Here is a 56098-nt window from a genome sequence, read left to right as displayed (position 1 = left end):
GACCCGCACCTACCCCAAGGCACACAAGCTCTCCGTCGGCTACGACCAGAAAGAAGACCGCCTGTTCCTGATCTTTCACCTACAGAACGGCGGTTTTCGCAAGGCGTTTCTGTCTCGGAGAATGCTTGGGGCTTTGCTTATCCGCATGGGAGCAGTATTGTCCACCAGCCATCCCAATGCTGGTTTTACTGCTCAAAGAGACGAAGTGCTGCAAATGGAACACGTTGCATCGATCTCAGTGGGCGGAGGTATAAGCAACGCCGACCAAACCCCACAAACTCAACAAACCAAGCAAACCCAACAACTCCCCACCGAGTTTACCGTAGTCTACTACGTAACCGCCGCTCACCTTGAAATGCAGCAAGATGCTCTGGTTATCGGCTTTTCCGGCGATAAACTGAACATGCAGCAAGACGCACCCGAACCCATAGCCGCGCTGGCCCTAGGACGTTCCGAGGCGCATCAGGTACTTCGGCTGTTACGGGATAAGGCGGAATCTGCCTGCTGGAATGTTGAGCTGCCTGCTCAGTGGATGAAGCCGTTGGAGTTCGGGAAAGCATTGGAGGCGCAGTAACAATGAAGCCTAACCATGCGCCAGCTTTTTCTTGACGAGCCGTAGTCGATCGAATACAATTCGAGCATGTTTACGATCAAACAGCTTCCAGAGTTTGCCGAATGGCTGTTGCACATTCGTGATACTGTGACGCGATTGCGCTTAGCCAAACGTCTGGACAAAGCGGAGCGCGACCTGCTGGGAGATGTAAAGCCGGTGGGCGATGGCGTTTATGAGATGCGCGAGGACTTCGGACCTGGCTGGCTGTAGTGTCCAATAAAACGCCGCACCCTTTCCAATGACCATATAGCGTAATTTTTTAAAAATTATGCTACCAAAGGGTCGACAAATTGCCTGCTTGACCACAGAATTTTCCAAATTCAGGGTCTCAATCAGTTCAAAACTTGGCTTCCAGGCTATCCAAGCCAGCCATTTGACGCAACAATGCCTCGGCTGTCGTGCGCCGATCTGATGGTTTCAAACACTTCAGGCTTTTGTCCTACACCCAGGCGTAGCTGTGATGCAGACCGTTCAGCCAGGAATACGACACCAGCTTGCGGCCAGCAAAGCCTTGCGACAGAATGCAGTTCGGGCATTTCTCTTGGGCACGTGACTTCACCGGAGCGAAGCCACTCTTGGCTATATGGGGCCGAGCCGTGTTGTAGAACACCTTGAAATCGTTCAGCAGCCGGTTGAGATGTGTTTCCCCCAGCGGGATAATATAGTCCAGTAGGTCTTCTTGCAGCGTTCGGTTGAAACGCTCCACGATCCCGTTCTGCCAAGGGCATTTGTAGTCGATGCGCAGCACCTTGACGCCCATGTTTGGAAGGGTTTGGTTGACCACAGGCACGAAGATGCTGTCTCGGTCCACCACCATGAACTTCGGAGCTTTGTCGAAAGGAAAGGCTTCTCGCATCTGCTGAGAAACCCACTCAGCTGTTGGATAATACGTTGCAGCCGTCCAGATCAATTCACGAGTTCCATGGTTGATGATATTCAGGATATACATCGGCTTACAGCAGATATTGAACACCTGCTTGAAATCCATCCCGCACGTGAAATGGCAATGCAGAAAGGTTTTCCAGCCTGGGTCTTGCTGGCACTTGGGCGGCTTCCCAGACGGATTCGGCTTATAGCCTGCTTCTCTCAGGATTTTCCTGACAGTATTTGAGTGGATCGATTCATTCAGCTGGCTTTTGATCATATTCGCGATTCTGCGAGGAGAATAACCAGGATTCTCTTTCTTGAGGCAAAGCACCAACTCCTTGAGATATTCTGCTACTTCAGGCCTGCCTCGCTTGGAGATGGGCTTTGCCGACTTTCGTGCCCAGATCAAAGCCTGGCGATTCTTCCACCAACTGACCAAGGTCTTGGGCCTGATCTGGGTATAACGGGTGATTCGGGCGGATATCCTGTGCAGGAAGGCAAGGATCAGCTTCTGAAAACCTGAGAGAGCAGGACGTATTTTGAACAGCCTCACGCTCCACGAGGGCTTGTTTTTCTTGGCGTTCTGGTTGGATACCACCCTGTTCTTGAAGCCTGCAAGCACAATCCTCATGGCGTACATCTCGAATTTCAAGCGAACTCGTGCCGCCACATCCATCCGATACCGCCGAGAATTGCAAAAGCCCGCAACATAGCCGCACAGAAATATCACTGCCCAGACAATAGGCTCCACAGATGCTCCGGAAGGTCAGGTTGATCTCGAAAGGCTATCTTGCCTTGCTCAAAATGCTGGCCTAGTATCGCTCTTTATGACCGAGATCAACAAAAAGCACGATACGTTCTTCCGGGAAACCATGAGCCACAAGGACGCCGCCGACTTCCTGGTCAATTACCTTCCGGCAAAGGTGTTGAAGCATGTCCGGCTTGATATGCTGGCAGCAATTCCCGCCAAAAATAAAAATCAAATCATAACAAATGGATATAGATTTCCAGAAAAATAGTTTTTCGTAAACTTTCTTGAAAATCAGTATACGTGCCTCTTTCTTAATTGCCATTGTACATTGAGGTTATCACGGATGCGCGACTCCTTCTCCCGCAAGCAACTCAGCATTCCTGGCCTGTTGCGTAAAGCCCGCCAATGCTTTGCCGCAATCCCTGATAAGTTAGGCTACGACATACCGCTGGTGGACCACTTGATGGCGGGGCTGGCGTTATTTGGCCTCAAGTACCCTTCACTGCTTCAGTTCGACAAGGACGGAAGGCAAGGTACAACGCCCGCAAATCTCCAGTCGCTGTATGGCATCAAACGCCCTCCCTGCGATACCCGCTTTCGAGAGCGTCTCGATGAAGTCGATCCTCGCCAGTTGCGCTCCCTTTACAAGATTTTTTTGAGCATGCTCCAGCGCGGAAAGGGGCTGGAAGGGTTCAGCTATCTGGATGGGCACTATCTCCTCTCGTTGGACGGAACCGGTTATTTCTCCTCGCCAACCATCCATTGCGCGCAGTGCTGCGAAAAACACCACCGCAACGGCAAGGTCACCTACTACCACCAGATGCTCGGTGCCGTGCTGGTGCATCCGGACCATAAGGAGGTCTTTGCGCTCGCGCCCGAACCGATCCTGAAGCAGGATGGGGCTACAAAAAACGACTGCGAGCGTAATGCCGCCAAGCGGTTGCTGGAAGACCTGCGCCGCGAGCACCCTCACCTCAAGCTGATCGTCATCGAGGATGCGCTAGCCTCCAACGGCCCGCACATCCGCCAGTTGAAGGCCCAGGACATACGCTTCATTCTCGGTGCCAAGCCCGATGACCACAAGTACCTGTTCGACTGGGTCAATACAGTGCCTACCACCGTCGAATACACGGAGATTGATGAGGGCGGAACCAGCCATCGGTTTTCGCTATCTCAACGGCGTCCCGCTCAATGACGCCAATTTCGACCTGGAGGTCAATTTTTTCGAGTATTGGGGGACCACCCCAAAGGGCAAGGTCGTCCATTTCTCCTGGGTGACCGACATCCTGATAACCCCTGCAAACATTATGGAGCTGATGCGAGGAGCCCGCGCCCGCTGGAAAATCGAGAACGAGACCTTCAATACCCTCAAAAACCAAGGCTATCACTTCGAACACAATTTCGGTCACGGCAACCAAAACCTCAGCACTGTGCTGATGCACCTGATGATGCTGGCATTTTTGATCGACCAGATCCAGCAACGCTGCTGCCGCTTGTTTCAGGCCGCCGTGTCTGCAGCGCAGGGCAAGAGCCGCTTTTGGCGGCTACTGCGTAGTGCTTTTGATCTCTGCCTGATTCCCGATTGGGAGACACTTTACCGCTGGCTCATCCATCGAACCGGCATCCCACTGACATGCGACACGTCTTAAGAGCTGGCTGTGATCGATCGTGTTCGACGTGAGGGTTTTTGTGAGAATTTTTGAGGAACAGCCAACCAGCTATCTAGCCACAATCCCGCGCCGCAACGCACGGAAGGCCTTGCTTTGCCTCCGCACTTGGCATGGGGGCGTTGGCGTGTGCAGAAGGGTATCAGAGCCGCGGAGCGGGAATTGCTGATATGCTGGCCATCTGATTGCCTTGCCTGCTCATCTTCATTATTATTTCACCAAAAAGACAACAGGAGAAGCATATGGTTACTGCTGAACAGATATGCCACGAGGCCAACAGGCTTCCTCCAAATGTCCTGCCTACCGTGCTGGATTTCATACTCTTTCTTCAAAAACGAACGACTGAAAACCAAGAAAACGATTTGGTTATGGCGCAGGAATCAAGCACGTTGCCTCTCTGGAACAATGAAGAGGACGAGGCATGGAATGAAGTACCGACCAGGTGAAATCGTTCTGCTACCCTTTCCCTTCTCTGACCATTCCGCCCGTAAAAAGAGGCCTGTGCTGGTTTTAAGCCAACCAGATGCGCGAGGGGATTTTGCTTCCCTGGCGATCACCTCCAAGGAAACTCACGAAAAAGCGTTTGCCCTTATCCAAGGACACTTAAACGTCCATCCTTCCAGGTTTTTCCTTGTGGCCTGTTCCAAACGTATTTTTAAAAAACTGTACCAAAACTGTACCAAAACGCTGATTTTTCGATTTTGCACAAAAAAAGGGTTTACGTTTTTCAACGTAAACCCTTGATTTTCTTGGTGGAGCTGAGCGGGATCGAACCGCTGACCTCTTGAATGCCATTCAGACGATTACACCATCACCCACCTTCACAGCATATCACAATTTATTGACATTTCAATGTATTAACCATATACATCTTTCACCAGTGATCACGCAAGACCCCCCTCTTTCATCCCAAATCGCGGGACAAAAGCGGGACAACTTTTCTCAAAGCTGGTGGAAGATATGAAAAAACAAGTCTGGTTCAAGTCACCTTATCCTGGCGTGAGATACAGAGAGCATGAAACACGGCGGCTCAGCCCAGGTGCCCCTCAAAAGGATCGGTATTATGTTATTCGCTATAAATTAGAGGGGAAAGACAAGGAAGAGAGCCTGGGCTGGGCATCCAAGACCTGGACTGAGGTCGGCCAGGATGGAAAGCTGATCAAGTTTGGGTGGACGGAAAAGAGAGCGGCTTCGTTGTTGGCTGAACTCCAAGAAAACCAGCGACTAGGCACTGGCCCTCGCACCTTGAAAGAAAAGCGTGAACTTGCGAAGCGCAAACAGGCCGAGGAAGAAACCGTCAGGCAGAAAGCTGAGGCCCTGGAGCGCCAAGCATCGGTTGCCAAGTTGACCTTCGCGGAAATCTTTGTAGGCCCCTACATGGATGAGCAGCGCCTTTGCGGAAAGAAAGCAACGTCCATCGAGACGGAGAACGTACTGTTCCAGAAATGGATCAAGCCTGCAATCGGCAACCTGCCCCTTGCTGCCATTGGCAAGGCTGATTTGGACGCGATCCGCACCATAATGTTGAACAAGGGCATGGCGATCCGATCCTTCCTGTACGTTTTGGCGATCATCTCTCAGGTGTTCAACTTGTGTATCGGAAAAGAGACCTACTCGGGAACGAATCCTGTAAGCATTTACAAGAAAGCTCGGCGTAAGCAGCTTACCTTTGACAACAAAAAGCAGCGTTTCCTGAGCGATGCCGAAGCCGCAGAGCTCCTGAATACCATCAAGGCCCGGAGTTTTACCCTGTATCATGTTTGCATGGTTTCCCTGTATGCCGGTCTACGTGCATCGGAAATCTTCCGGCTGCGCTGGGCGGACGTGGACCTGAGCAACAGATTTCTGTTCATCAAGGACACCAAGACCGGGCCAAGCCGCAATGTGCCCCTGCATGAAAACCTGATCGCCATGTTCCGGGAGATAGGCCCTGGCGACAAAACGTCCCTGGTCTTCACGGGCAAGGGCGGCAAGCCTTTGTCTGAAGTCTCTCGCACGTTTGACCGCTGCGTGGATGAACTGAAGCTGAACGAGGGGATCGACGACCGCCGGCAGAAGTTGACTTTCCACAACCTCCGCCATTCCTGCGCCTCCTGGCTGGTCATGCAAGGCGTGGACCTCTACACCGTCGGAAAGCTGCTGGGGCATACCACAAGCCGCATGACCGAAAGATACAGTCACCTGAGCGAAGAACACATGAAGCAGGCCATTGGAAAAATCGGCAGGAAACGCGACATGGACAAGGCTATCCCTCTCCAACCTGCCGAGAACCAGTAGGCGCTCCCACTCTCTATATCTTGACCTTATACTAAAAAGAAGTATTTGATGGCCTGGACGGTACAGATCACGCCAAAGGCGGGCAAAGCCCTTATCAAGCTGCCCGCAAGGATCAGGGAAACTCTGGTGCTCCTGGCTCGGGACATCGAGTTGGCCGGCCCTGTCCGAGGCGACTGGCCCAACTATGGCAAACTTGGCCATGGTCGCCACCACTGTCACCTGAAGAAAGGGCGGCCCTGTTACGTGGCTGTCTGGGAAGAGTGCGAAAATGAGATCAAGCTTGTGGAGATCACCTATGCTGGAACACACGAAAAAGCCCCATACTGAGACCGTTGAGGTCGTCTTTCGCGGCCCTGCGGATCACCTGAACGACGCGGCTGAGGCCATGGCCGGACTTGGCTTTGAGCGCATGGACCAGTCACGGCCCTGGCAGGAATACTTTCCCGAGATCACTGACCAGACCATGCCCGGCGTCTGCCTGCGGGCGGCCCGCACCAGGGAGGGAGTCACCCAGAGCAGGCTTGCAGAGATGACCGGCATCCCGCAACGGCACATCTCCGAGATGGAGAACGGCAAAAGGCCCATCGGAAAGAAGAGCGCCCAGATCATCGGCAAGGCACTCAATTCCGACTACCGGGTACTCATGTAATCAGGTTACATCGGAACTAAACATGGGCATCAGACGCAACTGGCGCGATCCAGACGAATATGTTTTCACCAAGAACTTGAACTTTTTAGGATGGGGTTGGGAGTTCCTTCGACGTAATCCTGAATATCAGCGAGATTATGAACTACAAAGTGGAACAGAAGAAGACAGGGAAAAGTTCTACGAGGTCAATGCCAAATACGACGACAAGGCGATATTTGAGATCTGTGAGATAAAATGGCTGATTCAAGAATTTATTAATCCAGAAGATGATAATCCACACATTGACGTATCTCTTGAGGGAATTCCTTCTCCAGAGATGTATGGATTACAATATTTTCTGTCTGAAATAGATGAAGGCCATTATAGCCAAGACATGGTATTATACAAATTTAATCTCAATTACAACATTTCTGGGCAAATTAAGAAAGCCAAGGAGTATTTAGAACAGATAAAGAATGCACGAGAGCAATTTCAAAGAATGAAAGATCCAAAAAATCAAACATTTGACAATAAGAGGTTTCTTGAGAAGAAAAAATCTACATGGATTACATACTTACGTACACTAGATGCAGAAAATGAATTCCAGATGAAAAATGATGGAAGCACACAGAAAAAAGATATTTCAGAGGCTATATTTCCTCATATAGATAACACATATGACAAGGCGTATCCAGCCAATGACCTTTATAAAAAAAATCTACTCGCAGCAAGGTCAATGGTCGACGATGGATTCAAACACCTTTTTGTCAACGCAGTAATAAGTGTAAATGAATAACATCTCAAACTAAACAACCACCAGCTGAAAAGCTGGTGGTTTGAATCAGCGGACTGAAAGTCCCAGCTAAAACCGGTAGGCTTCGCAGCCGGTACTAACGAGCTTTATACGGATCCACATTGCATGCAGGCTCTCGGCAAGCTGATTTTCATTATGTAAACATAGGATTGCCGTATCCAAGTGTCCACTGGATGCTAACTCGTCAAGCTGAAAAAAATTGCTGAAGCCGAACACGTCGTGAATCCAACCGCTACTGGAAGTTGCCCGGTCGGGGTTTTAACCTTGGACTCGGGCGAATAAATCCTGCACACCCCTCGCCGATAGAGAGTACGTCAAACAGGTACCTCGCATCAACACCCACTCCATCCATTAGTCAGCCAACCACGCCACCCAGGGAAAAAACACTTCAAGTAAAGTTTCCCTTATACAGCCGCAGTGCTCACAGGGCATCACATTGTTCAGTTAACCTGAACAAGGAGTTGCACAATGAGCACTGTAGAAATGCCGAATTTTCTCGTCGAACTTCGAGAAACTGACCCCAAGAAATCTGCAATCATTGAAGAGCTTTACAAAGCCTGTCCGCCAGTTTTCTCCCGGAGCGACGCACCAGCGACGCACCCCAGAACATTGGCGAACAAGGACTCTTTGGGCGTTGGCCCCAAAGGGCGCTTCAGCAACGGACGCAAAGTTTGGTATTTGCGCACCCCCTATTTCGAATGGCTAGCCAAGAACATCACGGTTTAAGGAGAAGGCGCAACGACATGCATAATAATGCAATTCCAGTCAGTTACAGCCGAATCCCTGACGCACCGCCTGACCCCGGTTAAAAAATGAAAGTGGAATGCCGGGCAGGAGACGGCACTCAATCAGTGGGGGCCGTGATTCCGAAATCAACTGATCTCAGACCGAGGATTACATCATGGAAAACAAAATCGACGCGTTCAAAAAAAGTTTTGAAATGGACTATCAATTTGCGGGTCTACTACATCTGTACGCCCGGACAAGCAACCTGCTCACCGACGAAAGTCGTCTTGATGTATTAGATTATGTCTATGACGTTCTCATTTTTGTAGAGCGAATGGCAAACTGGATGCAGTTCGACGAAGAGAACGTAAAGTACATTACAAGGATCTGTTACGAAGAACTTGAAAAAATTGCTGGTGAAAGAGCGAAAGCAGTTTTTCAGCGCATCGAAGACTACGGCGAATGTGATCCATTCACATATAATTCTTTAAAATGTTTCCTGAGAGAATACAAAGAAATGGACGATCACATCAAAAGTATCAATGAACCGTAAATGTCGGAGGCAATTTGAATACACAATAGAATTTTACTTATTCATAACGAAAAGCCTCGAGAGCTGCCACTGCTCTCGAGGCTGAAAACAGATTATTGTGCGACTGCTGCTGAAGAAGCAATGTAGTGACAGGTATTGTAATAGTCAAGCATTTTTCGCCACCTTTCGCACAGCTATATCGGTAACATCAACCGAGCATCTGCTCAAAGGTGGTTATGAGGAATGGAACAAAGCAATGTGAATCTAAAGGTTCAGAAAGCCCCTTGCCAAATTAGAGATGTCGCACTTTCCTACGCGAAATCTGGTCTCTCAGTCATTTCTACAGATCCAAAAACAAAAATGCCATTTGGTTACAGGAGATGGATCGATTATCAAATCCGCATAATAACTGAAAGCGAGATCAGTAACCGTGAATGGCCTGGGCTTGCGATCATTTGTGGTGAAGTATCTGGGGAACTGGAATGTATCGACTTTGATTACCTTGCGTCATGGGTTGAGGATTGGGAAGAACTGGTTGAAATGGAGGCACCTGGGCTGACGAGAAAATTGCTGAAGCAGAAGACGCAGAGCGGAGGAGAGCATCGATGGTATCGGTGTCCCGAGATAAGCATCCCAGGGAGCATGAAGCTGGCTCACGACAAGGTCGAGGTGAGTGGACCCGGTGAGCATGAATATATTGGAAAAAAGCACAAAAGTGAAAAAGTCGGGTGCAAGTATTTCATTTTCCCTTGCATGATCGAGACCAGAGGCCAGAAAGCATACGCCTTGACCGCACCGACGGCAGGATACGAGTTGGTTTCGGGCTCATTCGAGAATGTGCCGGTGATCACTGCCGCCGATCGGGAGGTTCTTTTCAGGGCGGCCAGGGTGCTGAATAGAAAGATCAGCGAGCCGAAAAGCCAACAAGCGACTGCGAGTAATGGACTACGGCCCGGGGACATCTACAATGCCGAATGCACGGATATCCGGCCAATGCTTGAAAAGCATGGCTGGAATAATTCCGGCAAAGGTTTCGGCAAGTTCGAATACTGGATTAGACCAGGGAAGGAACGCGGCTGGAGCGCTTCAGTCATCGATGGCCGTCTGCTTTGCAACTTTTCTTCCAACGCATCCCCACTTGAACCCAACACGACCTACACAGCGTTCGCACTACTGGTATATCTTGAATATAACGGAGACTTCAGGGCAGCAGCAAAAGCGTTGAGCAAGGACTCCGAACTACAGCCTGACCACGAGCTACTGTTTCGCAAGGCATGCGATCTGCGAAACAAGGGCCTTTTAGTGAGTGAGTCTGAAGAACTTGTGAGGAAGGAAGCTGAACAACGCAATATACATGTCACAGACGACCAAATAAAAGGGGTTGTTGGCCGTGCCTTTGTTTACAAAGAAGGCAAAGCGCCATCTGAACACCCTCTTCATACGGTTTCAAAAAAGCTTGGCATCAACATCAAGCGTGTTATCAAGCTGGGAAAATCAAACTGCAGATGGCTGCTCGAATTACAAGACGGGACACGTATCGACATCGGCTCTACATCTAATCTAAACTCTTGGAAAAGAACGATGGAAGCGATCCAAGAGCGAACTAGAATCACAATACCGAAGTTTAAACCAGACACATGGCTTTGCATCTCTGCCAATCTTGCTCTGGCTGCGGAAGAGGAACACTTACCGGAGCAACTTGAGGTTTTTGCACAATGGCTTAATGATTTTGTGCATAATTGCAGCTACTTCGATGTATCCCTCAATAATCCAGACAATTGGAAACAGAATTTTGAATGTGGAAAAACTTTTTTTCAAGAAGGAAATCTATACATATTTGCTGACGATTTCGTGAACCACCTCAATAATTTTGTGGGAACCAACATGACTCATCAGCAAGTCTTCGAGAAACTGAGATTGATTGGATTTGAAAACAAGGGCAAATCAGTCCGGATAAGGGGGCAGGTGAAGAACAAGTCCGCCTGGTTCATAAACTACGAAGCTTTCATCGAAAAACTCGGAAAGTATGAGGGTATAGGTGATGACTACTATTACACCGAAGAGGAATAATTATTGGATTATCATTGCTTAGAAAATCGAGCCACCAGTAACAGTGTATATATACGGAATAAAAAAAACTTGATCAATTATATCTTTGTTACACTGTTACAATGGCTCAACCATGCGGGTAGAGATATGTTTTTTCATTCTTACATCTTTCTTACAGCATTGTTACAGACTCTTACATTTCCTCTTATAATTGCACGACTTTTTGGTTGGTATTTAAATGTGTGTATATAGGGGCAGCCGCCCCCCCCAAGTATCCCTACCGTAAGGGGTCCGAGGGGAGTGGTGGAGCGGCGAGGTTACTTTTTGGCCCCCCGGATGCGCGAAGTCGCCGCACTGCGCAAGGAACGCCAAGCCCAAGCCGGGCTGTAAGCAAACCGTCCGACTTAATGCCGACGCGAACCGGGAGGGTCTATCCGGCCCTCCCACTCTCACACCGCCTCTCAACTCTCCGCACCTCTTCCTCACGCCACATTGCTTGCCAGCCATCCCAGCCCACTGCCTGAACCTTCACCTCACCCCGCTTCTCTCCACCTACCTGTTTCCGCTCATTCTTTCCAGACCAGCCAAAACTTCGCTTCAGGACCATCATCGCGAGCTGAACCTGCCCAGGCGTTGAATCCCTGCCCACCAGAAGACTCTCCCAATAATCCTCAATTACGAGCCGCGCCCTGCCCAGAACAGCAGAAAACTGTGAACGGGCCGTCGACTGTTTCTCCATATAATTCAGGCTACTGACCTTTGTGAAACCAAGGGCCATGGCCAGACCGGGCATTGTTGGCGGGATGCAACTTTCGTCACATCTGGCAAAGTATGCCTCTATTGCATCTTCCAACTGCCTCTTGTTCTTGAACTTTCGTGGCCGGCCTCCCTTCTTCTGCATAAGATCACACTCCTTACCGCCATCTATTATATTTTTAAATCTATTTTACTAGCTCTATCTATAAATCAATGCTTAAAATTTTTCAAAAAATTTTTGGCCGACTTCCTCCTGAGAAAAGCGTTTTGGAATCGGCTTTTTCTGGCCACAGGCCTGTCCATCTTGGTCTGCGCTCAAGCCTCACGAAACTGACTGATCGGGCCGCGGTTGGGCTGAGGGTGAACTGGACCGCAAGCAGGCGACGTGCTGCTAGCGATCCAGTCCAGACCCGCTCGCCTTGATTTTGCCCATATTCAGTGGTGGATGAGCTGTAATTAAAGGTACTTGGAGTCCCGTCACCTTGAATGTGGGGTGGGGGGGGGTGCCTGAACACTTACCGAAGGAGGCAGTACCATGGACGTACTTTGAGCTCATTACACAGCAGTCCGCTAGGCTAGGTCGCAACCCCATGTGGTGCTGCGGCCTTTTTCGTTCTGAAACAACAGTCAGGAGGAATTATGTGCACAAACCGAGTTCGTTACCGAGGCCAGACGCTGAGCTGCGGAGCCACAATCACTCGGCTGGACACTAACGGGGTCATCCGACGCGAGACGGTCCATTGCTACGATTGCGTCAAGGAGGCGGCACTGCGCTGGAGCATGGCGAAGTGCGAGGCGTATCTGGGTGAGTTCTGGGATCACGACGAGCCCGTCGATCTGCCCGCCCTGCAAGCGGCGTAGAGTTGTGATTCCTTGTGTGGTGGCCCTGTTGGAACGTCAACCGCTGTCAATCGTCAATATCTCTAACCAACCGACTAACCGCCATACAAACCGAAATACTAAAAGGAGAACACACCATGATGAAAATTGAAACCATCACCAACCCGACCACTGGCCAAGTTGTCGAACTTTGCACCGCTCGCGGATGGACCGGCAACCCTGAGTATTCGAAGTTTTTCCCAGGCGATGAGAACAAGCGGAGCCGCTATGTCACCTATCTGTTGGCCACAGACGACGAAACCGGCGAACGCGTGGTCCTGCGCGTCAATTTCTGGAACGGCATTGGCGAGACGGCGCATCGGGCTCTGGAGGACAAGAGCGCGCTCATCGAACTGAACGGATGCCGGGTGTCGCATTACACGGACTTGTACGGCGTCCAGCGTTTCAGCGTGAACGTCAACCGCGAAGGTGAGTACAAGGTCCTGGACTTCACGCCGTTCGTACCTGCCGGGACTGGCTTCAAGGAGATTGTGGACAAGGCCAAGCGCCCCACTTCCGCTACTGTCGAGGAGACATGCGAAGTACCTTTTTAACGAACCTGCCTGAACCTGGAGGAGAATAACCAGAGATCGATTCGAGCACCTACTATCCCCGACTGAGCCGCACAGCGATTGAGCTGGAGCGGTTTTTTTTGCGCCCAATTTCCGGCTCCAGGCCGGAGCAAGCGACTTGTTGAAGGCCGTGCACCATGGATTGTTCAAGGTGTGCGGCCTTCGTTGTTTCAAAACCATGGAGGACGCCATGAATTACGTCGAAGCCCAAATCAACCATTTGTTCTTCCGTTGCCCACGTGGTGGATACCCAGCGCCACACCCTGGAGCGATCAACATCAACGCCGCGCCTGTGGTCATCAGACCGAAAGGCAGCAAAGCCTGGCGGCCTGTCCACGATAGGAAGTCGATTGCTTCCCCTATGCCCGAACCAAAACCGCACAGGAGGCTTGCACATGCATAAGATGCTGCACCCACAACGAACATTACAGGTTGGCAACATTGCCGTGCCCTACATCGGGGACGGCCGTGTCCTGCTGGTCGAGAAGACCCATCTTCAGGCTCTGGCGATGCAGGACATGAACCGCATCAAGGCCATGCGCTTAATTCACGCGCGCGGCTACAGCGAGAGCGGCTCTCTGGAGATGGGCGAGATTGACGAGGCGCTGAAGGAGCTTGGCATTCGCGTCTGGGAGTGGCCAATCCCGCACTTCGACACCTGACCAGCAAATCCGCAACTGGCGCGAGAAGCCCGGAAGCAAACGATGCTCCGGGCTTTTTTGCGCCCAAGATACAGGAGGTGCTTCGATGCACTTTTACGGCAAGGACGTTTCAGACATGCGCATCACCGAGATCAACAGGCTGTTCAGGCAATACGACGAGTCGAGCAAGTGGCCGATTCAGGGCCGCTTCAACGTCACTGAGCGGGCTATCCGGCGTGTCAGAGACAACATCCTGCGGCACATAGGGAGCACTGGCGGCTGCGAGTACGCCTGCATCCTGGATGCTGAAATCGAGCAGATCATTCAGTCCAACCAATAGGGAGGCAGCATGACGAACACGGCAACACAGACGGTCCAGGAATTGTTCCATCCTACCTTCCCGCCCGTGCCCTGGGCGGTCCGCGAACAGCACCAGTGGCAGCACTTCGTGCCCCCAGCCACTGCCTATCAATTCCGCCCGGAAGTGACCGCCGACTTCTTGGGCTGGTGGCAGTTCGGCGGCCTGTCCTGCCTGATTTCAGGCCCTACGGGCAGTGGGAAGTCATCTTTGGTCAACGAGGTTGCGGCCCGGAGCAATGCCCCGGTCTTCCCGGTCACCGGCCACAACCGGCTGGAGCTGATCGACCTGATTGGCCAGTACATCCCAAATTCCAACGGCGGCTTTGTCTACGAGTACGGGCCGCTGCCCATGGCCATGAAGGTTGGCGGCGTATTCCTGTTCGACGAGATCGACCTTGTGGACCCGAGCACACTTGTCGGCCTGAACACCGTCCTGGACGGCAGGCCGCTGGTTGTGGCGGCAGGCGGCGGCGAGGTGATCCACCCGGCGGTCGGCTTCCGGATCATCGCCACGGCCAACACGACCGGCCAAGGTGAGGGAGAGGCCAACGGCTATTCCGGGACGCTCAAGATGAGCAAGGCGTTCATGAACCGCCTGAAGTGGACGTTCCTTCTGGATTACCCGGAGCCAAACGTCGAGATCGACATCCTGGAGCAGCTTCTCGGCAATCGGGACATCTCCGAGCAGATGGTCAACTTCGCGGGTGAGATTCGCAAGATGCACACCGCCGAGGAAAATCCGATTCCGGACACGCTCAGCACCAGGGAGCTGGTCGAGTGGGCGAAGGCCGCGCAGTTCTTCCGCAAAGTCCCACGGATCAAGAACCCGCTGGGCCATGCCTTGAAGTACGTGGTCGTGAACAAAGCTTCAACCGAGGGCAGGCCGATCTTCGCGGAGACCTTCCAGCGCATCTTCAATGCTGAGCTTTAAGGAGGTGATGCTCCACCACAAACCCACACCCCGAGGCACCGGGCGGTCAACTTGGCCGCCCGTTTTTGTTTTCAACCACTGACCAACGGAGGACCCCATGACAACAGACCGCATCTTCGCCAACTCGCTGGGCCTGATCCTGGACATCCGGACCTGGAGCGGCAGCAAGAACTTGAAGCCCGAGGACTTCGCCGGCGTCGAGCTTCCACCCGAGGAGCTGGTTTCGCTTGGTAGCAAGCGCCTGCACAACCGCGAGGCCTTCAAGCCAATCCAGGCCGTCCGGACCAAGGCTGTGACCTACCTCGAAGGCGTGGCCCTGTCGCTCTACTCCGGAAAGATATGGATAGCCCCTGAGGCCAGAAAGGACGAGATCGAGATGGCGCTTGCCGACTTGGCCAGGGAGTTCGCCACCGAGAAGGACAAGTTCCTGGCGGGCTTCCACCGGGAACAGGATGCCTGGCTGGAAAAGAACAGCCGCTGGGCGTCCATCTTGCGGCCCTACCTGGAGACCCCGGCCAGCGTGGAGAGCAAGTTTGGCTTCACCTGGCGCTGCTTCAGGATGTCCTCAGCAGAGAACGACCAGGAGTTTGCCGAAGTCCTGACCACGGACTTGACCGGCACGATGCTTCGCGAAATCACGATCTTGGCCGGTGAGACACACCAGTCTCTAAAGGACCGGGACCGGGCCACCTTCAAGAACCTGAACCGCCTGGACCGTTTGGCTGAAAAGCTGCGCGGTCTGAGCTTCGTCAATCCCGGCGTGTCCATCATCGAGGCCGAGCTGCAGCAGTTCCTGGATCAGCGCGATTCAGGAGGGGCACTGACCGGAACTGCGCTCTTCATGCTGACCCGCCTGCTGGTCCAGTTGAAATCCCCGGACGTTCTGAAGGACATCCTGGCCGCTGCCGAGCAGGGGGACGCCTACACGTTCACCTACGAGCAGCCACAGCCCAAGACGGACACCATCGTTCAGCCCCAGCCCGAGATTCCGGCTCCCCAGCCGGTCAATGTCCCTCCGGTCATCACCCAGCCCACCCCGCAGCCCAGGCTCCCTGACGCCTGGTTCTAAGGAGGTAACATGATGCAACTTCAGTCTGTTGACGCAGAGTTGTCGCGCTTGGCCGCTCAAGCCCAGGACAGCCCGGCATCGTCGCCCCAACGACTGACCCCATCGCAGCTTGCGGTCCTGGCCACCGGCTTGGGCCGCAAGCACGGGGTGAAGGTCGTCTTTGGCGACAGCCGCACAGCCCAGACGGACGGCGAGACAGTGGTCATGCCCCTGACCAGCAAGGAGAATTCCTGGATCGTGCGGGGGTATCTGGATCACGAAGTGGGCCATGTCCGGCTCACCAACCTGAACATCATACCGCAAGAGAGTCCCCTCCACCGTAGCTTGTGGAACGTCCTGGAGGATGTGCGCATCGAGAGAACCATGGCCAGTCTGTACCCTGGCATGGCAACAAACCTCCGGGTGCTGATCTCCCAGCTTCGCAAGACCAAAGCCGGTGTATTCGAGCTTGCCCCGGACAGCCCGCCCGAGGCGGTGATCACGGCCTACGTCTCCCTGATGCTTCGCTCGCTCCATCTGGGCCAGCCTGAAGTTGCCGACTTGGCACAGAAGACCAGGGAGCAGTTCCTTAAGACCTTCGGCCCACAGATTGAGCGTGATCTGTTCGCCCTGATCTCCGACATCGAGACGGCGGGAAGTAGCGAAGATGTGGTCTCAATCGTTGGACGGATTATTGACCTGCTGAAACAGCGAGCCAGGGAAAAGCCGCCAAAACCCGAGCCGAAACAGCAGGAGAACCAGCCGCAGGAACACCCGCAGGAAGAGCCCCAGGAAGCCTTCCAGGATGGCCCTGAAGCGCCTCAAAGCGAGCCCCAGCCTGACATGCCTGACGAGGACAACGAAGGTGAGAACGGCGATACGGGCCAGCCTGAGAGTCCTGACGAAGATGTCGGGAAACAGCATGGAAACGGTGACGGCCAGACAGCCCAGCAAGGGGAATCTGGCCAGAATGAGGAACCCGACAGGGACCAGCCTGCCCACCCTGACAGCAGGGATGGAGGGCAACAGGAAAGCGACAGCCCTGGAGATTCAGACGAGCAACAAGCCGATGGTTCTGAGTCATCCTCATCTGGAAAAACCGGCGAAGATGCCAACAGCCAGGCCGCAGAGGAGCCAGGAAATGCCGACTGCGAAGCTGAGAACGATACGGACGATGAGGCGGATGGTGACGGTGACACCACGGACAGACAAAATAACACGATAATAGAATCCGGTAGCACTGGCGTGGGCGACTCGGGCGCAGCACCACCCCTCGACACGTCCCGCGTCGATCCTGTCCGGGAGGCTGTGATCCAGGCCCTACAAAGCCAGGAAGAGCAGGCCGATCTTGGAGAGCAACTCAAGGCCCTGGTCCGCCAGAGGGAGGCCGACCTCGGGCTGGACGCATTCTCAATACGGATAGCCACTCCCACGAGGCAGTCGACCTTGGCCGACTTCGGCTACCGAAAACACCTTATCAGATCCTCGACGTCCGTGGTGGCCAAATTGTCGGGAAAGCTCCGGGGACTGCTCCAGGCCCAGGCTCTGAATCACGCCAAGCCCAGTGCGGCGGGCAGTCGTATCGCCCGGTCTCGGCTGCACCGGATCAGGACTGGCGAGAGCAAGCTGTTTTTGCGTAATGACCAGGTCCGCCAAGTGAACACGGCCATCCACCTGCTGATAGATAATTCCGGCAGCATGCGCCTCGGACAGCGGTTTCCCATCACCAGAGACGTCTGTATGGCGCTGGTCAAGGCCCTCTCGCCCATCAGGGGCGTGAACCTGGGGCTGACCATCTTCCCGGCACATGGCCGGAGCACCACATGCGACCCGCACACGGGAGTACCCACCACCAGCGTTGACACCCTTATGATCCACGGACAGAAGCCCGGCACGATGATTTACTGGCCACCCAACGCCAATGGCGGAACGCCCTTGGCGGAATCCCTGCGATATGTCCTGTCGGCAATGTACAGTCTGACCGAGCCCAGAAAGATCGTGGTGATCCTAACCGACGGCGATCCGAATGATCGGAGAGATACAGAAATGGCCTTCAAGGAGGCAGCTGATCTGAAGATCGAGCTCGTGACGCTTGGGATCGAGGATGTCAGACACCCGGACATCTTCCCCGCCTTCGAGATTGTCGCCAACGTCAGAGATTTACCGGAGAAGGCGTTCCGGCTGCTGGAGAAGTTGCTGATCAAGTAGCTCACCGGCAAGCACATGACCACACAGGCCCAAGGCCCGTCATCTCAAGAGAATGGCGGGCCTTTGTGTTTCCATTCCAAATGCGAAGGAGGTTCGCATGGACCACGTCAGAGACCTGTTGGAACAACTGTATGCGGCGGAACCGACCTGCGAGAACCTGTCACATCCGGAGCACGTCGTGGTGAAGATGCTGCCCTACCGGGACAAGAAGATCGAGTATTTCGTTCTGTTTCTATTGGACAACAGGAACAACGTCATGGCCAAGCGGGTCGTTTCCAAGGGCACGGTCGATCAGACGCCCGTCTACATTCGCGAGATCATGCGCCTCGTACTTTTGAAACAGGCCAGCGGGATCATAGTGGCTCACAACCATCCGGGCGGTGATCCGTTGCCCAGTATTCAGGACCAGGAGCTGACCACTAGGCTCCAGAGCGCTGCCCAGCTGCTCGATGTGCGATTCCTGGACCATGTGATCGTCGCCCGCAACGGGCATTACAGCTTTCAGGCTCAGGGACTGCTGTAGCCCGCAGTTCTCAACCTCAAGCGTGTCAGGCCGTTGTCCTTCGGGGATGCGGCCTTTTTCATTCCACTCTCCCAAACCAAGGAGGCGATTTATGGCTACCCTGATCGGAATCGAGGAAGAGATCGGCAACATCCTGGCCGTAGCCGAGGAACTGGAAGACGAGCAGCAGGAGGCGGCCTTGGCCTATCTGGACGACCTTGCAATCCAGGAGGCCGAGAAGGCCGACGCCGTGGCCTTCGCCATGCGCAAGCGTCAGGCCGAGATCGACTTCCTGAAGTCGGAGGAAGAGCGGTTGCGCGGACGCCGCAAGGCTGCCGAGGTTCGGCTCATCATGTTCAAGGAGTATCTGACCAGCGTTTTCAAGCGTCTGGGATTGCAGAAGGTCAAGGGCGTGAAGTCAACGATGTTCTTGAGGAAAAGCAGCTCTGTCGAGGTCTTCGACCTGAACCAACTCCCCAGCAAGTTCGTTCAGACCCGGATCGAGTACGTCCCGATAAAGACGCAGATCAAGGATGAACTCAAGGTTGGCCGTGAAGTCCCCGGAGCCCAGATCGTCGAACGCCAGTCCCTCGTGATCAACTGATCCAGATCCACAACCCAACACGCGGCCCAAGGCCCAGCATCAATCACGGTGCTGGGCCTTTGCTTTTTCCATCTTCCACACAAGGAGGTTTCCCTATGTACACACCAGCAAAGCGTCAGCAGTCGAAACTCCGTCTCGGTCTCATCGGCCCCAGCGGATCCGGCAAGACCTACTCCGCCCTCTTGATCGCCCAGGGCCTCGGCGGAAAGATCGCCCTGCTCGACACTGAGCGCGGCTCTGGCAGCCTGTACGCAGATTTGTGCACCTACGACGTGGCCGAACTCTCGCCCCCATACGACCCTGGCCGCTACGTCCAGGCCATCCAGGGGGCGGCTGAAGCCGGGTACGACGTCCTGATCATCGATAGCCTGACCCACGCCTGGGCCGGCGAAGGCGGGATCCTGGAATTCGTCGACCGGGCGACGCAGGCCGTGAAAAACAATTTCGCCGCCTGGAGGGAGGCCAGCCCAAAGCATAACCAGCTTGTGGACGCCATGCTCGGAGCGCCCCTGCACATTATCGCGACCATCCGGAGCAAGACCGCTTGGGATGTCCAGAAAGACGAGCGGACCGGCAAGACCCGACCCGTAAAAATCGGGCTGGCTCCGGTACAGCGGGATGGGCTGGAGTACGAGTTCACGACGGTCCTGGAGCTGTCAGTGGACGGCCATATCGCGACGGCCACGAAGGACCGCACGGGCCTGTTCGACGGGTCGTACTTCACCCCTGGAAAAGCCACCGGCGAGAAGCTCATGGCTTGGCTGACCGGCGAGCCTGCCAACGGAAACGGAGATGGTCAGCCCGTAGATCCGCAGCCCAAGGGAAACGTCGTCCAGATCCCCCCGCCGCCCAAGCCTGCTCCGAGGACGGACAGCGGGACGACGGTCGTCGATCTGTTCGGCGTTCTGCGGACCTTGGGTCTTGGGGATCAGGTTGAGCTGTACGAGATGTACCTCGTAAAGAAGTACGGTCACGGCTCGAAGGATTTGACACCCGGGGAGATCAGTGAGCAGTTCATCACGCTGAGTCGGTGCAAGCGGGATGCGAAGATGCTGAAGCAGCTCACGGATTACTTCACGGCGCTGGTGAACTTCAGGAAGGCGGCGTAGCAGATAAATGCGCCGGAGAAGCCCTAAAGCTTGCAGGCTTCTCCGGCTTAAGGGCTTAGGTTGAAACTTGTGCTCAGCAATTCCCGCCAAAAATAAAAATTAAATTATAACAAATGGATATAAATTTCCAGGAAAATAGTTTTTCGTAAACTTTCTTGAAAATCAGTATACGTGCCTCTTTCTTAATTTCCATTGTACATTGAGGTTATCACGGATGCGCGACTCCTTCTCCCGCAAGCAACTCAGCATTCCTGGCCTGTTGCGTAAAGCCCGCCAATGCTTTGCCGCAATCCCTGATAAGTTAGGCTGCGACATACCGCTGGTGGACCACTTGATGGCGGGGCTGGCGTTATTTGGCCTCAAGTACCCTTCACTGCTTCAGTTCGACAAGGACGGAAGGCAAGGTACAACGCCCGCAAATCTCCAGTCGCTGTATGGCATCAAACGCCCTCCCTGCGATACCCGCTTTCGAGAGCGTCTCGATGAAGTCGATCCTCGCCAGTTGCGCTCCCTTTACAAGATTTTTTTGAGCATGCTCCAGCGCGGAAAGGGGCTGGAAGGGTTCAGCTATCTGGATGGGCACTATCTCCTCTCGTTGGACGGAACCGGTTATTTCTCCTCGCCAACCATCCATTGCGCGCAGTGCTGCGAAAAACACCACCGCAACGGCAAGGTCACCTACTACCACCAGATGCTCGGTGCCGTGCTGGTGCATCCGGACCATAAGGAGGTCTTTGCGCTCGCGCCCGAACCGATCCTCAAGCAGGATGGGGCTACAAAAAACGACTGCGAGCGTAATGCCGCCAAGCGGTTGCTGGAAGACCTGCGCCGCGAGCACCCTCACCTCAAGCTGATCGTCATCGAGGATGCGCTAGCCTCCAACGGCCCGCACATCCGCCAGTTGAAGGCCCAGGACATACGCTTCATTCTCGGTGCCAAGCCCGATGACCACAAGTACCTGTTCGACTGGGTCAATACAGTGCCTACCACCGTCGAATACACGGAGATTGATGAGGGCGGAACCAGCCATCGGTTTCGCTATCTCAACGGCGTCCCGCTCAATGACGCCAATTTCGACCTGGAGGTCAATTTTTTCGAGTATTGGGGGACCACCCCAAAGGGCAAGGTCGTCCATTTCTCCTGGGTGACCGACATCCTGATAACCCCTGCAAACATTATGGAGCTGATGCGAGGAGCCCGCGCCCGCTGGAAAATCGAGAACGAGACCTTCAATACCCTCAAAAACCAAGGCTATCACTTCGAACACAATTTCGGTCACGGCAACCAAAACCTCAGCACTGTGCTGATGCACCTGATGATGCTGGCATTTTTGATCGACCAGATCCAGCAACGCTGCTGCCGCTTGTTTCAGGCCGCCGTGTCTGCAGCGCAGGGCAAGAGCCGCTTTTGGCGGCTACTGCGGAGTGCTTTTGATCTCTGCCTGATTCCCGATTGGGAGACACTTTACCGCTTGCTCATCCATCGAACCGGCATCCCACTGACATGCGACACGTCTTAAGAGCTGGCTGTGATCGATCGTGTTCGACGTGAGGGTTTTTGTGAGAATTTTTGAGGAACAGCCAACCAGCTATCTAGCCACAATCCCGCGCCGCAACGCACGGAGGGCCCTGCTTTGCCTCCGCACTTGGCACGGGGGCGTTGGCGTGTGCAGAAGGGTATCAGAGCCGCGGAGCGGGAATTGCTGACTTGTGCTTGACCTTGTAGCCAACAATGGGGGAAAGGGAGATAATTATCACAAAATGAATAGTCCGTATGTTTGTAGGCGTTAATATTTTTTACAATCATTCGTTCTTAGTCCGCATTGCTTGTATCAATCCTATCGCCCTCGTCGTAATGTCCTAGGAGTTACGTATGGCCCTGAAGCAAGATCCTGACAATATCCCTACCCATACAGGCTTTTCTGACGTCCACGACATCCTGATGGACGCTCCCCTCGGCATTTTTAGGGCAACGCCGGAGGGAAAATTTCTCTATGCCAACAAAGCCTTGGCCGATATGTACGGATATGCCACGCCACAGGACCTGATTGCCTCAATCCAGGACACTGCCGCTGAATTGTTCGCTGATCCCAAAGACGGTCCTACCGTCATCAGCCTGTTGGCGGCTGCAGGAATAGTCAAAAACTACGAATGCGAACATATACGCAAGGACGGCTCCCGTTTCTGGGCATCGGGGAGCATTCGAACGATCTTTGCAGAAGATGGGAGCGTGTCGCACTACCAGGGCTTTGTTACCGACATTACCGAGCGCAAGCGAGCGGAAGAGGCGCTGCGCCTGAGCGAAATACAGTTTCGCAACGCCTTCGAGCACTCCTCCATCGGCATGGCCCTCGTATCGCCCGTAGGGCGGTGGCTCAAAGTGAACACCCGCGTCAGTGCCTTCTTCGGCTACACCGAAGACGAGCTGATGCGTAAGACATTCCAGGACCTTACCCACCCTGAGGATCTGGATTCAGATTTGGAGTTCGTTCAGCGGATGCTCGCCGGCGAAATCGAAACCTACCAGATGGAGAAACGGTACTTCCACAAGAACGGCAGTATTGTCTGGGGGCTGCTGGCGGTTTCATTGGTCTGGGATGACCAAGGGGAACCGTTGCACTTCATCTCGCAGATTGAGGACATCACCGATCGAAAGCTTGCCGAGGAGGCTCTGGTAAAAAGCCAGAAAATCATGGCCCAAGCCGAGAAGTTGGCTGAACTGGGAAGCTGGGAATGGGATATAACAAACGATACATGGCAGTTGTCGGATAACTGGAAAAGAATTCACGGAGTTCCTGATATCCAGCCAACAACACCTCAGCTCCTTCCAATCGCACATCCTGAAGACAGGCTTGACATTGAAGAAGCTCTTGTCAGAGCGATAGAAGAAGCTGAACCCTATGATTTTGAACATCGCATTGTTCGTCAGGACACCGGTGAAGTCAGGCATGTCCATGCCAAGGGAATTGTTGAGTTTGATGATGCCGGCAAACCGAAGGTCCTGGTTGGTGCAGTTCAGGACATCACCGAGCGTAAGCGAACCCAGGAAGCGCTTGAGCTAGAACGAGAAAGGTTTTTCATGTTGTTAGAGACATTTCCAGGCTTCATCTATCTCCAAGCACCTGATTACACTGTACGATACGCCAATAAATACTTTATCCAACATTTTGGTGATCCGAAAGGACGGCTCTGCCATGAGGTCTTGTGGAGTCGGAAGACGCCCTGTGAAGCATGCCCAACCTTCTCTGTTTTAGACACGAACCAACCGCAAGTGTGGGAATGGGTGCAAGCTCCCGACGGCAATTCGTACGTCGTCCATGATTATCCATTTATTGATAGCGATGGGTCGAAACTCGTCCTTGAGATTGGCGTTGACTTCACCAAGCGCAAACAGGCCGAGGAAGCCCTGCTGGCAGCCAAGGAACAGGCCGAAGCCGCCAACCATGCCAAGAGCGAATTCCTGGCCAACATGAGCCATGAAATCCGCACCCCCATCAACGGGATCATGGGCATGTTGCAGCTTCTCGAAACAACACCAATTAATGACGACCAGAGACGATACATACAAATGGCCACAGGCGCGGCTGAACGCTTGAACAGACTGCTTACGGACATCCTTGATCTGTCTCGAGTCGAGGCGGGCAGGATGGAGATTTTTCATAGCGAATTCAATCTTTTCGAAATGGATGACTCGATTCTCGGCTTGTTTTTAGTTGCAGCACGAAAGAAGAAGATAGACCTGCAGTGCACCATTGATCCCGGCGTACCTACGAGGCTGATCGGAGATGAAGTGCGGTTGCGTCAAGTCTTGTTCAACCTTGTGGGCAACGCGCTTAAGTACAGCGACAAAGGCAAGGTCTCTGTACAGATGACTCCGCTGTCGTCACGAATGGTCGGTGAAATGCGGGTGCTGTTCACGGTCGCGGACAATGGCATCGGCATACCAAAAGAAAGGCTGCGCGATATTTTTGAACCGTTCCATCAGGTGAGCAATAGCTATACGAGCAGCTACCAGGGCGCAGGCCTTGGATTAACCATTGTTAATCGGCTGGTTGAAATGATGAACGGCCAGATTGAGATCGACAGTCAGCCGGGAGAAGGAACAGAAGTCCATGTGGTCCTGCCATTCAAGCTACCAGTTGATTCCTCCCAAATCGAGACCACGACGACACAAAAAGAACGAATCCAAAACCTTCGCATCCTCCTGGCCGAAGACGAACCGACCAATGCTCTGTCGACCCGCATGCTGCTGATGGAGGCAGGCCATCACGTGGTCCATGCTGAGAATGGCCGAGAGGCTCTGGACCTGCTTGTGGCTCAAGACTTCGATGTGATCCTGATGGACGTGCAGATGCCGGTGATGAACGGTGTTTATGCGACCAAGGAGATTCGTCAGGCCAAGTCTTTAGATTACAAAAAGGACATCCCGATCATCGCCCTGACCGCCTATGCCATGACCGGGGACCGGGAGAAATTCCTGGAGGCCGGGATGGACGACTACCTGGCAAAGCCAGTGCTGATGGAGGACTTGGCGAAGGCGCTGGAGCGGGCTGTCTCAGCGAGAAAAAGCCATAATCCGGACGTGATTAACGCCAGAGAAGATGGATCCATAACCACAGCAGATGCCCAGCATTAAATCCATACTCACTTCTGAGAAGCCCTGGGCCATCCTTGGCATCACACGCAAGCAGTACACCGCCGCCAAGCCCTGGAAGAAGGCCGGGATGACGAAAGAGAAGTACGCGGAGATGCTGAGCCTGATGCCGCATGAGGCGATGAAGATATTGAAGGATGAGGCGGATGCGGAGCGGCTGGTGAACGAGATATTCAAGGGATCCTGAAGTTATCCTGGTGACAACCCATCACCAGTTATGACCATTTACCATTCAATCAGTTGGAGTACCATGAGCCAAAACAATCTGAACTGGATCGTCAGCTACATCTGGGGCATTGCCGATGATGTGTTGCGGGATCTTTATGTGCGGGGCAAGTATCGGGACGTGATCTTGCCCATGACAGTGTTGCGTCGACTGGATGCGATTTTAGAAGACAGCAAGCAGGCCGTGCTGGACATGAAGGCGACTCTGGACGGAGCTGGAATCGTAGACCAGGATCCGGCCTTGCGTCAGGCTGCGGGGCAGGCGTTTTACAACACGTCGAAAATTCACCCTGCGTGACCTCAAGGCCAGGGTAAGCCAGCAGCAACTCAAGGCCGACTTCGAGGCCTACCTGGACGGGTTCTCGCCCAATGTGCAGGACATCCTGAACAACTTCGAATTTCGAAACCAGATTCCGCGCCTGTCCAAGGCCGATGCCCTGGGTACGTTGATTGAGAAGCTGACGTCCCAGGACGTGAACCTGAGTCCTCATCCCGTCCTGAACAATGACGGGTCAGTTCGCCAGCCCGGCCTGGACAACCATGCCATGGGCACGATCTTCGAGGAGCTGGTGCGCAAGTTCAACGAGGAGAACAACGAAGAGGCCGGAGAGCACTGGACCCCCCGCGACGCCGTGAAACTCTCGGCCCTGCTGATCCTCCTGCCCATTGCCGACCAGATCGAATCCGGCACCTATCTGCTCTACGATGGAACCTGCGGCACGGGCGGGATGCTCACCGTGGGCGAGGAAACCCTGCACGAACTGGCGAGCCGGCACGGCAAGCAGGTCTCCACTCACCTCTATGGCCAGGAGATCAACGCCGAGACCTACGCCATCTGCAAGGCCGACCTGCTGCTCAAGGGCGAGGGCGAGGCGGCGGACAACATTGTGGGCGGGCCGGAGCACTCCACCCTGTCCAACGACGCCTTCCCCTCCCGCGAGTTCGACTTTATGCTCTCCAATCCGCCCTATGGAAAAAGCTGGAAGACCGACCTGGAGCGGATGGGCGGCAAGAAGGACATGCATGATCCGCGTTTCATCATCGAGCATGGCGGAGATCCGGAGTATTCCCTGATCACCCGTTCCAGCGACGGCCAGTTGCTCTTTCTGGTCAACATGCTCAGCAAGATGAAGCGCTCCACCAAGCTGGGCAGCCGCATCGCCGAGGTCCACAACGGCTCTTCGTTGTTCACCGGGGACGCGGGCCAGGGCGAGAGCAACATCCGCCGCTGGATCATCGAGAACGACTGGCTGGAGGCCATCGTCGCCCTGCCCCTGAACATGTTCTACAACACCGGCATCGCCACCTACATCTGGGTGCTGTCCAACCGCAAGCCGGAGCACAGAAAGGGCAAGGTCCAGCTTATCGACGCCACGAACTGGTATCAGCCCCTGCGCAAGAACCTGGGCAAGAAGAACTGCGAGCTGTCCGAGGCGGACATCACCCGCATCTGCGATACCTTCCTGGCCTTTGAGGAAACCGAGCAGTCCAAGATTTTTGAGAACAAGGACTTCGGCTACTGGAAGGTCACGGTGGAGCGGCCCTTGCGTCTGGCGGTGAATCTGGGCGAGCAGCGCCTGCGGGAGTTCCGTCTGGCCTGCGCCGAAGCTGGTGAGGATGTGCTTGCGGATCTTGTGGACAAAGCTGCCCAGGACTTCGGCCCCGGTCCGCACCTGGACTACAACCTGTTCACCAAGCGCATCGCCAAGCTGGCCGAAGCCATGGGCGTGAAGCTGACCGCCAGGGTCAAGAAGCTGCTCCAAAACACCCTGGCCCAGCGCGATGAAAAGGCCAAGGAGGTCATCGCCAGGATCCACAAGCCGGAGAAGGCCGAGCCCGCGCCCCTGCAAGGCCTCTTTCCGGTCAAGCGCAACGGCAAGGGCGTGATCGTGGAATACGAGCCGGATAGCGAGTTGCGGGACACGGAGCAAATCCCGCTCCTGGAACAGGGCGGTATAGAGGCATTCCTGCAACGCGAAGTCCTGCCCCACGCCCCTGACGCCTGGTACGTCCCGGACAGCGTCAAGATCGGCTACTTCTACAAGCCCCAACCCCTGCGCACCCTGGAGGAAATCCGAGCCGACATCCTGGCTCTGGAGAAGGAAACTGGAGGATTGCTTGAGGAGATAGTCGGAGGTGGGCGCTGATGTCCACGCAACGTTATTCGGTCACGCCCCATCCCATCGAGACGCTGCTCATCTGGGTCAAATCTGGTGAAATCGCCATTCCAGAAATCCAGCGCCCTTTTGTCTGGGAAGCAACCAAGGTCCGCAATCTGCTGGATTCCCTATACCGCGGATATCCGGTCGGCTACCTCATCTCCTGGCGCAACCCCACAGTTAAACTCAAGGACGGCTCTCCATCAGCAGGGAAACGCATCCTGATCGACGGTCAGCAGCGCGTAACGGCGCTCATGGCAGCCATGCTCGGCCAGGAGGTTCTGACAAAGGATTATGAGACCGTCCCAATCCGGATCGCCTTTCACCCCTGCGAAGAGCGCTTTGAGGTTCGCAACCCTGTCATTGCCAAGGACAGCGCATGGATTGACGACGTTACTGCAATCTTCGGCCCGGATGCCGACCTGATTGAACTGACGGAGCAGTATGTCGAGCGCAATCCCGGATTAGATCGCAAAACCATCGGCAAGGTTTTGCAAAAAGTCGGCAAGATTATCAACAACCATGTGGGACTGATCGAGCTGGCGGAAGACCTGGATATCGAGACGGTCACGGAAATTTTTATTCGAGTGAACTCCGCTGGCACGGAACTTTCCCAGGCCGACTTCGCCATGTCCAAGATCGCCGTCAACGAGACGTTTGGCGGGAACATGCTTCGCAAGGCCATCGACTACTTCTGCCACCTTGCAGTCGCCCCCGAGTTCTTATCGAAAATCAAGAAAGGCGATCCGGCCTTCGTGCAATCCGAGTTTTTCCCCCAGATGCAATGGATCAAGGACGTCAACGACGATCTCTACGACCCCACCTACACGGACATGCTCCGGGTTGCATTTACTTCGGAATTCGGACGGGGGAAACTCCAGGATCTGGTGGCTCTGCTCTCTGGCCGGAATTTCGAAACGCGGGAATACGAAGAGGCCATTGCCGAAGCCTCATTTGCCAAACTCAAGAACGGCATCCTCGCCTTCATCAAAAAGACCCATTTCGACCGTCTGACGATGACACTGCGTTCCATCGGGTTTCTGACGAGTTCGTTGATCCGCAGTCGCAATGCGGTCAATTTCGCCTACATCGTCTATCTCCGTGGACGTTCCGAAGGCATGTCACCTGACGACATCGAGCGTCTGGTCCGTCGCTGGTACGCCATGTCCATCCTGACGGGTCGCTACTCCGGCAACCCGGAAACAGCTTTTGACGTTGATATTCGTCAGATAGCAAGCCAAGGGCTTCAAAAATATGCTGAAGCTGTCATCGAGAACGAACTCCCGGCCACCTTCTGGACCGGGATGCTGCCGCAACTCATGGACACATCTTCAGCCCAAAGCCCATACTTCATTGCTTACCAAGCCGCCCAGGCCCGGCTCGGTGACAAGGGCTTTCTGTCCACGGACATCACGGTTCGGGATCTGTTGCTGAACCGGGGGGACAAACATCACGTCTTTCCACGCAAGCACCTGAAGAAGATGGGGCTCAACCGTGGCCGGTACAACCAGATCGCCAACTTCGTGATTGCTCAGAGCGAGATCAACATCACCATCGGCGACAAGTCGCCTGAAGTCTACTTCGAGCAGATCAAGGAGCAGATCAACGGTGGAAAGCGTCGGTACGGGGGCATCACGGATGAGATGACGCTCCGACAGAACCTTGCCGAAAACTGTGTGCCGCTTTCAATGCTGGATGATGCACAGCCGGATTACGACACGTTCCTGGCCGAACGTCGTCGTCTGATGGGGTTGAGGATCAAGCAGTGGTTTGAGGTGCTGTCATGACTTCCGACCTTAAACCATATCCAAAAATGAAGGATCCCGGTGTTGAATGGATGGGGGAGGTGCCGGAGCATTGGGAGGTAAAACCGACTCTTGGTGTTTTCAGGCCGTCCTGTAAACGTAATACAGGAATGAAAGAAAACACTGTGCTTTCACTCAGCTATGGTCGAATAATTGTTAAACCCCCCGAAAAATTGCACGGGCTTGTACCGGAATCCTTCGAGACATATCAAATCGTTAATCCAGGAGACATCATCCTTCGAACAACAGACCTCCAAAATGACCATAACAGTTTGCGTGTCGGACAAGTCATTACTTGTGGAATAATCACATCTGCTTATCTATGCTTAAAAACTTTAAAAGGTATACTACCTGACTATGGATACCATCTTCTGAATGTATGGGACATAACTAAAGGAATTTACGGTTATGGCTCTGGATTACGCCAGAATCTTGATTTTGTGCATTTCAGGAGAATGCCTGCCCCCATCCCCCCCCTCCCCGAACAAACCGCCATCGTTCGCTACCTCGACTACATGGACCGCCGTATCCGCCGCCTGATCCGGGCGAAGCGGAAGCTGATCACGTTGCTGAACGAGCAGAAGCAGGTCATCATCCACCACGCCGTCACACGCGGCCTTGATCCCAATGTTCCGCTGAAGGATTCAGGCGTTGAGTGGTTAGGCATGGTGCCGGAGCATTGGGAGGTGGTTCGAATAAAACAGGCTACACATATATTAAGGGGGAAATTTACTCATCGGCCGCGGAACGATCCTTCAATGTATGATGGACCATATCCATTCATTCAAACTGGTGAAGTGGCCAGGGCTTTAAAATCTATCACAAAATTCAGACAAACCTTGAACGAGAGAGGTCTGAACGTTAGTAAGATGTTTCCAGCAGGAACACTTGTTATGACCATAGCCGCCAACATTGGCGATGTTGCCGTTCTTGACTTCGAAGCATGCTTTCCTGACAGTATTGTTGGTTTCTTGCCAAAAAATGATGTCGAAAGAGACTACCTTTATTTCATGTTTCGTGCCATGCGACCTGAACTTTTGAAAGAAGCTCCCGTAAATACACAAGGTAACCTCAACATTGACCGGGTTGGATCAAGAAAAATCGTTTTACCTCCCCACATTGAACAAAACCAAATCATTGAGTCGATAGAATCTGCTACCTCCACCCTCGACACCACCATCACCCGCGCCCAACGCGAAATCGACCTGCTCACCGAGTACCGTACCCGGCTGATTGCCGACGTGGTCACGGGCAAGGTTGATGTGCGGGAGGTTGCGGCGGGGTTGCCGGAGGTTGATCCGTTGGCCGTGGTGGATGAGGTGGAGGAAGCGCTGAACGAGGTTGACGAGGAATTGCTGGATGACGGAGATGCTGTTGAAGCGGAGGTAGAGCCATGACCACCGACACATCCGAACGTGGTCTGGAGCGGTTGATCTGCGCGGCCTTGACCGGACAGCCGTGCGATCCACCCAGGGCCGGGACCGTGGGTGAACCGTTGGGGAGCTACGGTGAGGCGGGATGGATTTGCGGCAATGCCCATGACTACGACCGGGAATATTGCGTGGACCTAGTCCAACTGGCCGCTTTTTTACGCGCCAGCCAGCCCGAGATTGCCGAGTCTCTGGATCTGGATACGGAAGGGCCAGTCCGGCGAAGGTTCCTGGCCCGGCTGCAAGGGGAGATCAGCAAGCGCGGGGTGATCGATGTCTTGCGACACGGGATCCGGCACGGAGCCCATGATCTGGACCTGTTCTATGGAACGCCCTCTGCGGACAATCCCAAGGCCAGGAAGCGCTTTGGCCTGAACCGCTTCACCGTGACTCGGCAGTTGCGCTACAGCCGGGATGAGAGCCAGTTGGCCCTGGACCTGGTTCTGTTCGTCAACGGCCTGCCGGTTTTCACCTTTGAACTGAAGAACAGTCTGACCAAGCAGACCGTGGACGACGCCATCTGGCAGTACAAGAAGGATCGCAACCCCAAAGAGAAGTTGTTCGAGTTCGGACGCTGCGCGGCCCATTTTGCCGTTGACGATCAGGAGGTCCGCTTCTGCACCCATCTTAAGGGCAAGGCTTCCTGGTTTCTGCCCTTCAACAAGGGCTGGAACGACGGGGCGGGCAACCCTCCTAATCCGAATGGGCTGAAGACCGACTATCTATGGCGGGAGGTTCTGACCAGGGAGAGCCTGACCAATATCCTGGAGAACTACGCCCAACTGGTGGTCCAGAAGAACGAGAAGACCGGGCGCAAGAAGAGCACGCAAATCTGGCCGCGCTATCACCAACTGGACGCGGTGCGCAAACTCCTGGCCCATGCCGCCAGGCACGGCGCGGGACTGCGCTACCTGATCCAGCATTCAGCGGGCAGCGGCAAGTCCAATTCCATCGCTTGGCTGGTGCATCAGTTGATCGGCCTCCTCCGGGACGGACAGTTGGTGTTCGACTCGGTCATCGTGGTCACGGACCGGCGCATTCTGGACAAGCAGCTCCGGAACACCATCAAACAGTATGTCCAGGTGGGGGCGACCATCGGGGCCGTCACCGGGGACACGGGCAGCAAGACCAAGCAGCTTACCGAATTCCTGGTTGCCGGAAAGAAGATCATCATCTGTACGGTGCAGACTTTTCCCTTTGTCCTGGCCGCCATCGGCAACGAGCATCGCGGACGCCGTTTTGCCGTGATCATCGACGAGGCCCATTCCAGCCAAGGCGGACGGGCCAGCGCGGCCATGTCTCAGGCCCTTTCCGAAGCCGGGGCCGAGGGCGAAGAGGAAACCTTCGAGGATCAGATCAACCGGATCATGGAGTCGCGCAAGCTGCTGCCCAACGCGAGCTACTTCGCCTTCACGGCCACGCCCAAGAACAAGACCCTGGAAATTTTCGGCACCCCGGATCCCCAGCCCGACGGCACCACCAAATACCACGCCTTTCATACCTACTCCATGAAACAGGCCATCCAGGAGGGCTACATCCTGGACGTACTGGCCCATTACATCCCGGTGCAAAGCTATTACAAGTTGACCAAGGTCGTGGAGGACGACCCGGAATTCGACGCCAAAAAAGCCCAGAAAAAGCTGCGCCGCTATGTCGAGGAGCACGACTACGCCATCCGGCTCAAGGCCGAGATCATGATCGACCATTTCCACGACCAGGTGCTGGCCCAGAACAAGATCGGCGGCAAGGCCCGGTCCATGGTCGTCACGGGCGGCATCCAGCGGGCTATCCAGTATTACCACGCCTTCCGCGCCTACCTGAAGGAGCGCAAGAGCGCATATCAGCCCATTGTCGCTTTTTCCGGGGAGCACGAATTTGCCGGCCAGAACGTCACCGAGGCCTCTCTGAACGGCTTCCCCTCCAACGCGATCCCGGAAAAAATCCAGGAAGATCCGTACCGCTTCCTGATCTGCGCGGACAAGTACCAAAGTAAGCGTCAGAACGCCTACATCTTTTCCTGCCAAGTCATGCGGACTATGAAGGGACAGAATTTCCAGCAGTCAATTCTTCAAGTTTTTGAGGTGTAAGATTTTGTGGGAGTAGCTGTCTGATTTCAGTGTTGGTTTTGGCTTGGGGCAGGGAGGTGAAGACGTGCAGGAGGTAGAGGTAGGGATTGAGCCCGTTGGCTTTTGCGGTTTCGATGAGGGAATAGATGGTCGCACTGGCATGTGCACCTGTAGGGGATCCGGCGAAGAGCCAATTTTTTCTGCCTACGGCAAAGGGCCGGATGGCGTTTTCCGCAAGGTTGTTGTCAGGCCGCAGGCGTCCGTCTTCGAGGAAAACCACGACGCGACTCCACTGGCCGAGGGCGTAAGTAATGGCTTTCCCCAGCAGGCCTTTGGGCGGGGTAGTCAGGACCCGTTCATCCAGGATGGCCTTGATTTTATCCATGATCGGCTTGGTGTGCTCCTGACGCAAGGCCTTGATCTGATCCGGGTTCAACTTGTCTATCCGGGCCTGCTTTTCGATCTTATAGATCTTGCCGATCAGGTTGATGATCGTGACAGCGGTTCCATTTTTGTTTTTGGCTCCTGCCTTGATCACGTCCATGAACTTGCTGCGCACGTGGAACATGCAGCCAACATGAATGATGCCGGGTCTGGCCCCCACGGCATTGTAGCCGGCGTAGCCGTCGGTCTGCAGATAGCCTTTGAAGTCACCCAGGATGTACTCGGCGACTTTTCCGCCTCGACTTGGGTCATAGTGAAAGGTGACAATTGGGCTTCCCGGCGGCCCTCCCCTGGCCACCCACATGAAGGATTTGGCGGTGTTTTCCCGTTCCGGTTCGCGCAACACCTGCACGGTGGTCTCGTCCATGTTAAGGATGTCGCCATATCGGAGCTCTTCGATCATCATGTCCATAAGCACCTTGCAGGCATTCGCGGCAAGGATCATCCATCCCGACATGGTAGCTCTGGAAATCGCCGCGCCGATCCGGGCGAATATTTGTTCCTGGCGATACAGAGGCAGGCCGTCCACGAATTTGTTCACGCAGATGTAGGCCAACAGCCCTGCGGTGACGATGCCCTGATTGATGATCTGCGGGGGCATGGGAGCTATTTTTACGGTGGGACCGTCGTCTTCGACTCCTTCACAGGCCGGGCAGGCGTATTTGAGTCGGATATGACGGATGACCTGGATTTTCTGGGGGATGACGTCCAGCTTTTCACTGACCTCTTCACCGATCTTTTTCAGGGCACAGCCGCAGGGGCAGATTTTCGCATCATCAGCAATGTCGTGAACCCGGTCGAGCCGAGGCAAGTCAGGGGAGAGAGGACGGCGCCCTCTTTTTCTGCGGGTATGCGCATCGACCGTTTCCAATTCTTCAGCAGCTGAGCTTTCCTCGGCCTGCTTTTCGAGTTCCAATGCGACCAGCTCCGCTTCATTGAACAAGCTGAGCTGGCCCTGTCTGTTGCGGAGTTTGGCTTTTTCGGATTTGAATTGGTAATGCAGCGATTTGAGCAGGCGGACTTGCTCCTCGAGTTGGGAGATGTAGGAGTCCTTGTCCGCGATGATGGCCTTGAGTGAATCAAGGTTATCTGGCAATGAAACTGCGTCCATGGCCTAGATAAATAGATAAAATCTCTATAAATGTCAATAAATTTATGCTAACTATTATATAATTCAGAAATTAGCTTAAATTTGAATATTTCAGCTCTGGATGGCCAGAAATCTGCTTCAGATCGAGTCCGTCCAGCAGCCATTGAAGTTGGCGAGGTTCCATCTCCAGGACGTCTTGTTCGGAATTGGGCCAGTGGAAACGGTGCATCTCCAGTCGTTTCTGCCAGAGACAAAACCCGTTGCGGTCCCAATACAAGATTTTGATGATGGTTCTGGACTGATTGCAAAAAACGAAGAGATGCCCGGAGAAGACGTCTCGCTCCAAGTGGTCTGCCACTATTAGCGAGAGGCCGTTGATGGACTTGCGCATGTCCGTCGCTCCCAGGACCAGGTTGACCGTGGTTGCCGATCCCAGAAGCGTCATCGGAGCTGCTCCAAGGTGCGAACAAGCTTTTCCAGTACTGGCACGCTAAAGTCTCCGCAGATCTCCACCGTGAAGCGATGACCAAGGTGGACACGCAAAGCCCCCTCATCTTGCCGAGGGCTGGGCGGGACGAGGTGCTGCCGTGGGACGGGAACGATGACAGGAGGCAAAGAAGGCTGTCGGTCACGTTCGAACCGGCGCTTCCAATATCCCAGTGATTTGATGGAAACGCAGTTCTGACGACAGTACTCCGCCTGAGAAAAACCGCTTGCCCGCCACTTGGCTACATGCTCGCGCCAGAAATTGGCCTTCTCGGGATCTGACCTACGATTGCTGATTGCCATTTGATTCCTCCTCAAAGGTTGATGAGAAGAATCCTATGGCAGAAATGGAGGCATGCTGTAAGAAGTAGCTGTTTTGACGCTTACGTACCAAACCGGCTACGACGAGCCGCTGCTGCACACCATGTACGCGGACAAAACCCTCTCCGGAATCAAGGCCGTGCAGACCTTCTCCCGGCTGAACCGCTCCCATCCGCAAAAGCACGACACCTGCATCCTGGACTTCGTCAACGACCTGGACTCGATCCAGAAGTCCTTCGAGCCCTTTTACCGGGCCACTATCCTGGCCGACTCCACGGATCCCAACCGACTCCACGACCTCCAGGCCGACCTGGACAACGCCCAGGTCTATACCCAGATCCAGGTGGACGACTTCACGGCCCTCTATCTGGGCGGAGCCGAGCGAGACCGGCTGGACCCGATCCTGGACGCCTGCGTGGCCATCTACTTGAGCGAACTGGACGAGGACGGGCAGGTGGACTTCAAGGGCAAGGCCAAGGGCTTTCTGCGGGCCTACGGGTTCCTATCCTCAGTGCTGCCCTACACCAATGCCGAGTGGGAGAAACGTTCCATCTTCCTGAACTTCCTGGTCCCCAAACTCCCCGCGCCCAAGGAGGAAGACCTGTCCAAAGGCATCCTTGAAGCCATCGACATGGACAGCTACCGGGTTGAAAAAAAGGCCATGCAAAAGATCATCCTGCCGGACCAGGACGCGGAGATCGAGCCCGTACCGACCACGGGTGGAGGGCATAAGCCGGAACCTGAATTGGACCGACTCACCAACATCCTCAAAGTCTTCAACGAGCACTTCGGCGATATCCCATGGCAGGACGCGGACCGGGTCCGCAAGCTGATCACCGAAACCATCCCGGAAAAGGTGGCCGAGGACGCAGCCTTTCGTAACGCTCAGCAAAACTCGGACAAGGAAAACGCCCGCATCGAACACGACAAGGCCCTGCTCCGGGTCATGACCGCATTGATCAAGGACGATACCGAGATGTTCAAGCAGTTCATGGACAACGAAAGCTTCCGGCGCTGGGTGACGGATACGGTGTTCAGACTGACGTACGAGGAAGAGCAGGCAAAGGTGGCGTGAAGGATATTTGCCGCAATGGCCAAGTAAACTCGCGTCCTCTTAAATCGTCACCTCCTCTACGTCGCCTGCACCAGAGCACGGGAATACCCCTGGCTTCTGCCGGTGTTGGAGTTTTTGGATGATATGAGAGAGAAGGGGATCAGGAATTGACGCAGCATGACTTTGTCATGTTCACAATGAGGATTCATAACAGGACCAACCCATGCCAATATTCAAATTAGTCAACGCTGAAGACAACATTGATCGAGCAATTTTGGTCCCGGCCACCAAAACCAATTTGGAACTGGAAAAACACCTCGAAAGCTGGCTTGAGCGCAGTCCTTCGGCTGTAGCCCAAGAACAGCTCATCATTATTGGGCGACAAGCAAATGCTAGCACAGTAGAGTGTGGGATGCTTTTTCCTGATCTTCTTGGTCTAGATAAAGATGGCAATCTGGTAATAATTGAATTAAAAAAAGGAAGGACTTCAAGAGAAGTTGTTGCTCAATTGCTTGAGTATGCTGCTTGGGCAAATGATTTATCAAATGATAAAATTTATGAAATTGCAGACAACTACATGAATAGAAATCTCGGTGAAGCAAGATTAGAAAGGTTGTTCTTGGATACTTTTGAGACGGATGAGTTTCCTACATTGAATCAAAGGCTGCGTTTATTCGTGGCCGCTGAAGATATCTCGCCAAGCATATCAAAAGTTTCGCGTTTCTTGAGGCAGGTATACGGTGTAGATATCAACTGTGTTCAATTTCACATATTTCAAACGGAATCTGGTGAGATACTCGTTAATTCTGAACATATTGTTGGCTTGGAAGATCTTGTTTCACGAACACCAGATCCTGCACTGACAAGATGGACAGGACCTAAAACAGTAAAACAGATTGTGTGGGAGTGCGTCAAAGAGTTTACAAAAGGAGAAACAAGTAAGACATTCACCCCGAAAGATATCATTGATTTAATTCACAAAACTATACCAGAAATCAAGAGAAGCACTATACGTTGCCAAATAATTTCTGATAGCGTCAATCATCCATCCAGGCATCATTACCCCAGTGGAGTAGATCGATACCTGAGGCTAGATAAAGGGGAATACAGATTGTATGACCCAGGAAATGACGAGAATGAATTGCAATAAGTTACTGACAAATCAAGAAAGCGCGTCATCTTCAAAAGATCATAATGATGCTCGGAACTTCTGATCCCCACTGCACCACCCGATAAACAGCGGTAGGTTGCGTCGGATGCCTAGGGCTGAAAGCGTACCTATCCGGGCCTGGACACCGAAAAGAGCAGCGAAGGCCGCGAAGTCATCAAACCATTTGTTGGTCGGGCTGAAGGAGTGAACCAGCATGACTGCCGCCCTGGCCGAAAACTGTTCGGCGATGAGCAGGGCCGAGACCGTGCGGTGAAGCAGCTGATAGCGAATATTGCCGAGGACTGGTTCCCTGAGATCCAGCGATTCCGTTAGGAATTGCAGGCGGATGTTAACGCCTCTGGAGTTCTCGGCGCGTTTCTGCTCAACTGTCGGGCCGAAATTTTCATCCACCTTCCCCTCCACGGCGATGGCCACAAGCCCCTCTTTGCCCCGCGCCAGGACCAGCAGGTCGGTCTGCGACTCCCTCCTCCCGCCAGGCAATGCCACTTGGTATTCCGGGATGGCGATGAACATGGACAAGCCCTGCAGGATGGGATTGGCGGTCGTGGCGAGGGTGGCCGCCACTTCGGGCGGGAAGCCTTGAGCTGCCTCCCATGACCGGGCCAGAGTCATAGCGGAACACCCTGCCTTCCAGTGAAGGTCCGGTTGGGCGAGAAGGCGTTTCCAGTCCTCGAATGATTGGGTTGGAATGTAGATTCGATTGGCCAAAGAGATCTCCTTGTCTATCTGGAAAGTTTCATCCCAACTTCCTGATCACGCTCGTCACTACACCCCAGCTTCACCCCGAAGGATCATCACAAAAATATTCGCACCATCCCAGCAGCTTGACCTAACATGTTGGTCCAGAGAATTCCAGAGATCGAGCAATGACCCTTCCGGCGTGGCGTCATACGCAAGGAAGCAGCCATAATCATAATCCCAGGCAGGATGACTCGGCTTCTCGGGAACGAAAGGCAATCCCCTGTAGAAGAAGGTTTGATAAATCCCGTCGGCCAGACCCTTCTCCACGTTGCCTCCTGAAAAGTATTTTCCCTCAAAAACGATCTTGAAAGGGCTGGGTGGCCGCAAGGCAAAATCAGGACAACTCTGTACAACGCTACCGCGACCCGGCTTCTTCCAGCGTTCGATAATCTGCTGCGTACCGACCCCGACCACTTTTGAAAAAGGATGCACCTCGGATCGTGCCGGGGTTCCGCTTGCTATACCCGGCAAGCTCCTGAAGGACTCGGAAAGCAGGGACTGCCTGGCATTCTCGGTACTCATTCGACAATGGCCAGTCAGGTACTCATGCAGTGCGGGCATGATGAAATTGTTCAGGAAGGCAGCTTCAGGAAAGTTCATGTGCCGATTGGCATTCAACTCCTTGGCACCATTCACGATCGCTGTCACCTGCTGCGCCATCTCAACTGGGTGCGGCAATCGTTTGTTGAGATAGGACTCCAGCTTGGCCAAAAACTCAAGGGCAGATTCCTTCGACATCGGTCAATCCTTAATCCATTTCATTCTCGGTTTCAGATGAATCCCCACACCAAGTTTTGGTCCCCCCAAGATTCTCCACATACCGAGCCCAGGTCTCATCCCTGAATTCCTCGGACATGTCGCCATAAATCCACCCGAACAGGTTCCCCATATTCGCGTGGGTCTTCACAACATGGACAGACCCGTAGAGCGTCCCGGCCACGGCGGCATCCCAGCCCCGCATAAACGCCTGACGACGACCTGGGTCCGGTGGCTTGCGCCGATCCACCCGATCATCACTCCGATCCCCGTCTGTTATTTTTGGGGGCAAGTCCACTGGATACAGGGCCGTCTGGATACCCTGCTCGAGACAATACCACTCCAGGTCAGGATTTCCGAAAGCACAAACAGCCACGCCCTGAGCCGATGCCGGGCTGAAGTCACGCCTGAATAATGCCATGCCCACCTGTACCTGACCGATCACGGTTCGGTTCAGCTTTCGCTTCGCCTCAAGCACGTGAACATGCTGCCCCTGCACGGCGGCGGCGATGTCGTCACGTCTATATGAACTCTGGGCGCGGACATGAGTCTCACCGCCAGGGATCAGCAAGCCATCAAGCCGCCTCGGGCCGCACTGCTCGTCACCCTGGCCAACCTCGACTTCCAGGAACAGCAGGCCAGGGTTGGCCCTCAGATATTGGGCAATGAGGCGGTCTTCAGAAGTTCTGGGATTCCACATGGGTGTGCTCCGGATCAAAAAGGATAAAGCAGCAGTCTGAGGAACGCTTGGTGAGGCGTCCAGGCTGGGCTGGTCGATATCCGACTGGATGATAGGACATGGTGCAACTCCTAGACTAACCGATAGCCGGAAGCGGCTGCGGGAACAAGTTTGTCTTTCATGCACTCCTCGAGCAGACCTTCGCCTACGCAGTGGATAGAAAAGCACTTCCGTCACGAAACAGACGCCAGTCCTTCCGGGATGGGCCGATTTCTCTTTTGGCTGGTGACCATCCTCCGAGGCGCGAGGTTGCCCTGTGCGGGCATCAACCTACTGCTGGCTGGGTTCAGTGTGCCCCTGGAACGGGATGGACGAGTGGCGGCGTTTGGGATCGGGGCGAGCGTGGTGGGTATGGGGGGGTCGCATTGTGTGGTGGCATGCCGGGCCCATACCAAGTGACCGTAACAGCCTCGGCACTGGCGTGGGCGGTCTGGAGGCCAAGGGCGGCTGGGGTAAATCAGAACAGGAAATCTCGGGGAAAGAGTATTGCGGATACCGAGAGCTTGTAAAACCCCTGCCCCTATCGATCAAGAATCGCGGGACAGAAGCGGGACAGATTACATATTGCACGAAAAAAGGGTTAGGCCATATTGACCTAACCCTTTGATTTTCTTGGTGGAGCTGAGCGGGATCGAACCGCTGACCTCTTGAATGCCATTCAAGCGCTCTCCCAGCTGAGCTACAGCCCCGTGCGAAGAAGTGGAATTTATCCGAATTTGCGAAGATGTCAAGCGGGAAACACTTGATGGAGAAAAAAAATTATCGGATCAATTTAGAGGCGATTTCCGCCACGTGTCGCCCTTGGAATCTGGCGCCTTCGAGTTCATTTTCGCTGGGCATGCGTTCGCCCTTGGGGCCGACGATGGTGGAGATGCCGTAGGGCGATCCGCCGGTGATTTCGTCCATTCGCGTCTGTCCCTTGAACGAGTACGGCAGTCCTACGGTGATCATGCCCATATGCATCAGAAAGGGGATGAAGGTCAGGATCGTGGTTTCCTGGCCGCCGTGCTGGGTGGCTGAACTGGTGAAGACGCTGCCTACCTTGCCGACCAGTTTGTCCTCGGCCCAGAGCCCCACGGTGGCATCCAGAAACTGGCGCATCTGGCCGCACATGTTGCCGTACCTTGTCGGCGTGCCGAAGAAGATGGCGTCGGCTTCGGCCAGATCATTCACGGTGCAGACCGGAACTTCCTGCAGTTTCTTCTGAGCCTCCGTAGCGCCCATTTTCGCCAGAATGTCGTCGGACAGGGTTTCCGGGACGCGGCGAAAATCGACCTCGGCGCCAGGGACCTGACGGACTCCCTCAAGAATGCCCTGGGCCAAGGCGTGGATGTGGCCGTACATGGAATAGTAGACGATCAATGCTTTCATGGTCTGCTCCTTCGTTTAGGATTTGATTCAGGTTCCCAAGACGGAATTCCCGCGACACGGACGTAATCAAGGAAGATGATTCAGAGTATCGATCCGAAGTCAAGAAACATAAGCCGATCAACATCAATGTAAACATCGGCGTAACTATTCGGTTCATCCGGAGGGTGGCCATTCACCTGCACTGGATTCCGGCTTTCGCCGGAATGACTTATCGTGGCAAGCTGCATCTATACAGTCATACCGGCGAACGCCGGTATCCAGATCTTTTTCGCGGATTTGCTGAATAGATACACATCGGCGCCCAAAGAATTCCCGCGCAAACAGGCTCACGTCTGTTTTGCCATCGATGACTGCAGAAAGACGATCCGCGCCAGGCTTTCCAGTTCCTCGGCCAGGGAAAGGGCCTCGTTCAGGTCGCGACCCCAGCAGACCAGGCCGTGCTTCTCCATGAACAATGCCGGGTAGGCCATGGCTGCCCTGCCCACCTGTTTGGCCAACTCATCGCATCCCGGGTTGAGAGGAGGGAGGCGGATCATTTTTCGGGACCAGACATCAGCTTCGAACAGGGGAAGATCGAGCATCTCGCCCTTGGTTCTGATCATGCTCAAGGCCAGCAGATACGGCGGATGGACGTGCAGGATTGCGTGGGCCTTGGGCTGAAATGCATAGACGGCCCGGTGCAGGGCGGCTTCCGTTGACGGTTGACCGGGTCCGAGCAGGTTTCCCGAGGCAAGATGAACCCGGGCCAGGTCGCCGGGCCGCAGACGACCCTTGGCGCAGCCGGAAACCGTAACGACCATGGCATCGCCTTGGCGAATGCTGATGTTTCCGTTGAGTCCGGCCATCAATCCCCTTTCCCAGGCCTGCCGCCCCACCCCCTTGATCAGCTGCCCCTCCCGAGCGCTGATTCGCGGCCCCCAGGGAGTGCCGTAGGGGGTGTCTTGGCCAGGAAGGTCTGAACGGTTTTTTTCCAGAACCGGCTTGATGTCCACGACAGGAGTACCGTCCAGGGCCTCAAGGGGAAAAACCTCCAGACTGCCCTTTTCCGGTTCGACCCGTATGACCCGGACCTGGTGCAGTCCGACGGGGTTTGGCCGGTTTGGCGAACGCAGCGCAAAGACCCCGGTGAGCGGATTGTCAGGATTGTTGCGGGCCCTGGCCTGCAACGTGTCGCGCCGGGCTTGATGCAGCCAGGTGATAATTAAGACTTCCATTCCAGGGTCAAGCCCGTCAAGGGCGGATGCATACTCGGAAGCCACGACGATCCGAGCTGCCGGTCCGCCGTCCAGTCCCTGCTTGGGACAGTCTGCAAGGGTTTTCAGGGGAGAATGCACAAAGCCGATGGGCGTGAGCGTGATATTCATGTCTTCGAATGATGAATGACTTTTTTCAGATCAATGCCGTACTTGCGCATCCGATTGAGCACGGTGACGCGGTTTATGCCGAGAATTCGAGCCGCTTCGGACTTGTTGCCTCCGGACTGGCGCAGTGCCTGGATCAACCGGGACTTTTGATCGTCTTCCTGGGATGGGCTTTTCACGGGGGTGGCGGCCTGAGGTTCCGGCGTCTGGAAATTTGCGGGCAGGTGCTCCGGCTCGATGTGCCCGGAATCAGCCAGCACGAAGGCATATTCCAGACTGCTCTTCAGCTCGCGCACATTTCCGGGCCATGAATAGTCCATGAACATGCGCAAGGTTCGCGGGCTGAGGCCCTTGATGTTCTTTTCGCTCTTGCAGCGCAATCGCTGGACGAAAAAATCCGCCAGGAGGGGGATGTCCTCCTGACGCTCCCGCAGTGCCGGCAGGCGGATGGGGATGACGTTGATCCGGTAGAAAAGGTCTTCGCGAAATTCTCCGGAATAGATGAGTTCGGGAAGTATTTTGTTGGTGGCCGTGATGATCCGCACGTCAACGGAAAGCTGCCGGTTTTCGCCGACCCGCTCGAAGGTCTTGGTTTCCAGCACCCGCAGCAGCTTGACCTGAACGGACATTGGCAAATCGCCGATCTCATCCAGGAAAATGTCCCCGCCGTGCGCCGCCTCGAAACGTCCTTTGCGGTGCCGGAAGGCTCCGGTGAACGCGCCCTTGACGTGCCCAAACAGCTCGCTCTCCAACAGGGCCTCGTTCAAGGCCGCGCAGTTGAACTGCACAAAAGGCTCTTCGGAGCGCGGTCCAAGGTCGTGGATTGCTCTGGCCACCAACTCCTTGCCCGTACCCGACTCGCCGCAAATAAAGACCGGCGCGTCGCTCTGGGCGGCCTTTTCGATCAGCTTGAAAATCTTGTGCATTTTGGCGGATCGCCCCACCATGCCATGAAAAATGGTATTGTCATCCAGAAGGCGCGACAGCTGCTGCAGTTCCGTTTCCTTGCGATCCAGTTCGGTAATGTCGGTCAGGGTTTCCACGGCGCCCAAAGGAGTTCCGTCGTCCGCGAAAAGCACGGATGCCGTTTTCAGGATGGTGACATACGTACCGTCCTTGCGCATCACGTTGCATTTCCTGCGGACAAACTTCCCCCTCTCGAAAAGCTTGCACCATGCGCTCTGGGCGTCTGAACGAATCCGCAGGCAGGCATCGCAATTAAAAATTGTACAGGACGAATCCACAAGTTCTTCACGGGAATAGCCGGTTATGTCCTCCAAGGCCTTGTTGACCAAGCGAATGGTTCCGTTTGTGTCCACCAGCAACAGCCCTTCCTGCATGACATCCACGATTTTGCTCCAATGCGCATCAAAAGGGAAAAATTTCGTGTCTTGGCTGTCCAGACAGTCTCCATCATCCCCATATGTTCGTAATTGCATGAATACTCCAAGGTTTCGGGCAAAAATTCGTGACCATGAAGCCGGCGGCGAGAACGCTTGCGAGGCGCAAACAAGGCGAGCCGGATTCAGGCGAATAATTGAACTGAGTGTTGAAAGTCCTTATCCACATTCTGCTGAAAAAACCCCAAGTGCACGGAGCAAAAAAGCTACCTGAACACGTCCCGTGTCCGGACCCTTCGGGCTGTGGCTTTGCCGTATTTTCGATTTGCCGGGCTGGCAATCCAATCTAGGGCAAAGCGTATTCAACCATACGCGAAAGTTGAACTTTTTGCGGTGAGGCAACTATTGGGAATTTTCAACGGACTGTTAACATGTGTGATAAACGTATGCGACATGATTAATCACCTGTCAATCCAGAACACGTCAAAGAGCCTCGCCACCGCGACTCCCAAAAAATATTATCCAATAAATAAGCATAGATAAAGTTCTCAGCGAACATGGCATGTATTCTGCTTAGATAATGTAAAAGCAACGTATGAAATGCATCATCCCGCAACCAATCCAGCAACACATAAACAAAGGAGCGGACCAATGAAAAGGCAGACACTGATGGGAATCGCAACGGCCGTCATTTTGGCTTCATATGTCGGCATTTCCGTGGCCAGCGAATTCGGCAACGCCCGCAAGGGACGTTTTCTTTACCGCCAAAACTGTCGCCCCTGCCATATGGAAAATCCGGTAGGTGAAATTCCTGCACAATATCTCGGCCCGGATTCCAAAACACAGGCCGAATGGAAGCAGGTCTTCGAAAACTACACTGAACTGCCCTGTGCCGGACATTGGGGAGATTTGTCAGACCAGGACCGTATGGACATTTTGCAGTATGTTCACGACGGCGCCCAGGATTCTCCGACCCCTGCCAAGTGCGGCTAAGGGCTTCGGCAACCGAATCTTCAACATTCCACAGCTAATGGGTCTTTAAGTAACTGCTCCAAAAGGTCGGGCGCGGCTGAACTCCCTTGTCCCTGGATTCCCGCCTTCGCGGGAATGACTCCAATAGGTACGTTTTACCAAGCGCGTCATCCCCGCAAAGGGGGGCATCCAGGCCATGTGCATCCAGGCCATGCTTGTTGCAGGTTTTTGAGCAGTTACGTCTTTGACGGCCACCGAACCATGAACGACTCCGGGCTTGCCCGCACCACCTTGATGTAATTGCGGGCAAGCCGGGCAGGGAGCCAGGTATGGAAAACACGAAAACAATCTCGAGACGGGGTTTTTTGCAGGCGTCGGCCGCGGCCGTAACCGCGGCGGCCGGCGTTCTCGTCTTGAAGGGCCTTGTATCCACCGGACACGCCATGGGCCCTGTCCCTCAACAGGGCGAGATCAGCGATCACTTCACGGCCTGCGACATGTGCTTCAATCGCTGTGGCATGATCGCCCGGGTCCGCAACGGGCGAGTGATCAAGTTGGATCCCAATCCCAAATTCCTGAAATCAAGAGGCATGCTCTGCGCCCGCGGCAATGCCGCCACGGCCCACATCTATGATCCGGATCGCCTGAAGACCCCCCTGCTGCGCAAAGGCGCCCGTGGCGAAGGCAAATGGCAGCGAATCACCTGGGAACAGGCCCTGGATCACACCGCGGAACAGTTCGAGCGCATTGCCGAAAAGTACACGCGCAGCGGAATCATGTTCTCTCCGGGCTCGGACATGCAGTCCCAGTTCATGATCCGTTTTGCCGAGGTCTTCGGTTCCTACAACATCACCTCCCACGAAACCCTCTGCCTGCTGAGCAACCACCGGGCTTACCTGGACACCTTCGGCGAAACGCCCTACCCGGACGTGCTGTACACCAGGTACATCATCATCGCCGGCGCCAACCCTTACGAGGCCATCATCACCCCGGACACCACCGACCTGATGGAAGCCCGCAAGAACGGCTGCAAGATGGTAGTGCTGGATCCGCGCTACACCAAGACCGCGGCCCTGGCCGACGAATGGTATCCCATCCGTCCGGGAACGGACATGGCCTTTTTCCTGGCCCTGGCCCACGTGATCATTCACGAGCGGCTTTACGATCCGGAATACGCGGAAGAAATGCTTTTCGGCCTGGAAGAATTCCGTGCCCACACGCGCAAGTACAGCCCGGAATGGGCTGCCGGGGAAACCGGCATCCCGGCCGAGGACATTCGGCGCATTGCCAGGGAAATCGCTGCCGCCGCCCCGACGGCCATGGTCTATACCGGCCGGCGCACTTCGGATTACGAGGATTCCACGCAGATTCGGCGCTCCATGGCCCTTGTCAACGCCCTGCTGGCAAACTGGGACCGGCCCGGCGGAATCCTGGCCGCCCGTGAAGTCGGCGTGCGCGCCCCGTATTTCGACATCCCCTGGTACGACGACAATCCGGACGACCGCATCGACCACGGCATGGCTCCCGGTCTGATCCACCACGAAGGCTCCTTCAAGCTGATGCGCGACGCGATCATCAAGGAGCAGCCCTACCCGATCCGCGGCTGGTTCACCTTCAAGACCAACTTCATGCAGACCGCGGCCAATCGCAACAAGACCATCGAGATGCTCGACCATCTTGATTTCATCGTCAACGCGGACATCGCCATGACCGACACCGCCTGGTACTCGGACCTGGTCCTGCCCTCTCCCAGTTTCCTGGAGCGCAACGATCCGGTCTCCGCCCTGCAAGGCTCCTCGGCCTGTGCCTGTGCCATCTGGCGGGATGCCGTGGTCCCCGCGATGTACGAGTCCCGGGACATGCTCTGGATCTGCACGGAGCTTTCCAAGCGGCTCGGCTTTCCGGAAACCTTCGATTTCACCTTGGACGAATACCGGACCTGGCAGTTGGAAAGCATTCCCGAAGCGGCCCAGGCCATCAGGGAAGACGGCGTCTACTACAACCCGAGCAAGGTCTACGGCATCTACTTTGACGTGCCCTTGAAGACCCAGGCCCAGAAGATTGAACTCTTCAACCAGCGATACGTGAACATGGGACTGGATCCCATGCCGGTATACAAGGCGCCCCGCCGGGAACAGGGCAAGTTCCGGCTCGTGGTCGGGCGCACGGCCTTCTTCACCCACAGCAACACCAACAACGCCCTGCTCATCGAATTCAAGGATGAAAACACTCTCTGGATGCATCCCCGCGCCGCGGACGGCCTCGGGCTCAAGGACGGCGAGCGGGTGTTCGTGACCAGCGACGCCGGGCGCGTGCAACTGGCTCTGCGGATCTTTGAAGGCATTGAAGAGCAAACCGTCTACATGGCCACGGGATTCGGCGCGCTCTCGCCCGGACAGCGTCTGGTCCACAAACGCGGCGCCAGCATCGCCGAAGTCCTGGAGGACCACGCGGATCACATCTCCGGCAACATGGCCATGCATGAAACCCTTGTCACCGTCAGCAGGAGGTTGAGCTGATGAAAAAATACGCCATGGTGGTCGACTCGTCGGTCTGCATCGACTGCAAGGGATGCATGGTCTCCTGCAAGGTCCAGAACAACGTTCCCAACGGGTACTGGCGCAACTGGATCAAGCACACGACTCCCGACTTTTCCAGGGGCAAGCTCACTCGAACCCACTTCCAGCCCGGCGGATGCATGCAGTGCGATGTCCCCACCTGCGTTCAGGCCTGCCCCAGCGGAGCCACGTTCAAGGATCCTCAAACCGGGATTGTTCATGTCAATGAAGCGATGTGTATCGGTTGCGGCAAATGCATCAGGTCCTGCCCCTACGACGCCCGTTTCCGTGATCCGGTCAAACGCGTACCCGTTAAATGCGACTTCTGCTTCAGCGCCGGACGTCTGGCCCGGGGCCTGGTCCCGGCCTGCGTGGATACCTGCCCGACCAAGGCCCGGGTCTTCGGTGATCTGAACGATCCGGAAAGCGAAGTTTCCAGGCTGTTGCGGGACAAGCCCACGGTTCGGGTGACCAGCCGAAACATCGATACCCAGCCCAACATGTACTATCTCACGGCCACCGAACCGGCCGACTGGCCTGCTGATGTGCAGTTTCCGGCGGCATACGCCTCCATGGCTTCGCTGATCAACCCGGTGGTCAAGGTCGCGGTGGGTCTCTCCGCTCTGGGCGTGGCCGCCATGTGGGCCAAACAGGCCTTTGCGCCCGATCCCGATGAGACCGATCATGAACCGTCAGCAACCGAACAGGATCGAGGTGCGCCATGAGAGAACAGATGATCCATCGACACACCAAGTTGTCCATTTTCATGCATTGGTTCAATGCCTTTTGCTGGATCGCCCTGCTCCTGACCGGCCTGGGCCTGATCAGCAACACCCAGCTCAACCCCCTGGGCGCGTGGTGGCCGAACCTGATGCGCACCATCTTCGGCAGCGGAGAAAATCTTTTGGCCGTGCATCAATACCTGGGCATGATTTGGGCCGGAGCCTTTCTGCTGTACGTTCTGCTCAAGCCACAGGAAACCATTGCCTTTTTGAAAGAGATCTTCCGCATGTCTCCCTCCAGCGACGCAACCTGGCTGATGAAGATGAACCTGAAAATGACCATGGGCAAGAAAGGGCTGCAGCGCTTCGGCATGACTCCGGACATGCCTCCCCAGGGGTTCTACAACGTCGGCCAGAAGCTGTTCGCCCAGGCAACGGTCATTGGCGGGATTGTCATCGTGGCCACGGGCATGGTCATGTTCTTTTCCACGATCTTCTTGAACAATCCCGACTTGGCGGCCTGGTCCAGGGCCATCCATTATCTGACCGTCGGTTTGGTCTTTGCCGGCTTGCTGGTGCACATCTTCATGGCCGCCATCGCCAAGGAAGAGAAACCTGCCTTCAAGTCCATGTTCACCGGCGAAGTGCCGGCGGAATACGCAAAACACCATCATCCCTTGTGGTATGCAACCGTGACCGAGAAGCAGGAGAAAGTTTGAGTTGCGAACTGCGGTATTTCAAACACTTCAGAACAGAAAATTGCTGGTTGCACAACCATCTTACCCATAGGAGCGGAAACATGCGCAAATATTTTATCCCGATCCAGATGCTTGTCGCGGCGTTGCTGATGGCCTTGCTGGCCGGATGCGCCGGACACCACGGAACGCAAGCCCGGACATTTCAGCTCGATCCGGCCCAGGTTCCGGAACCCTATCACACCCTGGTAGACATCGAGTTCGTCAAGCCGCTGGTCTTCGAGGCCATGCTCCGCACCGAGCCTTCGCAGGACTTCATGATCATCGACTCCCGGCCCAAGCAGCCCCGTTACGACGTGGGCCACATCCCCACGGCAGTCAGTCTGCCGGACAGCCAGTTCGAGCGCCTAGCCGCCGAGGTCCTGCCGGCCAACAGGAACGCCCAGCTCGTCTTCTACTGCGGCGGCCTGCACTGTCCTTTGAGCCACCAGTCCGCCTGGAAGGCCGAGGCCATGGGCTACACCAACGTGGCCGTCTACCCGGCCGGAGACCCGGAGTGGATCGAAAAAGGCTACAAGGTCTGGACCGCGCGAGACGTGCGCAGCCCGCTGCCGCAACTGGACCCTGCCCAGGTGCCCAACCCGTTTCACACTCTGGTCACCCTTGAGGAAGTCAGGCCGTTCGTGTCCAGAGGCGTCCTCCTGGCCAATCCCCCCACCAACGTGATGATCATCGACTCCCGTCCCAAGCAGCCCCGCTACGACCAGGGCCACATCCCCACGGCCGTCAGCCTGCCGGACAGCCAGTTTGAGCGCATGGCCGCCGAAGTCCTGCCCGCGGACAAAAGCACCAAGCTGATCTTCTACTGCGGCGGTCTGCACTGCCCCTTGAGCCATCAGTCCGCCTGGAAGGCCGAGGCCATGGGCTATACCAACGTCGCGGTCTACCCAGCCGGCGATCCGGAATGGGTGGAGCGGGGATACATTGTGTGGACCGCTGACGGCGCGCGTCAAGGCCAGGCCCAGGCGCCGGCCCAGCCCAAGGCCGAAGCCCCTGCCGGCGCACTGAAGACCGGCAGCGCGGAAGGGACCGTGGACAACGACTACTTCGTCCAGTTGATGCGCGAGAATCCGGACAGCATTCAGCTCATCGACGTCCGTTCCCCGGCTGAGTTCGCCGCCGGGCACATTCCTGAAGCCAAAAACATGACCGTGGACATGCTGGAAGACAACATCGCGAGCTTTTCCACAGCGGAAAAGCCCATCGTCTTCATCTGCTCCACCGGGGCTCGCAGCGGGGAGGCGTACTATCTGTTCATGGAAATGCGTCCGGATCTGCAGGAAGTGTACTATGTGGACGCCAATGTCAGCTACACCAGTGCCGGCGAGTTCACCATCAATTAAGGTTCAGCCGCTCCAAGGCTGAAGACAATACACAAGGCCGTCCGATCCCGAAGCGGGGCATGGACGGCCTTGTTTGCTTCGGGCGCACGGTTCGCTCCGGGCGAAACGCCGGTTCCACCCCTTTCAAGCAAGCGAGGACGAAAATGAACAGACGACTCGATCAACGCGCTAGAATTTTCTCGGTTCTGTTGACCTTGCTGTTGTTGCCGGCTTTGGCCGCCGCGGTTCCTGCCCCGCCTGAGCGAGACTCCGCGGAGGAGGCTTCGCCCCTGTTTGCCCAGGCCCGCGGCAGTGCGGAGCGGGACGGCTACACCCTGATCACCACCCCGGCCTTGAAACGGATCCTTGATGAAAACCCGAACGTCCTCCTGGTGGACGTGCGCTTTGCCTACGAGTTCGCTGCCGGTCACATGCCGGAGGCCGTCAGCCTGCCTGTTGACTTGCGCGACCGGGGCGACCTGTCCCCGGAGCGCCGCCGGGCCATGGTGGATACGTTCGGGCCGGACAAGGAGCGGACCATCGTCCTGTACTGCCGCGACTTCCGCTGACTGCTCAGCGAGATTGCCGCCGCCTGGGCCGTGCGCCTGGGATACGCCAACGTCATCCGCTACCCTGCCGGGTACATTGCCTGGAAGGAACATTACCCGGACCTGCAGGTCTGCGATGTTCAAAACCAGCGTCTCCAGCCGGGCCAATTCTTCCCGCCCTGCCTGCTCACGGCTTCGGACAGACGGGAGGATTTCGCCTATCTGGGGCTGGATCAGCAGGCCGCGAACTTCTTCCTGGCCGATGTTCCCGCGGAATACGTGCTGCTCAAGTACTACAGCGAACACTGCTCGCAATGCGTTCAGGAAGCCGAACTGTACAACCGGTTGTTCTCCATGATCCAGGATGCTCCGATGCTGCGCGAACGGCTGAAACTGATCGGCCTCGGCGTAGGGGACAGCCAGCGCAGCGTTTTGCGCTTCAAAAGGGCGCATAACGTATCCTACCCGCTTCTTTCCGATGAACGCCGAATTCTGTTCAATTCCGTGGGCGGCGGCGAAATCCCGCTGATCTATCTGGTGCGAATCCTGCCGGATTCACGGATTCAGGTCGTTTATTACCGCGAAGGACATATTGAGGATTTGGAATCCTTTTTTGATCTGCTGAACAAGATGACCCACCGCGACTGAGAAGCCGCAGTCAGAGTCCGCGGCATTTCAAATCTGCCTTGATTCTCACTCTTGGACCGGATCAAGACATTTTTTCTCAGCAACCGCCCAAGATATTGAGGCTGGTTTACCCTGTTTTGGTTGGATCGATGGCCTGACCGAGCCACGTAGCGTTCATCAAGGCGTTGCCGAACGCAGAGAGCAGTCTCAACAAGATTGTTTATGCCAGCGCAACGGCTTGGTGGTACAAGGCCGTCGAGGAAGTTTTGATCCGGCCAAAACAGGGTAAACATGCCTGAAGAACAAGTCTGCCCTGGGAACCGGATGGACCGGGATCATGGTTCTTGCGCTTCAATGCCGGTTGGGTTACCAAACCGGGAATCGTGAACCGGCTGTCATGCCGGTTGTTTTGTCTTCAAATACAAGGAACGCATTTCATATGTACGCAACAACTCTCCAGGGTCTGCATTCCATGGTCTGGGTCGCGCTGATGGCCTCCTTGATCGCCGTGGGTTCTTTTTTGTCCATCCCGCTGGGGCCGGTCCCCTTTTCCATGCAGCCGTTCTTCGTCATGCTGGCCGGTTTTCTCCTTGGATGGCCCCACGGCATGTTCGCCGCCCTGCTCTTTGTCGGAGCCGGAACCATCGGACTGCCTGTATTCGCCGGAGGCAAATCCGGACTGGCCGTGCTCTTCGGCCCCACCGGCGGGTATCTCATTGGTTTTGTCCTGGCCGCGGGAGCCATCGGCCTGATCACCAGAGCCCGCAAGGCCGAATGGTCGCTGGGCATTGCTCCGGGATGGCTTCTCGGGCTGGGCGCCGGTTTGGCCGGGTTGGCCCTGATGTACTCCTGCGGGCTCCTGAACCTGATGCGAGTTATCGACGTGGGCTGGCAGAAAGCCCTGGCCGTCGGTTTTTTGCCCTTCATTATCCAGGATCTGGTCAAGCTGGTCATGGCCGTGGCCACCTGGCGCTTCATGCATCTGCGAGGGTTGCTGCCCCGGTGATCAGCGCCCAGTCTCTTTATTTCGCCCATGGTTCCAGCCGCCCCATCCTCCAAGATATCGGCTTTGCCCTGGAATCCGGTTCCATCCTCGGTTTGGTTGGGGCCAACGGGGCCGGCAAGTCGACCCTGCTTGCCCTTCTGGCCGGCCTGCTCCAACCTGGATCCGGCAGACTTGCGATAGCCGGCCTGGACGCCTCCACCCAAAGCAGCGAGATTCGTCGGGAGACGGCTCTCGTGCTCCAGGAAGCGGATCTGACAATCATTGGTTCGACCATCGCCGAAGACATCTGCCTGGGCCTGCCTCCCGACCGTCATCCCGAAGCCCTGGCTCTGGCAGCACGCCTTGACCTTCCTGATCCCACAACGCCGGTCCACATTCTGTCCCACGGCCAAAAACGCAAGCTGTGCCTGGCCGCCGCACTGCTACGGAAACCGCGGCTCCTGCTTCTTGACGAGCCCTTTGCCGGACTGGACTACCCCGGCATCCGCGAGATCCGGACCATGCTTCACGCCAATCAGGCTGCCGGACTGACCCAGATCATCGCCGTGCACGACCTGGAACCCTTGGCGGATCTGGCGCACCTCTGGCTGGTCCTGGCCCATGGCCGCCAGACGGCCTTCGGCTCGGCGCAGCAGGTTTTCCCCGGACTTGAGGCCATGGACGTGCGCCCGCCCTGTTCCTGGAAAGCCGGGCTGGGCATCATGCCCTGGGATGCTCACGAACAAGCACCCCGGCACTGAAACATGGCCCGAAATCCGTTCCTCGCTCCCACCCCCCGCGGCGAATGGGGCCGCCTGCTCATGGAGCTTGATCCGCGACCCAAGCTGGCCTTCGCCGTGCTGACAGGGCTGGTATTGTGGAGACTGCCCCTTCCGGTATTGTTCATGGTAGCGCTTCTGGGAATTGCCTCCTGCCTTGCCCTGGGCGCATTTTCAAGAGCAAGCCGAGGATTATGGCGTACGGCGACCAGCTTTGTGCTGGTCTGGGCCGGACTGAAAACCGGCCTTGATCTTGTGGGGGGAAGTGAGTTCTTGACGAGCCTGGGCGCCGGCGCGGACCTCGGCCTCAGGCTGAGCACCCTGATGCTCCTGGGCTTCACCCTGACGTTCTCGGCGTCGCCTCGTCGGCTCGGGGCGGGATTGGCCTGGTATCTGCGGCCGGTTTTGGGAAAAAGAGCCTGGCAGGTCGCTTTGTCCCTGGCCTTGATGATCCATTTCCTGCCCCTGTCCCTGGCCGCCGCCGGAGGACTGAATCAGGGCCTCTCCAGGCGCTGGCCCCAGTGCCCGTGGTCCAGCCGCATCCGCCTGGTTCCCCAGGCCATGCTGCGGGTCCTCAGCCAGGCCACCTGGACCCAGACCCTGGCCGTTGCGGCCCGGAATCTGGATCAGCCGGAAGCCTGGCGACCGGAACGCAAGGTCTACGCCCGGGAGTGGGTGGTGACTCTGGTTCCGGGGTTGGGGTTGGTTGTGCTTTCCATGTATTTTTGAAGTACCGGGCCATGCTCCTGCCGGAACTCGTTACTGCTTCAAAATGGGTCGGCGATGAGGTTGAGCAAGGATTCCCATTTCACCAAGATTTCACTGCACAGCTATCGGAGTCACGCTCCAGACGGAATCTGGTCCTGAATGCGCTACACCGCTGCCGCACTGGGGTGCGGCGCTCCCGGGATTCATTTTCTTGCCGCATGCTTGCGCGGCCCTACAACGGCCAGACCCAGAGCAGCATGGGCAGGGCAACGGCGATGACCAGGAGGTCCGTGGGCAGGCCCATGCGCCAGTAGTCGCCGAAATGAAAGCCGCCGGGTCCGAGGATCAGGGTGTTGTTCTGGTGCCCGATGGGCGTCAGGAAGGCGCATGACGCACCGATGGCCACGGCCATCAGGAAGGAATCCGGATTCACGCCGAGCTGGGCCGCGGTGCTCAGAGCAATGGGACACATCACTGCCGCGGTGGCGGCGTTGTTCATGAAGTCGGTCATGAGCATGGTCACGACCAGAATTACGGCCAGCGCCAGTACGGCCCTGCCCTGGGCGACATTATCCAGCAAAAAACGGGCGATCATGTCCGCCGCTCCGGTGGAGGCCATGGCGCCTGCCACCGGCAGCATCGCCCCCAGCAACACGATCACCGGCCAATCCACGGAATTGTATACCGAGCGCAGGGAAACCACCCGCAAGGCCATCATGGCCAGCACCCCCGAGGCAAAGGACACGGCCACCGGGACCAGCCCCAGAGCCGCCCCGGCCACCGCCCCGGCCATGATCAGAGCCGCCTTCAGAGCCTTCCCCTTTTCCGGAACCCGAACATCCCGCGGCGCCAGGGGCAGACAGCCGAATTCCGAGGCAAAGCCGGACAGCACTTCCGGCCTGCCCTGCAGCATCAGGACGTCGCCGGCCTGAATGGAGGTGGCCCGCAATCTCTTGATGGAGCGATGACCGCTGCGCGAGATGGCCAACAGATTGATGCCGTACCGGCTGCGCAGCTCGAGATCCCTGGCCGTACGGCCGATCACCATGGCATTGGGCATGGCCACCAATTCCTGGATCACGATTTCGCTGGTCTCGATTTTTTCCTTGTTGCTTTTTGCTGACTTTGTCTCTGATTTCTCCGTGGTTTCATCCCGGGAATCCATTTTCGCTTCGGATTCTTCAGCCCCCTGCTTCTCCTCGTCGCTTTCCGGCGGCGGCAGGACATTCTCCTCCAGCTTCAACCCCAGCTCCGAGAGCACCGCGGCCAGAGATTTCGGTTCGGACTGGATGACCAGAATATCCCCGTCCTGGAGGATGCGCCCGGGATAGGGCACGGACAAACGAAATCCCCTGCGGACCATGGCGATGATCAAGGCATCCGCCGCGTCCATGATCTGTTCCACCTCGCGCAACGGTTTCCCCACCACATTGCTGTCGCTGGAAATACGCACTTCGGTGGTGTACACCGCCGTATCGAAATCGTCCGTGTCCGACTCCTTGCGATCCGGCACCAAACGCCAGCCGATCAGGATGATGAAGGCCAGTCCGGCCACGGTGACACTCAATCCAACGGGCAGGAAGTCGAACATCCCGAAACCGGCCGGGCCGGCCTCGGCTCGAAAACCGGAGACGATGAGATTGGGCGGCGTACCGATCAAGGTCATGGTTCCGCCCAAAATGGAGCCGAAAGCCAACGGCATCAGCACCTTGCCCCGGGTCAATCCCTGTTTGGCGGCATTCTTGATCCCCACGGGCATCAGCAAGGCCATGGCCCCGACATTGTTCATGAAGCCGGAAAGCAGGGCCGCCAACCCCGTCAACGAAGCGATGCTCATGGTCGGGCCGGCGGTAGCCGGCAGAACCTTTCTGGCCAGATCATCCACCGCACCCGAAACCTGCAGGCCATGGCTGAGCACCAGCACGCAAACCACGGTAATCACCGCCGGATGACCAAACCCGGCAAAGGCTGCCCCTCCGGGCACCAGCCCCAGGAAGACGCAGGCCAGCAGGGCGCCGGCGGCGACCATGTCATGGCGCCATTTGCCCCAGATAAACATGCCCATGGTGGCCAAAAGTATGGCCATGATCATCATCTGATCCTGCGTCATGTCATACACCTCATCGCGTTGACGTGATCATTCCCCGGCCGTTGCCCGGCGCAGTCGCGGCAGTTCATGCAAATTGGCCCAGATCAGTCCCATGGCCTCATAGATGGCTCGCTCGGTGCGGCGCAGGGCGCTTGCCGAAGGAAACAACTCCCCAGGAGAAAACTGGCCCTCTGCATCCTTGACCAGAAAATCCGCGGGAGCGGCAATGGGGGCCAAACCCGCTGCCCGGGCCAGCAGAACCGCCCGCGGCATGTGCGAGGCCGACG

The 56098-nt window shown here is 55.6% G+C and carries 57 protein-coding genes and 1 tRNA gene (2 of these 58 only partly in view); 43 read left to right on the top strand and 15 right to left on the bottom strand.

The features are described from left to right. Both ACYQ15_RS18930 and ACYQ15_RS18925 read left to right on the top strand, forming a co-directional pair. Positions 1 to 574: the 3' portion of a hypothetical protein gene (locus tag ACYQ15_RS18930; protein WP_459939049.1), read on the top strand. 2 nt of this gene lie to the left of the window's left edge; only the last 574 of its 576 coding nucleotides appear in the window; only part of the start codon is in view: it crosses the left edge, with 1 base visible at position 1; its stop codon occupies positions 572 to 574. A gap of 66 nt (positions 575 to 640) precedes the next feature. Then, on the top strand, positions 641 to 823 hold the full coding sequence (locus ACYQ15_RS18925; protein ID WP_459939048.1) for a type II toxin-antitoxin system RelE/ParE family toxin: 183 nt from the start codon (positions 641 to 643) through the stop codon (positions 821 to 823). Positions 824 to 1052: 229 nt separating this feature from the next. Here the strand turns inward: ACYQ15_RS18925 and ACYQ15_RS18920 are convergent, their stop codons facing one another. Beyond that, positions 1053 to 2156: an integrase core domain-containing protein gene (locus tag ACYQ15_RS18920; RefSeq protein WP_459939047.1), complete on the bottom strand. Its 1104-nt coding sequence runs from the start codon at positions 2154 to 2156 to the stop codon at positions 1053 to 1055. Positions 2157 to 2307: 151 nt separating this feature from the next. On the opposite strand from ACYQ15_RS18920, the gene ACYQ15_RS18915 reads away from it, so the two are divergent. The 12 genes from ACYQ15_RS18915 (at position 2308) to ACYQ15_RS18860 (ending at position 10945) form a co-directional block, all read left to right on the top strand. After that, complete coding sequence (locus ACYQ15_RS18915) at positions 2308 to 2499, top strand: Rpn family recombination-promoting nuclease/putative transposase (RefSeq protein ID WP_459939046.1); 192 nt, start codon at positions 2308 to 2310, stop codon at positions 2497 to 2499. Positions 2500 to 2574: 75 nt separating this feature from the next. Beyond that, positions 2575 to 3426, top strand: coding sequence for a hypothetical protein (locus tag ACYQ15_RS18910; RefSeq protein ID WP_459939045.1), 852 nt, complete (start codon positions 2575 to 2577; stop codon positions 3424 to 3426). After that, a complete protein-coding gene (locus tag ACYQ15_RS18905; protein ID WP_459939044.1) occupies positions 3371 to 3880 on the top strand; it encodes a hypothetical protein in 510 nt (169 codons plus the stop codon). The genes ACYQ15_RS18910 and ACYQ15_RS18905 overlap by 56 nt, the downstream gene beginning before the upstream one ends. Positions 3881 to 4140: 260 nt before the next feature. Beyond that, entirely contained in the window at positions 4141 to 4344 is a 204-nt protein-coding gene (locus ACYQ15_RS18900) for a DUF2281 domain-containing protein (RefSeq protein WP_459939043.1), read from the top strand. Then, the gene (locus tag ACYQ15_RS18895) at positions 4325 to 4642 is read left to right on the top strand and encodes a type II toxin-antitoxin system PemK/MazF family toxin (RefSeq protein ID WP_459939042.1); all 318 of its coding nucleotides are present in this window, start codon (positions 4325 to 4327) and stop codon (positions 4640 to 4642) included. The genes ACYQ15_RS18900 and ACYQ15_RS18895 overlap by 20 nt, the downstream gene beginning before the upstream one ends. A 216-nt stretch (positions 4643 to 4858) precedes the next feature. After that, a complete protein-coding gene (locus ACYQ15_RS18890) occupies positions 4859 to 6175 on the top strand; it encodes a tyrosine-type recombinase/integrase (protein ID WP_459939041.1) in 1317 nt (438 codons plus the stop codon). A 48-nt stretch (positions 6176 to 6223) separates the two neighbouring features. Then, a complete protein-coding gene (locus ACYQ15_RS18885) occupies positions 6224 to 6502 on the top strand; it encodes a cytotoxic translational repressor of toxin-antitoxin stability system (RefSeq protein ID WP_459939040.1) in 279 nt (92 codons plus the stop codon). Beyond that, positions 6471 to 6824, top strand: a complete 354-nt coding sequence (locus ACYQ15_RS18880; RefSeq protein WP_459939039.1) for a helix-turn-helix domain-containing protein — start codon at positions 6471 to 6473, stop codon at positions 6822 to 6824. Before ACYQ15_RS18885 ends, ACYQ15_RS18880 begins: the two co-directional genes overlap by 32 nt. A 22-nt stretch (positions 6825 to 6846) precedes the next feature. Beyond that, positions 6847 to 7599, top strand: coding sequence for a transcriptional regulator domain-containing protein (locus ACYQ15_RS18875; protein ID WP_459939038.1), 753 nt, complete (start codon positions 6847 to 6849; stop codon positions 7597 to 7599). A 486-nt stretch (positions 7600 to 8085) separates the two neighbouring features. Then, positions 8086 to 8343, top strand: a complete 258-nt coding sequence (locus tag ACYQ15_RS18870) for a hypothetical protein (protein ID WP_459939037.1) — start codon at positions 8086 to 8088, stop codon at positions 8341 to 8343. 175 nt (positions 8344 to 8518) lie between these two features. Further along, the gene (locus ACYQ15_RS18865; protein ID WP_459939036.1) at positions 8519 to 8896 is read left to right on the top strand and encodes a hypothetical protein; all 378 of its coding nucleotides are present in this window, start codon (positions 8519 to 8521) and stop codon (positions 8894 to 8896) included. A gap of 222 nt (positions 8897 to 9118) precedes the next feature. Continuing rightward, positions 9119 to 10945, top strand: coding sequence for a bifunctional DNA primase/polymerase (locus tag ACYQ15_RS18860; RefSeq protein ID WP_459939035.1), 1827 nt, complete (start codon positions 9119 to 9121; stop codon positions 10943 to 10945). Positions 10946 to 11354: 409 nt separating this feature from the next. Here ACYQ15_RS18860 and ACYQ15_RS18855 read toward each other — a convergent pair whose 3' ends face one another. Next, complete coding sequence (locus ACYQ15_RS18855; protein WP_459939034.1) at positions 11355 to 11825, bottom strand: terminase small subunit; 471 nt, start codon at positions 11823 to 11825, stop codon at positions 11355 to 11357. Between the two features lie 494 nt (positions 11826 to 12319). On the opposite strand from ACYQ15_RS18855, the gene ACYQ15_RS18850 reads away from it, so the two are divergent. The 18 genes from ACYQ15_RS18850 (at position 12320) to ACYQ15_RS18765 (ending at position 32893) form a co-directional block, all read left to right on the top strand. Then, entirely contained in the window at positions 12320 to 12541 is a 222-nt protein-coding gene (locus tag ACYQ15_RS18850) for a hypothetical protein (RefSeq protein WP_459939033.1), read from the top strand. Positions 12542 to 12657: 116 nt separating this feature from the next. After that, positions 12658 to 13113 carry a hypothetical protein gene (locus ACYQ15_RS18845; protein WP_459939032.1) on the top strand — a complete coding sequence of 152 codons (456 nt, stop codon included), beginning with the start codon at positions 12658 to 12660 and terminating at the stop codon, positions 13111 to 13113. A gap of 413 nt (positions 13114 to 13526) precedes the next feature. Next, complete coding sequence (locus ACYQ15_RS18840; RefSeq protein WP_459939031.1) at positions 13527 to 13793, top strand: hypothetical protein; 267 nt, start codon at positions 13527 to 13529, stop codon at positions 13791 to 13793. 85 nt (positions 13794 to 13878) lie between these two features. Beyond that, a complete protein-coding gene (locus ACYQ15_RS18835; RefSeq protein WP_459939030.1) occupies positions 13879 to 14112 on the top strand; it encodes a hypothetical protein in 234 nt (77 codons plus the stop codon). Between the two features lie 9 nt (positions 14113 to 14121). Next, a complete protein-coding gene (locus tag ACYQ15_RS18830; protein WP_459939029.1) occupies positions 14122 to 15063 on the top strand; it encodes an AAA family ATPase in 942 nt (313 codons plus the stop codon). A 97-nt stretch (positions 15064 to 15160) separates the two neighbouring features. Then, positions 15161 to 16132, top strand: a complete 972-nt coding sequence (locus ACYQ15_RS18825; RefSeq protein ID WP_459939028.1) for a DUF3150 domain-containing protein — start codon at positions 15161 to 15163, stop codon at positions 16130 to 16132. Between the two features lie 9 nt (positions 16133 to 16141). Beyond that, on the top strand, positions 16142 to 18319 hold the full coding sequence (locus tag ACYQ15_RS18820) for a VWA domain-containing protein (RefSeq protein WP_459939027.1): 2178 nt from the start codon (positions 16142 to 16144) through the stop codon (positions 18317 to 18319). 97 nt (positions 18320 to 18416) lie between these two features. Next, positions 18417 to 18842 carry a JAB domain-containing protein gene (locus tag ACYQ15_RS18815; protein ID WP_459939026.1) on the top strand — a complete coding sequence of 142 codons (426 nt, stop codon included), beginning with the start codon at positions 18417 to 18419 and terminating at the stop codon, positions 18840 to 18842. A gap of 91 nt (positions 18843 to 18933) precedes the next feature. Next, positions 18934 to 19425 carry a siphovirus Gp157 family protein gene (locus ACYQ15_RS18810; RefSeq protein ID WP_459939025.1) on the top strand — a complete coding sequence of 164 codons (492 nt, stop codon included), beginning with the start codon at positions 18934 to 18936 and terminating at the stop codon, positions 19423 to 19425. A 95-nt stretch (positions 19426 to 19520) separates the two neighbouring features. Continuing rightward, positions 19521 to 20534 carry an ATP-binding protein gene (locus ACYQ15_RS18805; protein WP_459939024.1) on the top strand — a complete coding sequence of 338 codons (1014 nt, stop codon included), beginning with the start codon at positions 19521 to 19523 and terminating at the stop codon, positions 20532 to 20534. 214 nt (positions 20535 to 20748) lie between these two features. Continuing rightward, the gene (locus tag ACYQ15_RS18800; protein WP_459937363.1) at positions 20749 to 22053 is read left to right on the top strand and encodes a transposase; all 1305 of its coding nucleotides are present in this window, start codon (positions 20749 to 20751) and stop codon (positions 22051 to 22053) included. Between the two features lie 353 nt (positions 22054 to 22406). Beyond that, positions 22407 to 25169 carry a PAS domain S-box protein gene (locus ACYQ15_RS18795; protein WP_459939023.1) on the top strand — a complete coding sequence of 921 codons (2763 nt, stop codon included), beginning with the start codon at positions 22407 to 22409 and terminating at the stop codon, positions 25167 to 25169. Then, positions 25156 to 25374, top strand: a complete 219-nt coding sequence (locus tag ACYQ15_RS18790) for a hypothetical protein (protein WP_459939022.1) — start codon at positions 25156 to 25158, stop codon at positions 25372 to 25374. Before ACYQ15_RS18795 ends, ACYQ15_RS18790 begins: the two co-directional genes overlap by 14 nt. Positions 25375 to 25437: 63 nt before the next feature. Then, positions 25438 to 25710, top strand: a complete 273-nt coding sequence (locus tag ACYQ15_RS18785; protein ID WP_459939021.1) for a type I restriction-modification system subunit M N-terminal domain-containing protein — start codon at positions 25438 to 25440, stop codon at positions 25708 to 25710. A gap of 73 nt (positions 25711 to 25783) precedes the next feature. Beyond that, on the top strand, positions 25784 to 27559 hold the full coding sequence (locus tag ACYQ15_RS18780; protein WP_459939020.1) for an HsdM family class I SAM-dependent methyltransferase: 1776 nt from the start codon (positions 25784 to 25786) through the stop codon (positions 27557 to 27559). After that, positions 27559 to 29358, top strand: a complete 1800-nt coding sequence (locus tag ACYQ15_RS18775) for a GmrSD restriction endonuclease domain-containing protein (protein ID WP_459939019.1) — start codon at positions 27559 to 27561, stop codon at positions 29356 to 29358. Before ACYQ15_RS18780 ends, ACYQ15_RS18775 begins: the two co-directional genes overlap by 1 nt. Further along, entirely contained in the window at positions 29355 to 30773 is a 1419-nt protein-coding gene (locus ACYQ15_RS18770) for a restriction endonuclease subunit S (protein WP_459939018.1), read from the top strand. Before ACYQ15_RS18775 ends, ACYQ15_RS18770 begins: the two co-directional genes overlap by 4 nt. Continuing rightward, a complete protein-coding gene (locus tag ACYQ15_RS18765; RefSeq protein ID WP_459939017.1) occupies positions 30770 to 32893 on the top strand; it encodes a type I restriction endonuclease subunit R in 2124 nt (707 codons plus the stop codon). Before ACYQ15_RS18770 ends, ACYQ15_RS18765 begins: the two co-directional genes overlap by 4 nt. On the opposite strand, the gene tnpC is transcribed toward ACYQ15_RS18765, so the two are convergent. The 3 genes from tnpC to tnpA all read right to left on the bottom strand — a co-directional run bounded on the left by tnpC (position 32841) and on the right by tnpA (position 35195). Then, complete coding sequence (gene tnpC / locus ACYQ15_RS18760) at positions 32841 to 34427, bottom strand: IS66 family transposase (protein WP_459936962.1); 1587 nt, start codon at positions 34425 to 34427, stop codon at positions 32841 to 32843. The genes ACYQ15_RS18765 and tnpC overlap by 53 nt on opposite strands. A 70-nt stretch (positions 34428 to 34497) precedes the next feature. Beyond that, on the bottom strand, positions 34498 to 34851 hold the full coding sequence (gene tnpB / locus ACYQ15_RS18755; RefSeq protein WP_459935681.1) for an IS66 family insertion sequence element accessory protein TnpB: 354 nt from the start codon (positions 34849 to 34851) through the stop codon (positions 34498 to 34500). Then, positions 34848 to 35195: an IS66 family insertion sequence element accessory protein TnpA gene (tnpA, locus tag ACYQ15_RS18750; RefSeq protein ID WP_459935682.1), complete on the bottom strand. Its 348-nt coding sequence runs from the start codon at positions 35193 to 35195 to the stop codon at positions 34848 to 34850. The genes tnpB and tnpA overlap by 4 nt, the downstream gene beginning before the upstream one ends. Before the next feature lie 73 nt (positions 35196 to 35268). Between tnpA and ACYQ15_RS18745 the strand changes: the two genes are divergently transcribed. Both ACYQ15_RS18745 and ACYQ15_RS18740 read left to right on the top strand, forming a co-directional pair. Then, complete coding sequence (locus ACYQ15_RS18745) at positions 35269 to 36288, top strand: type I restriction enzyme subunit R domain-containing protein (protein WP_459939016.1); 1020 nt, start codon at positions 35269 to 35271, stop codon at positions 36286 to 36288. Positions 36289 to 36490: 202 nt separating this feature from the next. After that, positions 36491 to 37417: a DUF7669 domain-containing protein gene (locus tag ACYQ15_RS18740; RefSeq protein ID WP_459939015.1), complete on the top strand. Its 927-nt coding sequence runs from the start codon at positions 36491 to 36493 to the stop codon at positions 37415 to 37417. Positions 37418 to 37456: 39 nt separating this feature from the next. Here ACYQ15_RS18740 and ACYQ15_RS18735 read toward each other — a convergent pair whose 3' ends face one another. The 8 genes from ACYQ15_RS18735 to ACYQ15_RS18700 all read right to left on the bottom strand — a co-directional run bounded on the left by ACYQ15_RS18735 (position 37457) and on the right by ACYQ15_RS18700 (position 43746). Beyond that, positions 37457 to 38146 carry a DUF6946 family protein gene (locus tag ACYQ15_RS18735; RefSeq protein ID WP_459939014.1) on the bottom strand — a complete coding sequence of 230 codons (690 nt, stop codon included), beginning with the start codon at positions 38144 to 38146 and terminating at the stop codon, positions 37457 to 37459. A gap of 57 nt (positions 38147 to 38203) precedes the next feature. Beyond that, a complete protein-coding gene (locus ACYQ15_RS18730) occupies positions 38204 to 38917 on the bottom strand; it encodes a hypothetical protein (RefSeq protein WP_459939013.1) in 714 nt (237 codons plus the stop codon). 10 nt (positions 38918 to 38927) lie between these two features. Further along, entirely contained in the window at positions 38928 to 39635 is a 708-nt protein-coding gene (locus tag ACYQ15_RS18725; RefSeq protein ID WP_459939012.1) for a hypothetical protein, read from the bottom strand. Beyond that, positions 39613 to 39735: a hypothetical protein gene (locus ACYQ15_RS18720; RefSeq protein ID WP_459939011.1), complete on the bottom strand. Its 123-nt coding sequence runs from the start codon at positions 39733 to 39735 to the stop codon at positions 39613 to 39615. Before ACYQ15_RS18720 ends, ACYQ15_RS18725 begins: the two co-directional genes overlap by 23 nt. 552 nt (positions 39736 to 40287) lie before the next feature. After that, positions 40288 to 40363, bottom strand: a tRNA-Ala gene (locus ACYQ15_RS18715). A 70-nt stretch (positions 40364 to 40433) separates the two neighbouring features. Further along, positions 40434 to 41045, bottom strand: coding sequence for an NAD(P)H:quinone oxidoreductase (gene wrbA, locus ACYQ15_RS18710; protein ID WP_459939010.1), 612 nt, complete (start codon positions 41043 to 41045; stop codon positions 40434 to 40436). A 326-nt stretch (positions 41046 to 41371) separates the two neighbouring features. After that, positions 41372 to 42409: a tRNA (N6-threonylcarbamoyladenosine(37)-N6)-methyltransferase TrmO gene (gene tsaA / locus ACYQ15_RS18705; protein ID WP_459939009.1), complete on the bottom strand. Its 1038-nt coding sequence runs from the start codon at positions 42407 to 42409 to the stop codon at positions 41372 to 41374. Then, the gene (locus ACYQ15_RS18700; RefSeq protein WP_459939621.1) at positions 42406 to 43746 is read right to left on the bottom strand and encodes a sigma-54 interaction domain-containing protein; all 1341 of its coding nucleotides are present in this window, start codon (positions 43744 to 43746) and stop codon (positions 42406 to 42408) included. Before ACYQ15_RS18700 ends, tsaA begins: the two co-directional genes overlap by 4 nt. Before the next feature lie 651 nt (positions 43747 to 44397). On the opposite strand from ACYQ15_RS18700, the gene ACYQ15_RS18695 reads away from it, so the two are divergent. The 9 genes from ACYQ15_RS18695 to ACYQ15_RS18655 all read left to right on the top strand — a co-directional run bounded on the left by ACYQ15_RS18695 (position 44398) and on the right by ACYQ15_RS18655 (position 53743). Further along, complete coding sequence (locus tag ACYQ15_RS18695) at positions 44398 to 44739, top strand: c-type cytochrome (RefSeq protein WP_459939008.1); 342 nt, start codon at positions 44398 to 44400, stop codon at positions 44737 to 44739. A gap of 308 nt (positions 44740 to 45047) precedes the next feature. Next, complete coding sequence (locus ACYQ15_RS18690) at positions 45048 to 47237, top strand: molybdopterin-containing oxidoreductase family protein (RefSeq protein WP_459939007.1); 2190 nt, start codon at positions 45048 to 45050, stop codon at positions 47235 to 47237. Next, a complete protein-coding gene (locus tag ACYQ15_RS18685; protein ID WP_459939006.1) occupies positions 47237 to 48001 on the top strand; it encodes a 4Fe-4S dicluster domain-containing protein in 765 nt (254 codons plus the stop codon). Before ACYQ15_RS18690 ends, ACYQ15_RS18685 begins: the two co-directional genes overlap by 1 nt. 8 nt (positions 48002 to 48009) lie before the next feature. After that, the gene (locus ACYQ15_RS18680) at positions 48010 to 48717 is read left to right on the top strand and encodes a formate dehydrogenase subunit gamma (protein ID WP_459939005.1); all 708 of its coding nucleotides are present in this window, start codon (positions 48010 to 48012) and stop codon (positions 48715 to 48717) included. An 80-nt stretch (positions 48718 to 48797) separates the two neighbouring features. Next, positions 48798 to 50096, top strand: coding sequence for a rhodanese-like domain-containing protein (locus tag ACYQ15_RS18675; RefSeq protein ID WP_459939004.1), 1299 nt, complete (start codon positions 48798 to 48800; stop codon positions 50094 to 50096). Positions 50097 to 50239: 143 nt separating this feature from the next. Next, complete coding sequence (locus ACYQ15_RS18670; RefSeq protein WP_459939003.1) at positions 50240 to 51271, top strand: rhodanese-like domain-containing protein; 1032 nt, start codon at positions 50240 to 50242, stop codon at positions 51269 to 51271. A 418-nt stretch (positions 51272 to 51689) separates the two neighbouring features. Further along, the gene (locus ACYQ15_RS18665; protein ID WP_459939002.1) at positions 51690 to 52256 is read left to right on the top strand and encodes a biotin transporter BioY; all 567 of its coding nucleotides are present in this window, start codon (positions 51690 to 51692) and stop codon (positions 52254 to 52256) included. Further along, positions 52253 to 52996 carry an ATP-binding cassette domain-containing protein gene (locus ACYQ15_RS18660; protein WP_459939001.1) on the top strand — a complete coding sequence of 248 codons (744 nt, stop codon included), beginning with the start codon at positions 52253 to 52255 and terminating at the stop codon, positions 52994 to 52996. The genes ACYQ15_RS18665 and ACYQ15_RS18660 overlap by 4 nt, the downstream gene beginning before the upstream one ends. Before the next feature lie 3 nt (positions 52997 to 52999). Next, positions 53000 to 53743, top strand: a complete 744-nt coding sequence (locus ACYQ15_RS18655; RefSeq protein WP_459939000.1) for an energy-coupling factor transporter transmembrane component T family protein — start codon at positions 53000 to 53002, stop codon at positions 53741 to 53743. A gap of 211 nt (positions 53744 to 53954) precedes the next feature. On the opposite strand, the gene ACYQ15_RS18650 is transcribed toward ACYQ15_RS18655, so the two are convergent. Both ACYQ15_RS18650 and ACYQ15_RS18645 read right to left on the bottom strand, forming a co-directional pair. Beyond that, complete coding sequence (locus ACYQ15_RS18650; RefSeq protein WP_459938999.1) at positions 53955 to 55832, bottom strand: SLC13 family permease; 1878 nt, start codon at positions 55830 to 55832, stop codon at positions 53955 to 53957. Positions 55833 to 55859: 27 nt separating this feature from the next. Next, positions 55860 to 56098, bottom strand: partial view of an ElyC/SanA/YdcF family protein gene (locus ACYQ15_RS18645; RefSeq protein WP_459938998.1) — the final stretch only. Its footprint extends 559 nt past the window's final position; only the last 239 of its 798 coding nucleotides appear in the window; the start codon falls outside the window, past its right edge; the stop codon is at positions 55860 to 55862.

The sequence above is a fragment of the Desulfonatronum parangueonense genome (genome assembly GCF_054656975.1).
Note: the sequence above shows the minus strand (reverse complement) of the source record. Positions and strands in the feature narration are given on the sequence as shown.

Bases quoted from the DNA above. Each gene is read 5' to 3' on its own strand.
- ACYQ15_RS18925 (WP_459939048.1), top strand. From the start codon at position 641: ATGTTTACGATCAAACAGCTTCCAGAGTTTGCCGAATGGCTGTTGCAC.
- ACYQ15_RS18920 (WP_459939047.1), bottom strand. From the start codon at position 2,156: ATGGATGTGGCGGCACGAGTTCGCTTGAAATTCGAGATGTACGCCATG.
- ACYQ15_RS18915 (WP_459939046.1), top strand. From the start codon at position 2,308: ATGACCGAGATCAACAAAAAGCACGATACGTTCTTCCGGGAAACCATG.
- ACYQ15_RS18910 (WP_459939045.1), top strand. From the start codon at position 2,575: ATGCGCGACTCCTTCTCCCGCAAGCAACTCAGCATTCCTGGCCTGTTG.
- ACYQ15_RS18905 (WP_459939044.1), top strand. From the start codon at position 3,371: ATGAGGGCGGAACCAGCCATCGGTTTTCGCTATCTCAACGGCGTCCCG.
- ACYQ15_RS18900 (WP_459939043.1), top strand. From the start codon at position 4,141: ATGGTTACTGCTGAACAGATATGCCACGAGGCCAACAGGCTTCCTCCA.
- ACYQ15_RS18895 (WP_459939042.1), top strand. From the start codon at position 4,325: ATGAAGTACCGACCAGGTGAAATCGTTCTGCTACCCTTTCCCTTCTCT.
- ACYQ15_RS18890 (WP_459939041.1), top strand. From the start codon at position 4,859: ATGAAAAAACAAGTCTGGTTCAAGTCACCTTATCCTGGCGTGAGATAC.
- ACYQ15_RS18885 (WP_459939040.1), top strand. From the start codon at position 6,224: ATGGCCTGGACGGTACAGATCACGCCAAAGGCGGGCAAAGCCCTTATC.
- ACYQ15_RS18880 (WP_459939039.1), top strand. From the start codon at position 6,471: ATGCTGGAACACACGAAAAAGCCCCATACTGAGACCGTTGAGGTCGTC.
- ACYQ15_RS18875 (WP_459939038.1), top strand. From the start codon at position 6,847: ATGGGCATCAGACGCAACTGGCGCGATCCAGACGAATATGTTTTCACC.
- ACYQ15_RS18870 (WP_459939037.1), top strand. From the start codon at position 8,086: ATGAGCACTGTAGAAATGCCGAATTTTCTCGTCGAACTTCGAGAAACT.
- ACYQ15_RS18865 (WP_459939036.1), top strand. From the start codon at position 8,519: ATGGAAAACAAAATCGACGCGTTCAAAAAAAGTTTTGAAATGGACTAT.
- ACYQ15_RS18860 (WP_459939035.1), top strand. From the start codon at position 9,119: ATGGAACAAAGCAATGTGAATCTAAAGGTTCAGAAAGCCCCTTGCCAA.
- ACYQ15_RS18855 (WP_459939034.1), bottom strand. From the start codon at position 11,825: ATGCAGAAGAAGGGAGGCCGGCCACGAAAGTTCAAGAACAAGAGGCAG.
- ACYQ15_RS18850 (WP_459939033.1), top strand. From the start codon at position 12,320: ATGTGCACAAACCGAGTTCGTTACCGAGGCCAGACGCTGAGCTGCGGA.
- ACYQ15_RS18845 (WP_459939032.1), top strand. From the start codon at position 12,658: ATGATGAAAATTGAAACCATCACCAACCCGACCACTGGCCAAGTTGTC.
- ACYQ15_RS18840 (WP_459939031.1), top strand. From the start codon at position 13,527: ATGCATAAGATGCTGCACCCACAACGAACATTACAGGTTGGCAACATT.
- ACYQ15_RS18835 (WP_459939030.1), top strand. From the start codon at position 13,879: ATGCACTTTTACGGCAAGGACGTTTCAGACATGCGCATCACCGAGATC.
- ACYQ15_RS18830 (WP_459939029.1), top strand. From the start codon at position 14,122: ATGACGAACACGGCAACACAGACGGTCCAGGAATTGTTCCATCCTACC.
- ACYQ15_RS18825 (WP_459939028.1), top strand. From the start codon at position 15,161: ATGACAACAGACCGCATCTTCGCCAACTCGCTGGGCCTGATCCTGGAC.
- ACYQ15_RS18820 (WP_459939027.1), top strand. From the start codon at position 16,142: ATGATGCAACTTCAGTCTGTTGACGCAGAGTTGTCGCGCTTGGCCGCT.
- ACYQ15_RS18815 (WP_459939026.1), top strand. From the start codon at position 18,417: ATGGACCACGTCAGAGACCTGTTGGAACAACTGTATGCGGCGGAACCG.
- ACYQ15_RS18810 (WP_459939025.1), top strand. From the start codon at position 18,934: ATGGCTACCCTGATCGGAATCGAGGAAGAGATCGGCAACATCCTGGCC.
- ACYQ15_RS18805 (WP_459939024.1), top strand. From the start codon at position 19,521: ATGTACACACCAGCAAAGCGTCAGCAGTCGAAACTCCGTCTCGGTCTC.
- ACYQ15_RS18800 (WP_459937363.1), top strand. From the start codon at position 20,749: ATGCGCGACTCCTTCTCCCGCAAGCAACTCAGCATTCCTGGCCTGTTG.
- ACYQ15_RS18795 (WP_459939023.1), top strand. From the start codon at position 22,407: ATGGCCCTGAAGCAAGATCCTGACAATATCCCTACCCATACAGGCTTT.
- ACYQ15_RS18790 (WP_459939022.1), top strand. From the start codon at position 25,156: ATGCCCAGCATTAAATCCATACTCACTTCTGAGAAGCCCTGGGCCATC.
- ACYQ15_RS18785 (WP_459939021.1), top strand. From the start codon at position 25,438: ATGAGCCAAAACAATCTGAACTGGATCGTCAGCTACATCTGGGGCATT.
- ACYQ15_RS18775 (WP_459939019.1), top strand. From the start codon at position 27,559: ATGTCCACGCAACGTTATTCGGTCACGCCCCATCCCATCGAGACGCTG.
- ACYQ15_RS18770 (WP_459939018.1), top strand. From the start codon at position 29,355: ATGACTTCCGACCTTAAACCATATCCAAAAATGAAGGATCCCGGTGTT.
- ACYQ15_RS18765 (WP_459939017.1), top strand. From the start codon at position 30,770: ATGACCACCGACACATCCGAACGTGGTCTGGAGCGGTTGATCTGCGCG.
- tnpC (WP_459936962.1), bottom strand. From the start codon at position 34,427: ATGGACGCAGTTTCATTGCCAGATAACCTTGATTCACTCAAGGCCATC.
- tnpB (WP_459935681.1), bottom strand. From the start codon at position 34,851: ATGACGCTTCTGGGATCGGCAACCACGGTCAACCTGGTCCTGGGAGCG.
- tnpA (WP_459935682.1), bottom strand. From the start codon at position 35,195: ATGGCAATCAGCAATCGTAGGTCAGATCCCGAGAAGGCCAATTTCTGG.
- ACYQ15_RS18740 (WP_459939015.1), top strand. From the start codon at position 36,491: ATGCCAATATTCAAATTAGTCAACGCTGAAGACAACATTGATCGAGCA.
- ACYQ15_RS18730 (WP_459939013.1), bottom strand. From the start codon at position 38,917: ATGTCGAAGGAATCTGCCCTTGAGTTTTTGGCCAAGCTGGAGTCCTAT.
- ACYQ15_RS18725 (WP_459939012.1), bottom strand. From the start codon at position 39,635: ATGTGGAATCCCAGAACTTCTGAAGACCGCCTCATTGCCCAATATCTG.
- ACYQ15_RS18720 (WP_459939011.1), bottom strand. From the start codon at position 39,735: ATGTCCTATCATCCAGTCGGATATCGACCAGCCCAGCCTGGACGCCTC.
- wrbA (WP_459939010.1), bottom strand. From the start codon at position 41,045: ATGAAAGCATTGATCGTCTACTATTCCATGTACGGCCACATCCACGCC.
- tsaA (WP_459939009.1), bottom strand. From the start codon at position 42,409: ATGAATATCACGCTCACGCCCATCGGCTTTGTGCATTCTCCCCTGAAA.
- ACYQ15_RS18700 (WP_459939621.1), bottom strand. From the start codon at position 43,746: ATGCAGGAAGGGCTGTTGCTGGTGGACACAAACGGAACCATTCGCTTG.
- ACYQ15_RS18695 (WP_459939008.1), top strand. From the start codon at position 44,398: ATGAAAAGGCAGACACTGATGGGAATCGCAACGGCCGTCATTTTGGCT.
- ACYQ15_RS18690 (WP_459939007.1), top strand. From the start codon at position 45,048: ATGGAAAACACGAAAACAATCTCGAGACGGGGTTTTTTGCAGGCGTCG.
- ACYQ15_RS18685 (WP_459939006.1), top strand. From the start codon at position 47,237: ATGAAAAAATACGCCATGGTGGTCGACTCGTCGGTCTGCATCGACTGC.
- ACYQ15_RS18680 (WP_459939005.1), top strand. From the start codon at position 48,010: ATGATCCATCGACACACCAAGTTGTCCATTTTCATGCATTGGTTCAAT.
- ACYQ15_RS18675 (WP_459939004.1), top strand. From the start codon at position 48,798: ATGCGCAAATATTTTATCCCGATCCAGATGCTTGTCGCGGCGTTGCTG.
- ACYQ15_RS18665 (WP_459939002.1), top strand. From the start codon at position 51,690: ATGTACGCAACAACTCTCCAGGGTCTGCATTCCATGGTCTGGGTCGCG.
- ACYQ15_RS18655 (WP_459939000.1), top strand. From the start codon at position 53,000: ATGGCCCGAAATCCGTTCCTCGCTCCCACCCCCCGCGGCGAATGGGGC.
- ACYQ15_RS18650 (WP_459938999.1), bottom strand. From the start codon at position 55,832: ATGACGCAGGATCAGATGATGATCATGGCCATACTTTTGGCCACCATG.